Origin of the sequence: Oceanobacillus profundus, from assembly GCF_003515705.1 — a bacterium.
Taxonomy (GTDB): Bacteria; Bacillota; Bacilli; order Bacillales; family Amphibacillaceae; genus Oceanobacillus; species Oceanobacillus profundus.
Map to the genome: position 1 here is coordinate 115,343 of NZ_QWEH01000008.1, position 57,671 is coordinate 173,013.

The window sequence follows — 57,671 nt, forward strand, 5'->3', positions numbered from 1 at the left end:
GGTCATTTGTTTTTGGTATGTTTGATGGTGTAGAAAAATTACATATACCCAGTAGCATGGACGAGCTTTTTCCGACTGGATTCGCGGGATTTTGGGCAAGTCTGATTTTTGCCTTCTATGCATTCGGAGGTATTGAGGTAATGGGTCTTATGGCCGTACAACTGAAGCAACCTAAAGAAGCCCCGAAATCAGGCAAAGTAATGATATTATCACTAATAACTATTTATACGATAGGATTGGCTTTGGCATTAGTTTTAGTGCCATGGGACGTTTTTAATACGAAGGAAAGTCCATTTATCGTTGCCCTTGAGGACTTTGATTTAGGATTTGTTCCACATATTTTCAATGGTGCATTGATTATTGCTGGTTTCTCCACCATGGTTGGATCTTTCTACGGTGTAACTACGATTCTCGTTTCATTAGCCCAAGATGGAGATGCACCTTCCTTTTTTGCAAAAGATGGGAAGTTGGCTGTACCGTTTCCTGCCTTAGGTTTACTTATTTTAGGGATTGCCGGGTCCATCGTGCTATCCCTGGCGCTTCCAGACAAAATATATACCTATATAACAACAGGTGCAGGTTTAATGCTCCTATACAACTGGTTATTCATCATCTTATCCGCCAGAAAGTTACAGAAGGATAAACTAAAAAACCGAATTAAATACTACGTTGGGATTATGTTGCTAATTGCAGGTATTAGTGGTACATTGATCGATAAAACTAATCGGCCTGGCCTTTTTATCAGTCTAGGAATTGTCGGTCTAATAGGGGTTTTTGCATTTTTTGTGAATAGAAAAAGAAAGATTAAGGACCGCTAATGCTGGATTAATAATAAAATCCCTTGCCATCCAAAGAATAGCCCGAAGCCAATGAGTGCCAAACCGGAAATAAACGCGATGCCAGTAAGTATGCGTTCATTTAGTAGTTTTCGGAAACTACTTGAAACTGCAGCCATGATAAAGTCCCAGGTCAATAAACCGATAAAGATTGCACAACTATATAGAATTAAGGTTTGCGTTCCATAGCTTGATGCAGTTTTTGCAAGTACGGAACCATAAATACCTAACCAAAACAGAATAGTTAACGGATTTGAAATTGACATGATAAACCCTGCGAAAAAGGATTTATATAAGGGTTCTGCAGTCCTTTCATGACTTGCTTTTAATTCTTTGGCGCTTATCATGCTCTCGAGTCCTGTGTAAATTAAAACAAATCCACCAAATAACCATAAGAATGTTTTTATAAATGGTGTGTCAACGATATGGACTACCCCCATATACACGATTAGCATATAAAATGCATCAGCTGTTACTGCTCCAAGTCCAACAAACCAAGCATGAAAAAAACCGCCTTTAATTCCCCGATCCATTTGAGCTGCGTTTACTGGTCCGATTGGTGCTGCAAGTGATAAGCCTAAAAGAATATAACTAAAAAAGACACCCAAAATAAACACTCCTTCAATGACTGCAATGTAATTATTTATTTATATTCATAAAGGAGGGCTTGTACAACTAGAAAGGAGGGGAATATTTATTACTTGTGTATTTCCTGAATACTCATGAACTAAGGGATTAGAGGAATTAAATTTCTTTTAATACTGTGGTAATTAGATAATTTATCTATTATGTTACAGAAACCATCAGATAAGGGAGATTTAGTAATTTTATTCATGTGATACCCTTCTTGATTATAATTTGGCATAATAAGGTAAAGTGTCTCTGAGTCTATTATTTAATATGATGAATTTTATTCAGGTGACTTGTTAATATGATAATAAACTTGTCATATAGGGAACGGTAGTCTGTTAATGATTGCATCGTATCAGTCTAAATCATCTAACTTCTATAAAGTTTGACTATTTCATCTAACATTTGTTATATTCGATTATATAATCAAACTCCCCTGCTCTTTGGATAAGAAAGGAGCTGTTTATACATGGCAAATGAAGTCTCTGTCTTTATTATGGACGTAAGTAATTCATCTAAAGAAAATATCGGAAATGAATTAAGTGAATATCTAGAGCAATTAAAAAGTAGGATTGCTGAGTGGACACAACCTGTTGGCGTGACAAAGGTTAGTCACCGTGCTGGTGATGAATTGGTGGTTATAAGCAGTGGTTATGCATCGGCATATACACTTGCTTTCTATATAAGCCGTATCTGGAAGTTCACAGATCACAAGCCTTATTTTGGTTTATCCTTTGGTAATATCCAAGAGGATTTAAGCACAATAAACATAGAAACATGGATTCATCCATTAATGAAACAAGCGAGAAATGCTAATGATTACCTGAAAAAGCAACAGAACAGATTGCTATTTCGATTTGCATTACCTCGTTTATCAGATAAACAAGGCTTCACCGTTTTCAGCAAACAGTTCGAAACGTTAATAAATACAAGTTTAACTCTCAAGCAAGTTCAAATAAACGAACAAACCGATATACAATCTCGAGTATGTTCTTTATATTTAATGCTCGGTCAACAAAATAAAGTAAGCAAATATCTCGGTAGAACAACAGGTACTATCTCCCATCATATGAAACAGGGTAAAACGCAAGTCATCTTGCACGCATTTAATGACATTGTTAGGGTGCTGGATTTATTAGGTACGCAGAAGAATGAGCAACGTTTAACAGATAAGCTGCAATCAACCATTCGAAACAATATTATGAACCATATAAACGATTACTTTCCGAGAGAAAGGAGATTATAATGCCTGTACTATTGCTGCTCCTGGCGCATTTGGTTGCTGATTTTTGGCTTCAAACAGATCTAATGGTGAAAAATAAAATAAAACATTTAAAAAAACATCTGCTTCATCATCTGCTGACAACTGGAATCGCACTTGTCGTTATATGGGGTTATCACTTCGCGTTTCAACATATTATCAAGTATTTTATTCTGCCATTTATTTTTATTATTATCACGCATCTTTTAATTGATTTATTAAAAATAAAATTAATAGACTCCATTCCAAAAAGTGCAACAGATAATATGAAAAAACTCGGATACTTTCTTTTAGACCAGGCACTACATGTCATAATGATAATCATATCCTGTATTCTTTTCTTTCATATGAAGGCCCCAGAATTAGCGGCGAGTCTTTTAAACTTGAATGGAACAAGTAGTTTAAGCTTGCCCAACATAGTATTATTTATGATTATCATTTATATTTTGGCAACAACTGTTAGTGGTCATATCGTTAAATATATCATTGGTTCGCTGCCATCAGAACTTGCAAACTTTGAAGGTGAACTGACATTAAAAAATCAATTGAGTGCTGGACAAGAAAATAATCGACCGAAGACAGAAAATAGTTTTACAGAGGAATATCATTACTTTACATACTCCTCCCCACTTCGTTCGCGTGGAAAACTCATTGGCTATATAGAAAGATTGCTTGTTATTACATTAACAGTGATTGGTGCATACCCGTCGATAGCTTTTATTATTGCTGCAAAGTCGATTGCCCGATTCAAACAGTTAGATGATCGAAACTGGGCGGAATATTTCTTGTTAGGTACACTATCTTCTATTTTTTTAGGTCTGGTGCTCGGTCTAGTTGTACAGAGAATTATTATGTAAAAGATAAGGAGCCATTAACGAATGGCTCCACTTTCAGTTAAACATTTGAGATCATATCCTGCAATACTTTATTATGTTCTTCAATTTTCCAAAGCGCTTCAATTCCTAGCTGGAGGATCAGAACCAAAAATAAAATGAACATAACCAGGAAAATAAGATTTGCTCGATAAGAAAGTATGGCTCTTTTCTTTTATTCATACTCCTCCCCTACCTATCAAAACAACGGAGCTCATTTATATTCATTTCTAATCATTTTGGATCGTTTCAAAGATATGTTTTACTTTCGGGATCACATAACCACTGCCACCCCTTCCTTTGACATCCTCAACCATCATCGTTAGCAATAACGGAGAATCCTCCTCTGTCGTAAAACCGATGAACCAGCCATTCTCTGACCCGCTTTCATCACCTTTACTTGCTTTAATTTCTGCAGTACCAGATTTACCGCCGATTGTCATACCAGGGATACGGGCACGATACCCTGTCCCATCTGGATCTTCCACAACTTGAATTAAACTTTCCTTTATAAGCTCGGCTATACCGGCTTCAATCAGACTCTTTTTCCAAACAGTACGTTCTTCTGACTCAAGCAAATGTGGATATAATAAGTCACCTTGGTTTAAATAAGGTGTATAGGTTAGAGCAAGATGAAGTGGGCTCATCATGATTTCCCCTTGGCCATATGCTGAATCTGCAAGCTGTACTTCACGATCAATCCCATTATTAGAAAGGGTTGATGGCGCAATTGGAAATGGAATTGGCAGCTTTTCATCGAAACCAAATTTATATACTTCATTTGAAAATGAATCTATTCCCATTTCAAGTGCTTCTTGAGCAAAGTAAATATTGTCGGAATAAACAATTGCATCACGCAACGTTACTAATTTTTTATCGTGAACACGTGTAACATAATAGTCACCCCATGAATCATCCTTCTTCCAATGCTTACCTACAATTTTTCGAACTTCTTCCTGACTTGTAACACCAGTCTTTAATCCTACTGCAGCTGTAGTCGTCTTAAAGACAGACCCGGGAGAATAACGATTCGTAAAACGATTCAGAAATGGTTTGTTGGGATCTTCACTCCATTGCTTCCATTGCTTATCTGACAAACCTCTAACAAAAGTGTTCGGATCAAATGAAGGCGTACTGACTAAGGATAATATGGCACCTGTTTTAGGATCCAGTGCTACAGCCGCACCCGCGTCTTCCTTCAACTGTTCAAAAATTTCAAACTGCAGGGCTGCATCAATTGTTAATTCAATATCCTCTCCAGGGATTGCCTCTTCTTTAGCAAGAGTTTCTTTAAAACTTCCATCCGAACGCTTGATATAGATATGTCCTCCGTCTTTTCCTCTCAATCTATCTTCAAAAACTTTTTCCAGTCCACTATTCCCAACAACGTCTCCTGAAGCATATCCTTCTTGTTCTAATTCGCTTAGTTGATCAGCGGTAATTTCCCGAACATATCCAGTTATGTGGGCCGCTGATTCTCCAAATGGATATGTGCGAACTGTCTTTTCTTGTATTTTCACCCCGGGAATTTCTAAAAATGCATCCAGATTTGTTTCTCCCATCGGCAGCGTAACTAGTGGCACAAATACATCAGGCTCAACCCATTCTGCCTCTAGCTTGTGCTCTATCTCATCAATCGAAATCCCTAACAGCTTAGCTATTTTTGCCTTGGATGTTTTAGGTTCATCACCAAGTTTACTTGGAACAATACCGATCACATCAGCATGGTCATTGATAGCCACGCCGCTGCCATTACGATCGCGAATTTCCCCTCTAGAAGCCTTTAGCGTTTGAACTCCCACTTTATCGCCATCTTCGAGTGAGGGAAAAATAAGAGATGGATTCCAATCAACAAACCATTCTTGCTCAGAATCCCCTTTTTCTTTAATTAAAGTCGCTTGATGTGTAAATTCAATAGGTCCAACGAATGTTTCCATTTTTACCTTATAATCATAGCTGACAGAGGATTTATCTTGCTGCTTTTTGGTGTTGTTTGAATCAACTTTTGTATCAACTTGCAACTTGTTCATTTCCATTCCTTCGTAAATATTTTCATACCTTTCCACAAATTCCTTCTGGCTGATTTCTGCTTTTGCTTCCTTAGAAAGACTTTGATACATTGCTGCAAAATTCATCTCCTGCCAATTGGAAAGATAGGCATTAAAAATTTCTTCTGGTGTTTCCTTATTGGAACAGCCTGTCACAAAGACGATGATTGTAAAAATCATCGTCAATCCCAGCCAGAAATGTTTCAACTTTTTCAATCCCTTCCATAACTCTTTGTTAAAAAGGTTATTTAAGCGCATCTACTGTAATTTCAGTTGCTTGCTTTATCAAATCATCATTATATTCTGCGTCTTCTGTATCACGGTTTGAAAGAATTGCGATGACAATAGGTTCTCGATCAGGCGGCCATACAATCCCAATATCATTTCGAGTTCCATATCCTCCTGCGCCGCTTTTATCACCAACTGTCCAATCTTCAGGAACCCCAGCACGGATTAAAGTATCACCCGTAGTATTCGTTTTGAGCCATTCCAGTAGCATATCTTGCTTAGACTCAGATAGTAACTGATCATCAAGTGCGAAAGCTTGCAGGCTAGTAGCAAGTGCCTTAGGAGTACTTGTATCACGAACATCTCCTGGTTTTGCTTCATTTAAATTTGTCTCTGTCCGATCCGAATTTATAACGTTATCCCCTATTTCCCTCATTGCTTTCTCAAGACCATCAGGACCACCTAATTCATTAAATAATAAATTACCAGCAGTATTATCGCTGTAACGAATAGCCGCTTCACTTATTTCCAATAAGTTCATACCAGTATCAACATGTTTCTCTGTGATTGGTGAATATGTTACCAAGTCATCTTCCGTATAAGTAACCGTTTCGTTTAATTCCTCAAAGGAGTTCTGCTTTAGCACCGCTCCTGCAGCTAATGGTTTAAATGTAGATGTATAGGCAAACCGTTCATCGGCTTGATAATCAATAATTTTTCCTGAACCAGTGTCAAGCGCGTAAACACCGAGCTTCGCATCAAACTCCTTTTCTAATTGGGCGAAATCATTGTCTGTTGTCTGATTGGTTTCTTCGTTATTGGATTGAGACATTGACTCGCTTGAATCCGTTTCTTTTGCACACCCAATTAGTGCAACCATTGCCATTAAGCAAATTGCTAGCATGAATTTGCTCTTCCCCATGCTGTAAACCATACTGAATCTCTTCTTCAAAATAAACCCTCCTTAAAATTCAACTTGTAGACTACAAGTGTAATACAATACTACATTTGTAGTCATTCTGTTGTCAATTATTTTTTTAATCCATTTTTTTACATTGATAATGCTAATTTGGAATGTTAGAATCATAATATTACATTTGTAATATTAACTTGGAACAGAGTGCGCTGAATTGTTGATAAAGTCATTCTGGGTAATCCCCTTCTTAGCTGAGTGTTAAAGTTTACCTTATATGTTTTAGCCCTAATGCTTGATAACTTACTGGATACGTCAGAATTGAGGTCGAAAGCTATGTTCTTTACTAATTTTGTAATAAGTTTTATCCTATCTACTTTTACAATTGCAGTAATTATGCTGATTAAAAAGATATTCCAAAAGCAGCTATCAGCAAAATGGCATTATAATCTATGGTTTTTGTTATTATTCGCGTTAGCTATTCCATTTTTACCGCAAAATCTCATTACGTTTGATAGTCATTTTATTTCACTGGATTCCATTCAAGGTAATGCTACTAATCACGGCACTGATCTTGGAGAAGCGGAAGCTGAAAGCGGAAATTGGATGAATGATTTTTCTGTATCTGTCAATCGCTCAAGCCCTGATTTCTTAAACGTCATCTTCGCTTGTTTATGGATTGCAGGAATACTATTCATGGGCATCTTAACCATAAAATCCTGGTATAAGCTAAAGACTATTAAAAGCACAACACAGCCCATTAAAAATAAAGAACTTCTAACGCTATTTGAACAATGTAAGCAGCATTTAAATATATCTAAGCCTTTTTTTCTTAGAGAATCTTCATTAAACAAATCTCCGATGGCTTTTGGTTTGTTTAAGTCCTATATTGTATTACCAACCAATTTAGATAAATGGCTCTCTACGGAAGATATAAAATACATTCTTCTGCACGAATTAAATCATTTTAAAAACAAAGATGTCTTGACCAATTACTTCGTTATCCTTTTCCAAATCTTATACTGGTACCATCCACTAGTTTGGTATGCCTTTAAAGAAATGAGATTGGATCGTGAGATTGCATGTGATATTGCTGTGTTAAATTCAATGGGCGAACACTATTCCGTAAATTACGGAAATACAATCTTAAATTTTGCCGAGAAAACTTCACACTTAAAAAATCTGGCTTTGGCAAATCACTTAAATGGATCAAAGAAGCAAATTAAAAAACGTATTATCAAAATTGCTGCATTTACAAGAGAGTCTAAACTGCTGAAACTAAAAAGTGTACTCATTTTTCTAATGGCTGGGATAATCATATCGTGTCAGTTGCCATTTGTTTCCGCTATGACAAGCAGCGATGATCAATACGAATTTAATCACCAGCGTGTGACTTACGAGGATCTTAGTGCATATTTTGAGGATTATGAAGGCAGTTTTGTATTATATGATGCACAGGCTGACAGATATAGTATCTATAATGAAAATCAAAGTACATTAAGAGTTCCTCCAAATTCAACTTACAAAATTTATAGTGCATTGTTTGGTTTGCAGGCAAATGCCATAACAAGTGAAAATTCTACCATCAAATGGGATGGCCAGGACTATCCTTTTGATTCTTGGAATAAAGATCATAATTTATCTACAGCCATGTCAAACTCAGTAAACTGGTATTTTAGTGAGTTAGATAAAACAATGTCACTTGATGATATCCAAGAGAATTTAAAAGGAATCCATTACGGAAATTACGACGTATCTGGTGGCAGAGAACAATTCTGGATAGAATCATCCTTAAAAATATCTCCAGTTGAACAGGTTCAATTATTAACAGCATTTTATTTCAATGAATTTGGGTTTGATGAGAAGAATGTGCAAGCTGTTAAAGATTCGCTGCGAATAGAGGAATTAGACGACTTCTATTTATCCGGGAAAACTGGTACTGGTACGGTCAATGGTAAAAATATTAATGGTTGGTTTATCGGTTACGTAGAAAAAGGAGAAAATATATACTTTTTTGCTACAAATATACAAAACGAAACGGATGCGTCTGGAAGTGCAGCTGCAGATATTACATCATCAATTTTAAACGATAAAGGCATCTATTAAGAATCAATTACGATTTCACCTTTAATCAAAATACTTTACAACAAATATGATCGGGAGGTTAGTAGCAGTGTCTAAACATATACCTAATATCTCAGAAGCAGAATGGGAAGTCATGAACGTGCTCTGGGAGAGAGCACCGCAGACAGCGAATGAAGTGATAGCCTCTTTACAGGCAAAAACGGACTGGAAACCGAAAACTGTACGTACGCTTCTTGATCGTCTTGCGCAAAAAGAAGTGGTCGGTATTAATAAAAATCAAAGAATCTATACTTTTTATCCGATTTATTCTCAGGAAGAATGTCAGCGAGCTGAAGCACATTCTTTTATTAAGCGAATCTATGGCGGAACGGTAAAATCGATGCTCGTTCAGTTCATGGAACAAGAATCTTTGTCTGAAGAGGATATTAAAGAATTGAGGACTATTTTGAATAAAAATCAAAAAAAATAATGTTAAAATAGCTTCATTCTGTGAGGTGTCCCTAACAGAATGAAGCGCAAAGTTAAAGAATTTACTCGGTTTCCTGTACAGTTTCCAGGACTTTAAATGTATCAAGCCCCTTCGAATAGTTCAACTTGTGCATAAGACTAGTATCAATCTCTTGTAATATACCCGAGCCCGTAGATATTAACTATTCTCGTTCATAAGTATCGACCTAATGACCTTTTATTTATAGTAATTATTGATAACGAAGTATATAGACCCGAGGAATTTTATACTAAATCAGTTTAATTGATAATCACCTTGAATAATTGATAATAGCGTCATCAATAAATTCAATCATGTCATTGGAAATATAAGAAGATAATACTTAGGGCTCATTTAGGCGGTTGCAGCAACAATCAAAATTGGCAATATACATAATGCCGTATGCTTAACTTGGAAGACACAGCTGGTACAAAAATGGCAATGGAACCCCTCTATTATAGGGTTTTCTCCATTAAATCTTACCTGTTTAAAGAGTAAGATTTGGTGGTTTACTAGCCTAAGTTAATTCTCTGTAAACGCTATATTTGTAACATATGTGGGCTTGCTAGCTTATCTAATCTATTTATTATTTTGCGTTCTATATCCTGTTCGATGAATAATTGCTCTGATGCAAATGGTTTTAACTGCTGATTATCACCTATCATTACAGTATGACCAGCATGCTGAAACATCGTTCTATCATTCGAATCATTACCAAATGCGATGTATTCCCTTTCTTTCACTCCCAACTGTTGCAAACCGCTCCATTTATCTATACCTTCAGGGCTAATATCGAAGATGCCCTCATCTCCATGGATGTGCACAACCACCTTCATTTTACTAAGTCGTTTCAATACTTCTTTTCTATCATCTGATGTAAGTATTAGTATCTTTATAATGGATGATAACTTATGTAATTCAACGTTCTTAGCTCGCTTTAGTGGATCCAGATTATTTAATATTGGATGGTCAGTTGGTCCAGTGTAAGCATAGTCCCATTCACTATCAATTAAATAAGTGATGTTAAATGCTTCTAGTAAGCGGCCCGTAGCTGCCATTGTTTCTTCACTAAAACATATGGTTGAAATGATTTTTCCGTTTGCTGCAACCATAGATCCATTCCCACCAACCATGGGGTAATGATGAAAACGCTCATGCAAGATAGGCAGTAGATCTCGTATTGGCCTGGCTGAAGCAAAAATAACTTCATGCCCTTTTGCTTTTAGATCTTCTATCGATGTGAGTAGATTTTCTGAGACAGGCTTGCCGTGAAAGCAGATTGTCCCATCTAAATCGAATACAAATTTCATTTTATCCCTTCTTTCTTCATTTATTGTCCATATTATCAGTTTATCTTATAATGAAAAGGACATATGTCCCAAAAAAGGAGATTTTCATGCGAAATATTCAAGATTCAGAGTTATTGGAGAAATATTTAGAGGAATTTCAAATTAATAGAATGTTTCATCAATCAAAACAACTGCCATATCATATGCAGCAATATCATTCAGGGGAAATTATACGCTTTGAAGGGATGGAAATGAATTCCCTATTATTCTTAGTCAATGGTAAAGCTAGAATAACATCAAGTATTGAAACCGGAAAAGCACTGTTATTACGTTTTATTTATCCCCTTTCTGTTATTGGTGATATTGAATTAATTCGAGATGTTCCTGTTCAGTCACAAGTTCAAGCTGTCGATGAATGTTTAGTGATCGGCATTCCTTTTGATTACATCAAAAAATATGAAATAGACAACCCAAGACTTTTACATATGCTTTTAGAACATGTAAGTTTTAAACTTCAAACATGTACAACAGCTTCTCGTGTAAATTTATTAGCATCTGTTGAAAACAAGTTTGCAAGTTATCTAATGTCTACGCTGTCTCCTGATGCGGATAACGAATTCGGGATCGAATTACAGACCTCGAGCGTTAAAGAAATAGCCAGTTTGCTAGGTACGACTTATCGACATCTCAACCGTGTAATAGCTTCTTTAATCGAGCAAGGTATTATTGAAAGACAAAAAAACTCAATTCAAATATTAAACTGGAAGGAATTAGAAAAGGCAGCAAATGGAATTCGGTATAAATAAAGTATATAACACCTGAATGAATAATAAAGAATAAGATTTCTTCACGTACCTAGATTCACTTTGGATTATAAAGTAATAAAAAAGATAAGTCCTCCTAGTAAAAACAGCCAAATCATTATGTTGCTTCTTCACCAGAAATTTCTGAAATCCTCCGTGACCACACGCATTTCTAAAAACAGATCTGTTTCATTGGTTTACGAAAAATTTATGATTTCTAGAATTTATCATTTCAAATGGCACACTTATTTTACTACTTAATAATATTTTTTTGATTCTTTATTGCAAATTTTTCTAGATAATAGAAAAAGCCGCCTTTTTTTAGACGACTTTGAAAAAATAAGTAACCGGCTTAAAATCCATAAGCTGCTTCTTTTTCTTTACGGATTTTAATATAGGTCTCTGCTAGTAAGACTGTATCTTCAATTAAGCGATCGATTCGAAATAACACATCATCACTCGTTATTTCGTTTCGATAAAAATCCTTCTCCTCTATAAATACATACTTTTGGACAATTTGAGCTTGCATGTATGCAAGTATTGGTTTTAATTGCTGTTCTGCAATTAAATAATGCTTGGAAGAACCTGCTGTAACAAGCAGACTGACTATTTTATCTTGAAATGCGTTTATCGGCAGTAAATCAAATATATTCTTTAATGTAGCTGGGATTGATGCTTGAAAGATTGGCGTTCCAATTATGATAATATCTGCTTCCATGATTGTTTTTGCTACATACTTCGTATCCCCTGCATATTCTAAATAGTTACGTCCGTCACTAAACTGAATATCATAGTCAGCTAAATCAATCAGTGTCACATCCGTTTCTGGAATTTTATCGTTTATTGATTTCACTGTGTAATTCATCGCTGTTTTTGTTTTCGTACCAACTTTTGAGCCGGATAAAGCAACAATCTTCACTTTGCTTCCCTCCTATTTTCTTGCTGTATGCTTTTTAATTGCCGGTAAAATTTCTGTGCCAATCAATTCAATGTTTTTCTTTAACTTTTCAAATGGCACGCCACCGAAATCCATTTGGCCAATATAACGCTGGTGACCAAACACTTCATGTTGATAAAGAATTTTCTCGATGATTTGTTGCGGGCTTCCAATATTCATAACGTCTCTTGGATCAGCCCCTTGAGCAAAATGCTGCTTTGGATAGCCTCGTCCATTCGTTAGCTTCATTCCTTCATTTATATAAGGATAATATTCTCTCTGAGCCTGCCCAGTTGTTTCGGCAGCATAGAAGAATCCTGCTGTTGATATCGGAAGCTCTGCTGGATCAAACCCGCTTTGACTCGCAGCTTCACGGAATGCATCAATCGATCGTTTGAAGCTTGTCGCTGGTCCTCCTAGCATAGCCAGGAACATCGGGACCCCTGCATATCCTGCCTTAATAGCACTGGCAGGTGCACCGCCTACTGCACGCCAAATCGGCAGGGAGCCGTCTTTCGGACGTGGAATTACCTTTGCGTTGTTTAGTGGAGCACGGAATTGTCCGCTCCAATTGATAACCTCATTTTTATTGATTTCAAGTAATAGTTCAAACTTTTCTTCATACAATTCTTCATAATCACGAAGATCATATCCTAATAAATCAAAAAGTCCTATTCTAGAAGCACGTCCTGCTATAATTTCTGCTCGCCCTTTTGAAATTAAATCAATCGTTGCAAAATCTTCATAAACACGAACTGGATCCAATGTGCTAATAATTGTAGAGGAACTAGCAATCTTGATCTTACTCGTCGCCTGCGCAATGGCCGCTAGTACAACTGAATGTGCCTGTGTTGTGAAATAATCCTGATGGCTTTCACCTACACTAAAAAAGTCAATACCTGCTTGTTCAGCAAGTTTCGCTAATTCAATAATTTCATGAATTCGCTGTTCTGCTGAGATTCGTTTTCCTGTATGTGGATCTGAAATATGATCGCCTAATGTGTATAGTCCAAACTCCAATCCTTTACTTGTATCGATACGGTAATTTTCCATACATACTTCAACCTTTCACTTCTAATGTCCTAATGCCTTCTAACAATGAAGAATCTTCTTCCATCACATTCTATATAATGCTATTATGTCTTATATAATGAAAAATTGTAAGTACGCACTTTAATGGTACATAGTATACTAAAAGATACTTAGGAGGATTACATGGAAAAGAAACCAGAACTTTGTCGTGTTGAAGACGCTTTAGGAATATTGGTTGGGAAGTGGAAACCAATTATTTTGTTAAATCTTTTACAAGAAGGAACAAAACGATTTAGCGAATTGAAGCGAAGTATGCCAGGAATCACACAAAAGATGTTAACGAATCAACTGCGGGAATTAGAGGCTGAGGATATTGTGATGCGTAAAGTTTATCCGCAAGTACCTCCAAAAGTGGAGTATTCCATTACAGAATATGGAAAAAGTTTAGAACCAATTTTAGAAGCAATGCATGAATGGGGAGTGAAACACACATTGCATAAAATGGAGAAAGAAAATCGAGAGAATATACAGTAATAAAGAATTGGTGTTTTCACATAAGATACCTCCAACAAGTGGAGATGTCTTATGTGGCAACCTTTTTCTTCGTTGTTGTTTTTCGCTTTGCTTGTTTTGGCTTTGGTTTGTCTTTTTTCGCTCTATCCAATGATGCTTGGAGTGCATCCATTAAGTTCGTAACATTATCTGGTACGGCTTTTTCCTTACCAGTAGCAGTCTGTTCATTGTTTTTCTTTTCTTCAATTAATTCCATTAAAGCTGTACGATAATCATCTGTATACTTCTCAGGTTCAAAGTCGTTCGTTAACTGATCGATCAACATTTTAGCCGTGTCTAATTCTTTCTTTACGATTTCAACCTCTTCTGGGATATTCGGAACATCCTGAACGCTTCTTACCTCATCTGGATAATGAATGGTCTCTACAACGAGTACATTTTCGTAAACCCGGATAATTGCAAGCTGTTCCTTTGCTCGAATGATCATTTTGGCAATCCCGATTTTCCCCGTATCACTCAGCGCGCTACGCAATAATCCATATGCTTTACCCCCTCCTTCATTTGGAGATAAATAATAACTCTTTTCAAAATAAATCGGATCAATATCCTCTAATTGGACAAAGTCAAGAATTTCAACAGCTTTGTCCTCTTGTTCTTTCTTTAAGGACTCTAGCTCTTCCTCATCTAAGATAACAAATTTATTTTTGGCATATTCATATGCTTTTACAATGTCTTCGTTTTTAACCTCTTTTTCACAGATGGGACACACTTTTTCATATTTTACTGGGGATTTGCATTCCTTATGCAGCTGTCTTAGTTTAATATCTTTATTTTCGGTAGCAGCGTGCATCTTTACGGGAATATTAACCAAGCCAAAGCTGATAGTTCCTTTCCACATCGTATGCATCGTAACAACCTCCTTTTTTCTTTAGTTTGCTGTTACTTTAAAATTCTATTCGATGGATTAATTTTCTCGAAATATGCCACTTTATGAATATGGAGGTGCTTCCAATGGATATTATGAAGCCTAGAATATCTTCTGAAATTCCACTTGGTGAAGATTGGATTTATGAGATGAAATATGATGGATTTAGATGCGTGTTTACATGGAGTGCGGATGGGACAATTACATTAGTGAGTAGAAATAATACAGATTTAACATTAAATTTCCCAGAGATAACTTCGTTTTGTAAGAAATTTTATCCAAGTATCAAATCTTCTTTACCCTTAACATTTGATGGAGAACTTGTTATCTGCAATACTGACTACCAAAGCAATTTTTCCCTGCTCCAAAAGAGAGGACGATTAAAGAATCAAGAAACTATCCAAAGTGCCGCACGTGTTCGGCCAGCTACATTTATTGTGTTTGATTTGCTGGTGTTAAGAGGGAACTCATATAAAGCCCAAAAACTTTACGTAAGAAAAAAAGCTCTTGAAGCTATATTCCGTAAACTGACTGGATCGCGTATACGACTGATCGAATCATTCCGTAGCGACGAGCTAATTACCACAATTATGTTTGATCAAAAAGCAGAGGGTATTGTTGCGAAAAGGAGAACAAGCACTTATCAAATTGGAAAGCGACATCATGATTGGTACAAAATTAAAAATTGGAGGGAAATTCAAGGATTTTTAACAGCATATGATATGAGCAACGATTATTTTGATATTGGTGTTTTTCATCATGAACAAATACGAACGATTGGTAAATGTAAGCATGGACTTGACGGAGAATCGTTTCAAACGGTAAAGCAATTATTTATGGCAAATGGGAAAAAACAAGGAAAACGTTATCTATTGCCTCCAGTCATTTGTGCTTCTATCCATACACTTGATTTATATAAAGAAGAGTTACGGGAACCTGAATTTGCTGATCTATTACCACAACGCAAACCGGAAGAATGTACGTTCGCAAACCTGGAGCTAGATTTAGCAATGTTTCCTAAGACAATTGATTTAACTAACACGAAAAAAATGCTATGGCCAACTGCTAATTTTTCAAAGGGGGATCTTCTTTTGTTCATGCGGGAAATTTCTCCATACATGCTCCCCTTTCTTCAAAACCGGGAACTAACGGTTATTCGGTGTCCGGATGGTATCGAGAAAGAACATTTTTTTCAGAAGCATTTACCGGACTATGCCCCTGATTTTATCACTTCTGTACCTTCTGGAGATGAACGGACATTTGTTTGCGATCGTTTAGATGCATTGATCTGGTTTGCGAATCACGGCGCAGTGGAATATCATATCCCTTTTCAGCATGTCAGGAGCGCTGTACCAGCAGAAATCGCTTTTGATCTAGACCCACCTGACAGAGAACATTTTCATTTAGCTATTCGTGCAGCCAAACTTATAAAATCTTTATTAGATGATCTAGATCTTATCTCCTTTGTTAAAACATCTGGAAACAAGGGTTTACAGATTCATATTCCATTAAGACCCGGAAGTATGACGTACGAAGAAACCGCAACCTTCACGAAGGCAATCGCCGTTACAATTGAGAATACGTATCCTAAATACTTTACAACAGAGCGAATGAAGAAAAAAAGAAAAGGACGTTTATATATTGATTATGTTCAACATGGCAAAGATAAAACGTTGATTGCACCATATTCCCCTAGGATGACAACAGAAGGGACCGTCGCTACTCCGCTGTTTTGGGAAGAAGTTAACGAAGAACTTTATCCAACCTTATTTACAATTGACAATGTTATGGAGCGAGTGCAACAGTTAGGTTGTCCATTTGATAATTATTTTGAAACGGCCATGATACAGAAGCTGTATAAAGTCTTAAATTTAGTGAGAGATTAGGAACTCACTTCATAAATTCCAATTGTATATAATTATGTATCTTACTCAAAATAAGGCTGAAAACTATCTATTTGGCAACTATATTAAAGGAGATTACATCAAAATGAACGATAAGGATATTGTTAAGGAATTAAATGCGTATTTACAAGGAGAGTATATGGGCATCCACGCATATGAGCATTACATTAAACATACCAATGACCCAAAACTTAAAAATGAACTGCAGCGTATTCAGCAAGAGCATAAACAGCATGCTGCAAAGACTGCCGAACAAATCCAAAATCTGGGTGGTAAGGCCGTAGAAGATAACGGAATGAAGTTATCTGTGCAAGAATTGATGTTGCGTATGAAAGATTACCCTGACTATAATGAAGGTATTATTAAAGGTGTACTTAAAGGACAAGAAATGGGTATTCACCAGGTGGAGGAAATTATCCGAGGAGATATGGACTCGAAAAGTCTCGAAATTGTTAAGCATAATTTAGATGAAGACAGAGCCCATATAAAACAATTAAACCAATTAATGATGGATGAATAGCGTAAACAGAAAAAATCGACCCTTTATTGGAGAGGGGCCGATTTTTTCATGTTAGGAAATTTGCAAGTCATTGATGGAGCGATAAATACGATGTACGTGTTGTTCTCCAGCTTCTTCCCACCTACTTTTATCTATTATGTTTCCATCCTTATCAATCGGATTTTGAAACTGATTGAACCCGGTAGTCGTTAATAATGAACTTTCGTCCCAATCTAGTCCTGTATTGACAACATGTTTGATAACATATGGTTGTCCAAATTCAATATATGCACTGGGACGATCTAATTCACCTTTCAAGACATTAAAGGGAATTCTGATGTAAATTGTTTCACCTGCTTCTCGACATAACGCCATATCAAACTTTCCATGATCATAGTCAAAATTACTGCAAAAGGTAAATCCATTCGTTTTAAATATTTTATGTACATCACCAAAGTATGCTTTCATTCCTTCAATTTCGGTTTGTAATTTAAGCATTTTAATTCACTCCTTTGGTGACTAGTATTCACTTTTTCATAATTAAGATACCTACAGATGGACAATTTTCTAGCAAGTAACCGGTCATATCATAATTAAAGGGCAACCATTATATTGGTTACCCTTTAAAATTAAACTTTTGGGACAAATGTTTTGCAATCTGTTTCCTCGCTATTTGAAGCTTCTTTTCCTTTACGATTAACAATATAAATCGCATTGGCATGACATCTGTTCCCAGGTCCCCAGTACGTACAGCTATTTACTTCACACAATACATCCTTAGCCATCAAAACCCACCTCCCTTATTTGTTATCATGAACAAATTCGAGTTATTCATGCTATTATCGCATATGGAAAAAACTAACGCTTCATAACACGAGATTTGTGTCATGAAGCGTTAAACATTAGCTTTCACATTGCTTTTTTGCCTTTATAATAATGATTGAAGGCCTGCAGCTTGCATGTTAATTTTTTGTCTTTTTTTGATTTTTCAAACGTTTAAACACATTAACATCACTTTCTTTATATTTCAACTTGATGATTAAGTAATCTTCAATTTCATGTAATAATTGGAATAAATTTGCCCTAGCTTCAAAATCCTCTCTGGTCTTAGGGAGTTCTTCCTCATTAATTTGGGATCGTAGTTCTTTTAATTGATCAAGATAAATAATTGCAGTATTTCCTGGATGAACATTTTTGGAAAGCCCTTCAAAAAATTCAGCAATTTTTTCACCAATTGGGTCAGCATCTGGTAGTCTCGACACAAGCGGAAGCATTTTTTTCAATAACTCAAATTGCCTAGTTCGCATTCGGAAATAATCTCGATATGGATGTTTATTTCGTAGTAAATGATTTTCTCTATCACGTTCTACTAGCGTATTCGCTTCTAGTAAAATATCCTCTGATTCCGCAAGTTCGTCTCCTTTCCAAGTCGTATGCTTATATCGAATGTACTGAGAGTATTCATATAAAATAATCGTGAAATTCTGTTCCAATTTTTGTTGTTTTTCTTTTAACGGTTTATCCAGGCTCGGCATATACAAATTTAATAAGAGCCCAACGCCAATACCAACAACAATTAATAGAAATTGATCGAATAGAGATGCCAATGTTATGGAGGAAGCACTGTATAAGTTTAAAATAACAACCGAGCTCGTTGCTATACCAGGAGTTACCTTAAGAAAAACAGTTGTAGGTATGAAAACAATTAACATAATACCGAGGACAAGAGGATGATAAGCGATCCACTCGAAGAAAATGTAAGCATATAGTGTAGCAATGATACATGCTATAAACCTGTGCAAAGCGCTGTAGTAAGATCTCTTTCTAGAGGGCTGAATACACAAGATAGTTAGAATTCCAGCTGATACAAAGTTCGTCAAGCCTAATAGCTGAGCAATAGATATAGCTAAAGGTGTACCAATAGCTGTTTTAATCGTCCGATAGCCAATCTTCATTTTTCATACTCCTTGAAAAAATTAATCTGTTCAGCTGATTTCAAGTTATAAAAAAGAGACTGACTTACATGACAGTCTCTTTTTTATTCTAAAATCAATTAAAGTTCAGTACAATGCTCATCAAAAATTGTTTGTAATTTTGTAGTTACTTCCATAGGGCTATGACCCTCGATGTCATGACGTTCAATCATTGTTACAATCTTGCCATCCTTTAGTAAAGCAAATGAAGGTGAAGAAGGAGGATACCCTTCAAAGTATTCACGTGCTTTTTCAGTTGCTTCACGGTCTTGACCGGCGAAAACTGTTACAAGATTATCTGGACGTTTATCAAAATGAACTGAATGGGCAGCTGCCGGACGTGCAACTCCACCAGCACATCCACATGTTGAATTGATCATAACGAGTGTTGTTCCTTTTTCACTAAGTACAGCATCTACTTCCTCTGGAGTTTTTAACTCTTTATATCCTGCTTCGGTTATATCTTTTCGTGCAGCATCAACAACATCCTGCATGAATAAATTAAAATCCATTTAGCATCTCCATCCCTTTACGTTAATTTGTATAAATATTCTTCTTTAGCTTATCAAGTCTAGGCCTATTTTTCAATTTATAAATCTGAAGAAAGTATAAAGCATTAATACAAATTGATCGTATGCTCATTCATACTCTCAAGTATTTCTTTAACCCTTGATAAAAATCTGCCGCATACAAGACCATCTAAGATACGGTGATCCAACGATAGGGAGAGATTTACAATATCACGTGCTGCAAACATGTCATTAATAATTACTGGGCGTTTAACGATTGATTCTACCTGTAAGATTGCAGCCTGTGGATAGTTAATAACCCCCATTGAGGAAATTGATCCAAATGAACCCGTATTGTTAACAGTAAACGTTCCACCTTGCATATCCTGTGCAGTTAATTTGCCGTTTCGTGCTTTCATTGCAAGTTCATGGACATCTCGAGCAATTGCTTTAACTGTTTTTTCGTCTGCATGCTTAATAACTGGAACAAAAAGCTCGTTCTCTTTTGCCACAGCAATCGAAAGGTGAATATCCTTTTTCTGAATAATCTTATCGCCTGCCCACATGCTATTTAATTGAGGGTATTCTTTCAAGGCTTGTGCAACTGCTTTTACGAAAAAGGAAAAATAAGTTAAACTAAATCCTTCATCTTTTTTAAAAGCATTCTTGACTTTATTCCGATATGTTACAAGATCACTTACATCAACTTCAACAGTCATCCAAGCATGAGGGATTTCCTGTTTTGATTTGACCATATTTTCAGCTATTACTTTACGAACACCTTTGACAGGAATTTCAATATCACCGGCTTTCGTTTCTACAAATATGTCATTTTTTGTTTCATCTCTCGTGCTAGACGAACCTTGAATCGTTTCTTTCATTTCACCTATATCTGTTGGAATTTCACCAGAAGCAATTATTTTTTCGATGTCTTTTCTTGTAATTCTTCCTCCACGACCTGAACCTGTTACGTGTTCTAAATTAATATCGTTTTCTTGTGCTAATCGAAGCACTGCAGGAGAATAGCGTTTTTTCATCGAATCATCTACATCTGTTGGTTTGGAAGGCTCTGCTTCTGCTAGTTTGCTTTCAGTAGATTCGGTACGATTACTCGGTTCCTCTGTATCGATATAGCAAATTAACTCACCGACAGCAACCGTATCACCCTCGTCTGCAGTAAGCTCTTTGATTATCCCTGTATAGGAGGATGGAACCTCTGCATTTACTTTATCTGTCATTACTTCAGCAATTGGGTCATATTTAGTTACTTGATCTCCAACTTTAACGAGCCATGTACTAATTGTTCCTTCCGTTACACTTTCGCCGAGCTGGGGCATTGTAATTTTTTCAGTAGCCATTTGCTTCTCCCTCCTTCGTAATTAATATTCTGCTAAATCGCGCATTGCCTTTTCTACTTTATCCGGATTCATCATAAAATACTTTTCCATGGTCGGTGCATATGGCATTGCAGGGACATCAGGTCCTGCTAATCGATTAATTGGTGCATCTAAATCAAAAAGACAATGTTCAGCAATAATTGCTGCAACCTCACCAATGATACTACCTTCCTTATTGTCCTCTGTTATAAGTAAAACCTTACCAGTTTTCTTTGCTGCTTCAATAATTGCTTCCTGATCAAGCGGATAGACCGTTCGTAAGTCCAGAATATGCGCATTGATCCCATCTTCTGCTAGCTTTTCGGCAGCCTGTAATGCAAAATGCACGCATAAACCATAGGTAATGACTGTAATATCTTCTCCTTCACGCTTTACATCCGCTTTGCCAATCGGAAGCACATAGTCATCTTCAGGAACTTCACCCTTTAGTAAACGATATGCTCGTTTATGTTCAAAAAATAGAACAGGATCGTTATCGCGAATAGCCGCTTTTAAAAGTCCTTTCACATCATAAGGAGTGGAAGGCATTACTATTTTAAGTCCTGGCTGATTCGCAAATATAGCTTCAACCGATTGCGAGTGATAGAGCGCTCCGTGGACACCTCCGCCGTAGGGAGCACGAATTGTCATTGGTACACTCCAGTCATTATTTGATCGATAGCGCATCTTTGCTGCTTCAGAAATAATTTGGTTTACAGCAGGCATAATAAAATCAGCGAATTGCATTTCTGCAACAGGTCGCATTCCATACATGGCCGCTCCAATCCCAACACCTGCAATAGCTGATTCTGCTAAAGGAGTATCTAAAACGCGAGCTTCACCGAATGTTTCATACAAACCGTCAGTTGCTCGAAAGACGCCTCCTTTTTTGCCGACATCCTCACCTAGAATAAAAACCTTTTCATCGCGCTGCATTTCTTCTCTTAATGCAGTTGTCACTGCCTGAATATAAGACATTACTGGCATATTTGGTTCCCCTCCCTACTACTTTTCTTCATAAACATATTTAAGTGTATCTTCTGCTTCTGCGTAAGCCGCATTTTCAGCAAAATCAGTAGCTTCATTTATGATTTTTGTGATCTCATCATTCAAACGTTGTTCAACCGAGTCTGTCAGTATCTCATTTTCTTTTAAGTAGCTTGCAAACGTAATAACAGAATCATTTTTCTTAGCCTCTTCCACTTCGCCTTTCTCACGATACGTGCGATCATCATCATCACTTGAATGTGCAGTTAGACGATAGCAGACAGCTTCAATTAATGAAGGACCTTCACCACGAATTGCTCGATTTCGAGCTTCTTTCACCGCTTGATATACAGCTAATGGATCATTGCCATCAATGGTTACTCCAGGCATCCCATAGCCTTGTGCACGATCTGCAATATTATTACTTGCAACCTGGCGATCATATGGAACGGAAATGGCATATTTATTATTTTCGACCATGGTTATGACCGGTAATTTATGCACACCAGCAAAGTTCAATCCTTCATGGAAATCACCTTGGTTGGAGGAACCTTCTCCTAATGTAACGAAGCTGACAACATCTTTCTTTTCCATTTTCGCGGCAAGAGCGACTCCCACGGCATGTGGTACTTGTGTTGTAACTGGTGAAGAACCAGATAAAATCCGATTTTTCTTTTGACCAAAATGCCCTGGCATTTGTCTTCCGCCAGAGTTAGGGTCATCTGCTTTAGCAAATGCAGATAACATTAACTCCTTTGCAGTCATTCCAAATGCAAGGACAACACCCATGTCTCGATAATATGGTGCAATATAGTCTTCTTTCCTATTTAAAGCAAAAGCTGCGCCCACCTGTGCTGCTTCCTGTCCTTGGCAAGAAATAACAAATGGTATCTTTCCTGATCGATTCAATAACCACATGCGTTCATCAAGCTTTCTAGCTAAAAGCATCGTTTTATACATCTCTAAAACCTGTTCATCCGTTAAACCTAGTTCCTGATGTCGTTTTTTTGTCATACTTTTCCCTCCCTATTTTTTCCGAAATTTAATAAGTCACTTGCTTATTGAGCAAGAATTTGAATAGCTGTTACCCATGAATCTGTTCACCTTCTACAGCAAGTGCTGCTTCGCCAATAATCTCTGATAATGCTGGGTGAGGATGAATCGATTGTGATAGTTCCCATGGTGTTGCATCTAGTACTTTAGCAAGACCGGCCTCAGATATTAAATCTGTAACATGAGGGCCAATCATATGAATTCCTAAAATATCATTTGTCTTTTTATCTGCAATAATTTTCACAAAACCGTCTGATTCTCCGAATACTAATGCCTTTCCTATTGCTTTAAAAGGAAATTTACCAACTTTAATATCATACCCTTTTTCTTTTGCTGCTTTTTCAGTTAAACCAACACTTGCAATTTCCGGGCTGGAATAGATACACGTCGGAACATTTTCGTAGTTAATTGGGTATGTTTCTTTTCCTGCCATATGCTCAATAGCGACAATTCCTTCACGGGAAGCAACATGTGCGAGTTGCATACCTCCAATAACATCGCCGATAGCATAAATATGCGATTCTTTTGTTTGGAAATAATCGTTCGTTTGAATATAGCCATTACTGAGAACAATATCTGTGTTTTCAATTCCTATATTTACTGTATTGGCTTCCCTGCCAACTGAGACAAGCATCCTTTCAGCTTGGAGTGACTGTTTTTTATTATCTATTTCTACCTCAATGGAAATGCCTTGATCAGTATGTAAAGTCTCTGTTTGTATGTTTGCTCCTTTAATAAACGTAACCCCTTTTTTCTTAAGAAGTCGTTCAGCTTCTTTCGCAATTGCTTCGTCCTCTGTTGGCAGTATTTGATTCAGGTATTCAACAACTGTTACAGTTACGCCAAAATCTGTGAGCATGGACGCCCATTCAATTCCGATTACACCTGCGCCGACAATAAGAATTGAGTCTGGTAATTTTTCCATTTGCAGCGCCTCATCTGAACTCATTACGAAATGTCCATCTATTGGAAGTCCTGGTAAAGTCTTTGGCTTTGAACCTGTAGCAATTAACACATTTTTTGGAACGATCATTGTGTTTTCTTCACCATTCTCATGTTCAACAGAAATAGTACCTGGCATAGGTGAAAAAATACTTGGTCCAAGTATCCGTCCAAATCCATTAATTACATCGATTTTTCCTTTTTTCATTAAGCCTTGTACGCCTTGATGTAATGTGTTAATAATCGATTGCTTTCTTTCTTGTACTTTGCTAAAATTCAGAGCTATGCGTTCTGTTTCTACACCAAACAGACTTGCCTCACTTGTTTGTCTATATACTTCAGCGCTCCGCAATAATGCTTTGGATGGAATACAGCCCTGGTGAAGACATGTACCTCCAAGTTCACCCTTTTCAACAATCGCTACTTGCATCCCGAGCTGTGAAGCTCTTATTGCTGCAACATAGCCTCCTGTTCCACCACCTAAAACAACTAAATCATATTCTTTTGTCATCTTAAATTCACTCCTTTACTCGAGATTCGTATAGACCTTAAGCTGTTCTTCTCCTCGAAGCACACGTAACACACCTTCATTTAATGCCTGTAGTTCATTCTCGCCTGGGATTATAACCGTGTCTGCAATCCAATTGACTTGTTTGGTAATCGAACTGGTAAGACTTTCTCGATAAGCATGCTTTCCTGTGAAAATAATAGCATGAACATCACCACGCAAGACTGTACTCATTGCACCAATTTCTTTGGCAATCTGATATGCCATTGCTTCAAATACTTCTTTTGCTTTTATCTCACCTTGTTCAATTCTTTGTTCTACCTCACTTACATCATTTGTTTCAAGATGAGCCATCAGACCACCATGACCAACTATTTTTTTCTTCATTGCTTCATAGTTGTATGTTCCGGAAAAACAGAGTTCAACTAAGCCTCCAACTGGGGTGCTTCCTGCTCGATTCCAGGAAAATGGACCTTCTCCATCTAACCCATTGTTTACATCAATAACCATGCCCTTGCGATGTGCCCCTATTGTAATTCCTTCACCGATATGAGCAACAATCACATTGATATCCTCGTACTTCAAATCTAAGCTTGCAGCAGCTTTTCTTGCCGCTGCCTTATGATTCAATGCATGAAAAATACTTTTCCTTGGAATTTCGGGAATACCCGAGTATCGAGCAACATCATCAAGCTCGTCGACAACGACAGGGTCAACAATGTAGGCATCGATATTTAACCCCGATGCAATCTCAAATGCTATTATTCCCCCAAGATTTGATGGATGCTCACCGTTATAACCGGTTTTCAAGTCGTATAGCATGGCGGTATTTACTTGATACGTACCGCCTTCGATTGGTCTCAGCAATCCACCACGCCCACATACTGCATGAATTCTGGAAATATTAATTCCTACATACTTTAGCTGTTCAAGAATATCCTGCGTACGAAGTTTCGATTGTCCCATTACACGATAATGAGCTTCTAATTCTGCCTGCTGATGTACGATTGTTTTTTCTACGATGCATATTTCGTTATCGAAAACCCCTACTTTAGTTGACGTGGTTCCAGGATTTACAACTAATATTCGATACGTCTCTTGCAAAACCGGTCACCTCATTTAAAAACTTAGCGTTCGTTAATGGAATTCTTTAAAATATATTTTTTTCTTAGAATCCGTTATGTTGGATTACACTTCTTTGCTAAATGATTAAAACACTTATCTTCTACTTAATGTGTGATGTCCATTCCTTAAAAATTGACTTCTGGAATTTCGGAACGATTCGATTCTTTCTTCCGCCATACGATCAGCAGCCAAGTAGGTAGGAATATTATCACGCTTCGAAATTTCAAACACACGTTCAAGATTATCATAAATGGTTTCCACTTTTTTCATTGCACGTTCCGCATTAAAGCCCATTAATTCATCGGCTACATTAATTACGCCCCCGGCATTGATGACGTAGTCTGGAGCATAGACAATCCCTTTTTCATGAATGAGGTCGCCATGTTCCGTGGATTTTAGTTGATTATTTGCAGAGCCTGCAATTACTTTCGCTTTTAATCTTGGAATCGTATTGTCATTGATTGTTGCTCCTAACGCACAAGGTGTGTAGATATCACATGCAACATCATAAATATCATTAGGATCTACAGCCTTAGCTCCAAAAGCCTCGACAGCCCGGTTTACTGCCTCTTTATTAATATCTGTTACAATAAGCTGTGCACCGTCTTTATGCAAATATTCACAGAGCGCATATGCAACATTTCCAATACCTTGAACTGCAATTGTTTTTCCTTCTAACGATTCATCGCCAAAAGCTTCTTTCGCTGATGCTTTAATTCCTTTATAGACACCATAAGCAGTAACAGGTGATGGGTTTCCTGAAGCCCCTGAATAGGATGAAGTTCCAGTTACAAAATCTGTTTCCAAATGAATGAGATCCATATCTTGTACAGTGGTTCCTACATCTTCAGCAGTTATATACCGTCCATTTAGTCCTTGTATATAGCGACCGAAGGCCCGGAACATTTCTGGATTTTTATCTGTTCGTGGATCACCGATAATAACCGTTTTTCCTCCTCCTAGATCAAGTCCCGCTGCAGCATTTTTATAGGTCATTCCTCTAGCCAGACGAAGAGCATCTTCAATCGCTTCATCTTCAGAATTATATTTCCACATTCTTGTTCCGCCCAATGCAGGGCCTAATGTCGTATCATGAATAGCAATAATAGCTTTCAAGCCTGAATTTTTATCTTGACAAAAAACCAATTGCTCATAATCGTATTCTTCTAAATAAGTAAAGATTTCCATATAAATTCCTCCTATATTACCTAATTAAGCACTAATTTCTTAATCGCATATATTATTCCATCAGTAGTATTTAGCAAAAACCATGCCAACTATAAAGCTGTGCGGAAATGCCTTAAAACCCACAAATGTAAGCCTGCAACTTTTTTAACCATGCAAAATATTGCATGCTTAATAATTCATTCGAGATTATATTTCTTCATCTTATAATATAAATTTCGAATCGATACATTTAAAGCTTTGGCCGTTTTTGTTTTATTGAATTCATTTTGTTCATATGTTTTGGAAATATACGCTTTTTCAAATTGATTAATCGCATCCTGTAACGTACTTTCTCCTTTAATTCTCTCATCAATAGATGATTTCGCCGGTAGAGACAAAGCTTGTAACGTTGGGATGTACTTCTTGTCAATTACCTCTTCATTCATGTCCATAAATATCATGGCACGACCAATAACATTTTCTAGCTCGCGTACATTCCCAGGCCAATGATATTGCTTTAATTTATTTAATGCCTCTTTTGATATCGTTTGTACATTACGACCATAGTCTTGATTGATTTTCTGAATAATATGCTGTATAAGATCTGGCAAATCATTAAGTCTTTCCTTAACTGAAGGAATGAAGATAGGAAGCCGATTTAGTCTATAATATAAATCTTCTCGAAATGTATTATTCATAATTGCCTTTTCAAGATTGACATTTGTTGCAGTGATTACTCGTACATCAATCGAAACCGGTTTTGTTCCGCCGACTCGAACAATTTCATTTTCTTGTAATACACGCAAGAGCTTGGCCTGCATGGATAACGATAATTCCCCGATTTCATCAAGAAAGATACTTCCATGATTTGCTTCCTCAAAGAGGCCCTTTTTCCCACCTTGCATTGCACCTGTAAAAGCCCCCTCTACATAACCAAATAATTCACTTTCTAGTAATGACTCTGCAATAGCTGCACAATTTACTCGGATAAACTTATTGTGTTTCCGATCACTCTCATTATGAATCGCATGGGCAAATAATTCTTTACCAGTGCCTGAATCGCCCCTTAATAGGACTATTGCAGGGGTTTTCGCTCCGACCTTCGCTTGCTCAAGAGCTAGTTTCATTTCCGATGAACTCCCAATAATATCATCAAACGTATAACGAGCTTCTAAGTTTCGAATGATTTGCCTTGCATGCTTTAATTCCTTTGTTAATGCTTGAATTTCTGATACATCATGCAATACACCTACACTGCCTTTAATAACTCCATTCACGATAATCGGTGCGACATTAACGAGGACTTCCTTTTTACCTGGTCCTACCTTCATACGCACACCCCGTACAGCTCTACGTGTTTGAAGTACTTTCAAATGCATACTTTCTCCCTCAGAAATATCAACGGTTGCAGGCTTTCCAATTACATCTTTTTCCTTCAACCCTGTAATTCGTGTATATGCAGGGTTAATAATAAGACCATTTCCATTCTCGTCAACGACACTAATTGCTTCATCAGACGATTTGATAATTGCTTCCAACATCGTTTTGATCTCGTTCAAGTCCGTATTTTCCTCGGCTAGCTTCATGACTTCTGTAATATCTTTAAATACTGCAAAAGCACCAATTAGTTCTCCTATTTCATTTATAATGGGAATCCGTGTTGTTATAATCTTTTTCCCATTTGGTAGTGTTAGCTTTTGATTTACTTCTTTTCGTTGTGTTTGTAAAACGTGAGGAAGTCTCGAATCTGTAATAAGCTCTTTTATATGTGTTCCTATATACTGTTTTCTTGATTTACCAATTATTTTTTCCGCACTTTTATTGATAAACTGGATATTTTCATTCTTATTCATGACGATCATACCGTCATGAATATGGTTTAGTATGAGCTCTTGATTTTTTGATTGGTATTTCACCTTATCCATCAACGCTTCTTTTTCAAAAAGCAGCTCTGATATGATATAAGCAACAGATCCTGGGATTACAACAGTTCTCCGCGGTCTTTTTTCAATTATCTGTTCTAGGATTTGATCATCACCAGTTGCTTCAATAATAATATCAATATCATTATGTACCCATGGCTCCCAGTCCACACTTACCGGAATCTTTGCTCGACGTGCTAATTTTAACCCGTTTGCATCTTCGTTAATATCAACAACTGCAGCTATTTCCATCGACTCTGTAGCTTGAAGAATATTGAAGAGTGCACTTCCCCCTTTACCAGCCCCAACAATCAACACACGTTTCATGCCATCCCACCTTGCATTATTTTGCATACATTTATCATACGTCAGCCTGCATATTTTGGCAAATCTAGAATGATTTCTATTTTGCTTCGCTTTTGTTATACTATTATTTGAATGTAATATAGAATTTAAAGGGGAACATACATGGGTCGATTTTTAGCATTACTATTACTTTTTATACCGGGCATAATTGCAGCGATTGGAATTAAATTAATGCGCGATACAATTTTTGACGATTTCTATGCCTATTTCTTCTATCCTGGAATCCAATTCACAATTGGGCTTCTCCTCTTTATTTTGGGGCTGCTTTTTTTAGGAGGATTTATAATCTACCGAGATAGAAAAAGACAAAAGATTAAACAAAAAAGTGAAAATAAAGCGCTTTAGAAAAAAAGATGGAGAATTTCCGTCTTTTTTTTATATATTTACACGATTTTAAAGAATAAATATGGTATATTAGTAAGAAAATTAAGTTTCTGTTTAGGGGGATCCGATCATGAAAGTAGCAAAATTCGGCGGTAGCTCCGTTGCAAATGCCGAGCAATTACGTAAAGTTGGGAATATTATTAAAAGTGATCCCAAGCGAAAATTTATCGTCGTATCAGCACCAGGGAAAAGGTTTAAAAATGATACAAAAGTTACAGATTTGTTAATCCAACTTGGAAACGCCTATCATAATCAACAAAACTATGAGGTTTTTCTTGTAGCTATACTAGAGCGATTCCAAGAAATTATTAATGATTTAGAAATCGACCTATCTTTACTAAGCGAAATTGAAAATAACATAAAGGTGGCCCTAAGGGTAGAGGGTAAGCCTGAAAGTAAAATGGATGCGATTAAAGCAATTGGTGAAGACAGTTCCGCCAAAATACTAAGCGCCTATTTAAATCAAAATAATATTTCAGCACAATATATGAATCCAAAGGATGCTGGTATATTTGTTAGCGAAGAACCAGGAAATGCGCAAATTTTACCGGAGAGCTTCGAGCTCCTCTATAAACTACGAGAAAAAGATCATATCCTAGTTATACCTGGTTTCTTCGGCTATTCAAAAACCGGGAAATTAGTAACCTTCTCGAGAGGTGGATCAGATATTACCGGTTCCATCGTTGCCGCAGGAGTAAAAGCTGACATCTATGAAAATTTCACAGATGTTGATTCTGTCTATTCTGTTAATCCGAATATTGTCAATAATCCGAAGGAAATAACAACACTTACCTATAAAGAAATGCGTGAATTATCTTACGCTGGATTTTCTGTATTCCATGATGAGGCATTGATTCCTGCATTCCGTGAAAAAATTCCAGTATGTATTAAAAATACAAACAATCCAGATGCTCCTGGAACATTTATTATTGCTGAAAAAGAAGCCAGTGAAAAATGTGTCGTTGGTATTGCAAGTGATACAGGTTTCTGTAGTTTATATGTAAGTAAGTATTTAATGAACCGTGAAGTAGGTTTTGGACGTAGGTTGCTTAATATTTTTGAGGATGAAGGAATTTCCTTTGAGCATGCACCATCTGGAATCGATGACATGTCTGTTATATTTAGAGTAAATAATTTTACAAAAGATAAAGAGAAAATTGTTGTTGATCGTATTAAAGATGAATTAAAAGTAGATACAGTAAGTTTACATAGAGATTTAGCGGTAATCATGGTTGTTGGTGAGGGACTTGTAAATACTGTAGGAGTTGCCGGAAAAGCTGCTTCTGCATTCGCTAAAGCTAATGTGAATATTGAAATGATAAACCAAGGCTCATCCGAAGTGTCCATGATGTTCGGAATAAAAGATACTGATATAGACGCTGCAATCCGTTCACTCTATCAAACATTTTTTGAATAAAGTAAAGAAAGAATAATACCGCATAGACTGCAGTATTATTCTTTCTTTTTGTTATATTTGTTCATAATAGTCAAACACTACTGGTTTACAATAATTATATGTAGGAACCAGCTATTCATAATAACCAATCGTTTAGCTCACTTTATTCTCCAAACGTAAACGATCAGCTACCATTGCGATGAACTCCGAATTTGTGGGTTTGGCTTTAGATATATTAATAGTATAACCGAATAATGCCGAAATGGAATCGATATTGCCTCTGCTCCATGCGACTTCAATCGCATGGCGAATTGCCCGTTCAACACGTGATGCTGTCGTATTAAATTTCTTTGCGATATCAGGATATAATACTTTCGTGATTGAACCTAATAATTCTATATCATTATATACCATTGTAATTGCCTCTCTTAAGTACATGTAACCCTTAATATGGGCTGGCACACCAATTTCATGAATAATGTTTGTAATGTTAGCTTCCAGATCCTGTTTTTTTCGATCTTTCTTTGTCGGTTTATTTGTTGCAAGGCTTATTGGAGAATTTCCTTGAACTTGACGAATTTGATCTGCTAAATTATCCATATCAAAAGGCTTTAAAATAAAATAAGATGCTCCTAAATCAACTGCTTTTTTCATGACTTCTTCCTGTCCAAATGCTGTAAGCATAATAACATTTGGTCTATTTCCTAAATCCATTGTTCTTAATGTGTTTAGTACCGCTAATCCGTCGATATGTGGCATAATAATATCCAATATTAATACATCAGGTTCCAAACTCTCCATCATCGCGATACAATCTCTGCCATTATATGCAGTTCCAATAACTTCAATATCATCTTGTTCGTCAAAATAATCTTCCATCAACTGAATGAGCTCTCTGTTGTCATCAACTAAACACACTGAAATTTTATCCAAAGTAATGTTCCTCCTTATTTCTGTTATACTCTTTTACATATTCTACAAAAAGTTGAAATATCCTCTTTTTATTTGAAAAACTTTAATTTTTTTTGAATTAACTATATTTTTCTTCGATTTACTTCCATTTACGATAATTTTCGATTTTAAATGACATTTTATTCAGCACTTGTCGAAAAATATTAACTTTAGTATAATATAAAAAAGCTTGTAATGGAATCTTCCATCACAAGCTTTTTTTATGCTGCTTTTTCCTTTGATTGCGCTTCAATAATTCCTGCATCTTGTAACATCCATTCAATATGAACACCATATCCTGATGTTGGATCATTTACAAATACATGTGTTACAGCGCCAATTATTTTATCGTTTTGTATAATTGGGCTTCCACTCATACCTTGTACAATCCCACCAGTACTTTTCAATAGCTTAGGATCTGTAATTTGAATTACCATTCCTTTCGTTGCTGGAAACTTCTGAGGAACACTGCTTACAATTTCGATATCAAATTCCTCTATTTTTTCATCTTTCACAACGGTAAGAATTTTGGCTGGTCCTTCTTTAACTTCATTGGAAGAAGCTACTGGTAATGGTTTGTTATATTTTTCGTGTTTAATCATTTCATCCAATACCCCAAAAATACCGTACGGGGAATTTTTTGTAATTGTTCCGATTCGATCGTGTTCAGCTGAAAATCTAGCTTGTTTTTCTCCTGGAATCCCGTTATTACCTTTCTCAATGGAAGTAACGGATGAATTGACAATCGTCCCATTATCGATTTCAATCGGTTTTTTTGTGTCCATATCTGAAATAATGTGCCCTAGAGCGCCATATTTTTTCGATACTGGATCATAAAATGACATTGTTCCAATACCTGCAGCAGAGTCACGAATATACAAGCCAATTTTGTACGCATTATCCTGCTTATCTAAAACCGGCTGTAAAGAAGTATCTATCATTTCTTTACCGCGTTTAAGTGTTATTTCAAGGCTTTTTTCGCTTTTCCCAGCATTTTCTACATATGATTTTATGTCACTCATTTCTTTGATCGGCTCTCCGTTAATTTTCAATATGACATCTCCGACATTTATTTTTGCATCCTCACCTGGCGATTTTGTCTCGCTATTTCCTTTAACGAGATGATGACCAACAACGAGCACTCCACGAGTTTGGAGCTTCACTCCAATCGATTGTCCACCAGGGTATACCTTAATATCTTCTAGAGCGGAATTACTTACACGCTTCGTTGAAACTGCCGCCGCTTTTAACAACTCTGTACGAATTGGAGAACTAGACATAAGGGAGTTTTTTTCTGTTTTAGAAAGTCCGATTGCTTCTTGTTGACTAAATGCTTCAATTGCGTTCAGCTCTTCTGCATTCTTTTGACTTGGACCAAAGAAAGAAAAAACAGTTAAGACAATCAAAAGAATACTGCTTAGCCAAAACTTTGTTTGATGATTTTTCAATCGTGCCACTCTCCTCCTCCCAACCCACATCAAATCTTGGTTCGTAATCCTAATTTGAGCTGTAAGTGTGCTTTTTAAACTGGTGAAACATAAGAGAAATGTGTATCATTACCTATTACTAAAAAAGGAAATCGTGTATAAGTGTATTTTAAAAGGGGATTTTTAAAAATCGGCTTACTATTATTGCAAAAAAAGGCAAAACAAAAAACCGGTTTCTTTTATTTTCCGGTTTTTCAAGAATTTTATCCTTATAAATTTGATTTAAATGCATTTGCAAGTTCAAGCATTTCCTTTGCGTGATCTTTCGCAGTTTCTGTCAATTTTGTTCCCGTAATCATACGACTTAATTCTTCTATTTGTTCTAATTCAGATAGTTCTTTTACACTTGTTGCGGTTCGGTTATCTTTTTCGTTTTTCTCAATAAATTTATGGGTGTCTGCCATAGCGGCCACTTGTGGAAGGTGTGTAATACATAGCACCTGAGAATCATTTGAGATTTGATAAATCTTTTCAGCAATTGCCTGTGCAACTCTTCCGCTAACCCCGGTGTCAACTTCATCAAATATAACGCTTGTCACGCCTTGATGCTTGGAAAAAATATTCTTTAATGCAAGCATAATTCGCGAAAGCTCTCCACCAGAGGCTACCTTCGTTAAATCCTTTAGCGGTTCGCCACGATTGGTTGAAATAAGAAAACGTACATGATCGAATCCGTTTTTGTGGAGATGAGCCTTCGTATTACTTTCATCATCAAAAGCAATTGCAAAAGTAGCTTTTTCTAAATAAAGTCCTTTCATCTCAGCATGTATATCTTCTGTTAGACAATCTGCAGCACTATTTCTGAGTTCATGTAGGTGCTCAGCTTCAAGCATCGCGTCCTTTTCGGTTTCTTCAATCTGTTCGAGCAAAGCGTTTAGATGAGAATCCTTGTTCGTTATCTGCTCTATCTCTTCTTCTATCGTTGCCATATATTCAATAATATCATTTACCGTATTGCCGTATTTTCGTTTTAGCCTATTTATTTCATCTAATCTTGATTCAATTTCATTTAAACGTTCTGGATCAAATTGAAGTGTATCAATATGATTGCGCAGCTCATAGGTTAGCTCTTCCATTGCATAATAATGATTGGAAAACTCTTCTGATTTCGCTGCGATATAATCATCATACTTACTATTTTCCTGAAGGCTAAGCTGCGCCTGATTTAACCAATCCAATCCTCTTTGTTCTCCGTATAATGCATGATAGGCATCATGCAGGGCAGTGTGAATCCGCTCATAATTCGCGAGTGCTTTTCTCTCTTCTTCAAGCTGTGTATCCTCATCAGGACTAAGTTCTGCTTGTTCAAGCTCCTTCATTTGAAACTCTAATAAGTCTAAACGATGAGCTGTCTCTTGCTCATTATCATTTAGCTTTTTATATCTATTTTTTAAGCGAACCAACTTATCATAGTGCTCCAAGTATGCTTCTTTTGCTTTTGTTATTGATTGTGGTTCATACAAGTCTAAGAAATCCAAATGATTTTCTGCATCCATTAATGATTGTGTTTCATGCTGACTATGGATGTCGATTAGTGTCTTTCCAAATTCACGCAGTATTGCAAGTGTGACTAGCTTGCTATTTACACGACAAATACTTTTTCCAGATCCTGTAATAACTCGTTGTAATACTACTTGATTATCAGAAATTTCTATTCCATATTGGCTCCCAACATCATATATTGGATGGGTTTTATTTTCTATTGTAAATAAACCTTCTATTTCAGCTTTTTTGGCTCGATGCCTTACATATTCTACAGAACCACGTCCTCCTGCTAATAACTGTATAGCATCTATTATAATCGATTTTCCTGCACCAGTTTCTCCAGTCAATACGGTAAGACCTTCATTAAATGTTATGGAAATCTGTTCGATGATTGCAAAATCACGAATAGACAGCTCTGTAAGCATGGTTCATTGTCCCCCCAATATAAGAAGATATTCTCTCTTTATAAATCACTAAAAAAAGAGAACTCAATCAAAGCATATCAATAAATCGGTCCTTTATTTCTTCTGCCTGCTCTGGAGTTCTACAAATAATTAAGCACGTGTCATCCCCGCAAATCGTTCCCATTATCTCTTCCCAATCTAAATTGTCAATAAGCACACCGACAGCATGTGCATTTCCTGGCAATGTACGGAGTACAATAAAATGACTAGCATGCTCAATTTTTACAAAAGCATCTATTATTAGACGCTTCAGCTTTTCCAGTGGGTTAAATCGTTGATCAGCAGGTAAACTGTATTTGTACCGATTGCTTGCTGTTGGAACTTTGACAAGATGAAGTTCCTTAATGTCTCTTGATACCGTTGCTTGTGTGACATTGTAACCTGCGGCTTTTAATTGTACTACCAGTTCATCCTGTGTTTCTATTTCATTCTCCGTAATTAGTTCTCGAATTTTAATATGTCGTTGAACTTTACTCATCGTACAGCACCTCCTTTATAGGTCACTTGAGCTTCACTGAATAAATTTTTCAATTTATTGCTTCAATATTATCTAGAGACTTCGATCTTTTTATCAACTGTTAGGATACAGGATTTGATGTGCATTTTCCACTGTTTTATCAATTGAGATTGGTTCGTAATTCTCAACTTCCTTCTCTTTTTTCCAACCTAAATGGGCTAAGAATTCAATATTCCCCTCTCCTCCAGTAATTGGGGAGTAGGTCAAGTTAAGTAATTGATAACCTTCATTCTCAGCAAAGTCGATAATTTGTGTTAAAACATCTTGATGGACAAGTGGATCACGAACAATCCCCTTGTTTCCTACTTGTTCTTTCTTAGCTTCAAATTGTGGTTTTATTAATGCAATCACATCACTATTTTCTGCTAATAACCCACTAAGAACAGGAAAAATTAACTTTAATGAAATAAATGAAACATCAATCGATGCCAGGTTTGGTACACCCTTTTTCAACATATCTGCTGTTACATGACGAAAGTTTGTTCGCTCCATAACAACAACACGTTTATCACTTCTTAGCTTCCAGTCAAGCTGATTATAACCAACATCAATAGCATAGCTTAATCTAGCTCCCTGCTGCAGCGCACAATCAGTAAAGCCGCCTGTAGAAGAGCCAACATCGATAAAAATACGATCTTTTGCGTCAATAGAAAAATAGCTTAATGCTTTCTCTAACTTGAGCCCGCCACGACCAACATAAGGCAACGTTTTCCCTTTTATCGTTAAAGGGCTATGGGGATCAATCTTCATTCCTGGCTTGTCTAAACGATGCTGCTTTGAAAAAACTTGTCCAGCCATTATAACACGCTTAGCCTTGTCCAGGTTTTCGATTAGTTCCTTTTCGACTAACAATTCATCCAGTCTTTTTTTAGCCATTTTTAAAATCCTTTACTAGTAACAATTTTGTCTTCGTTTTTGAACAACCACTTTAAACATTACCCATTTTAACCATTAAAGTGCGCATTAAATAGAGGACGACGAAAATAAATTCGTAGCGCCCTTCTAGGTTGATTTAATGATCTCTATTACTGAAATAATCCGTTAAATCCATTAAAACTGAATTTGCTGCCCCAGCTTTTTGCAGTGCTTCTTTTGCTTTTTCAACATAAGCTTCTTTTTGTTTCATTGCACCTTTAATACCAAGTAATTTAGGATACGTACTTTTTTGATTATCTTCATCACTGCCGACCGGCTTTCCGAGTTTTTCTTCGTCACCTGTCACATCTAGAATATCATCTTGTACTTGAAAAATGAGCCCTAAATAATAAGCAAATGTTGTTAAATGTTCCAGCTGTTCCTCCGTTGCCTTACCTAACATAGCTCCAGACAGAATTGCTGATCGAACAAGTTCTCCAGTTTTCAATGCATGGATGCGTTCCATTTCTTCTATAGAAATTGGCCTGTTTTCTGCTTCCATATCAAGTATTTGTCCACCAACCATTCCTGTTGGACCACTGCATGAAGCTAGCATTTGAATTAAGCTAACCTTTTCTTCAGCAGTAAGAAGAGGATCGTTTGCGATAAGCTCGAAGCTAAACGTCAATAGTGCATCTCCAGCTAAAATCGCTGTTGCCTCATCGAACATTTTATGATTCGTTGGTTTACCTCGTCTGTAATCATCATCATCCATAGCTGGAAGGTCATCGTGCACTAATGAATACGTATGTATCATTTCCAAAGCAGTAGCTGCAGAAAGAACCTTCTTTATTTGTTGACCATATGCCTCGTAACTAGCAATCATAAGAATTGGTCGTAATCTTTTACCGCCAGCTTCCAAGGAATAAAGCATGGATTCCTTTAATCGCGAATGCATGTTTAAATTACGTAGATAGCGATCAAATTCATTTTCAATCATAGCTTTACACTTCGTTATATATTCTGAAAGGTTTGCATTCACTTGTTATTCTTCCTCCTGTAGATCGAATGGCTCCAATTCACCTTGTTCATTCATAATTTGTGTCATTTTTTCTTGAACATGCTTTAGTTTATCTCCGCATATTTTCGATAGATTCATTCCATCCTGATAATAATTAATCGCTTTTTCTAAAGGGACGTCCCCTTCCTCTAGCTTAGAAACAATTGCTTCAAGCTTATCCATCGCTTCTTCAAAAGATATATCTTCATTTTTCATCTGTAGATCCCTCCTCTATCATTAAAACTTTGCAATTTAACTGGCCATCGTGCAGGCGAACCGTTATGTTATCATTCTTATCTACCCGCGTAACTGATTTAATCATTTCTCCTTCAGTTGAATATGGTAAAGCAAATCCGCGTTTCATAATCTCTAGTGGATTAACTAAAGTCAATTTGTCTATAGCATTGGCTAATTTTATTTCATGCTGCTTCATTATTTGAGTCATATAATAATGTTGCTGCCTTAACGCTTTAATTAAATTTGACTGTGCCTGCTCTACTTGTTTATTAGGATGCTGTGCTTGAAGGCGTTTAATCAGATAGCTAAATGTTTGTTCATGCTCGTTATTTTTCTTTCGCATACTACGTTGTAATTGCTCCAGTTGATTATCCAATTCCTGTTCCTTTTGTTTAATCAGTTGTTCTGGATAACGAAATGCATAAGACTGTTGAATTCTTGCAAGATATTGCTTATGATTAATTATTTCTCGCTCCATGTTTCTAATTAAAAATTTCCGAAGCGTATGAATTCGATTTGCTAATTCGACTTGTGATGGGACTGCAAGCTCTGCCGCACCTGTGGGTGTTGGCGCGCGTAAGTCTGAAACAAAATCACTTATCGTTGTATCTGTTTCATGTCCTACAGCAGAAATAACTGGAACTCTCGATGCAAAAATTGCACGTGCAACGATTTCTTCATTGAAGCTCCATAACTCCTCAATCGAGCCGCCACCCCGCCCAACAATCAATGTGTCAAAATGTCCTCTTTCGTTTGCTGTCTCAATCGCATTTTTTATGGAAGTTGCTGCGCTTGGACCTTGAACAAGTACTGGAAGCACAGTAATTGCGCAACTTGGGTAACGTCGCTTAATTGTCGTAATAATGTCTCTTATAGCAGCGCCAGTTGGCGATGTAATAACACCTATATGTTCTGGAAAGGTCGGTATGCCTTTTTTATGAATCGGATCAAAAAGGCCTTCTTTATGTAGTTTTTCTTTCAGTTGTTCGAAAGCTAAATAAAGAGCCCCAATACCATCAGGTTCCATTTGCTCAATATAAAGCTGATATTGCCCGTAAGCCTCATATACACTGATATCCCCTTTAATCAGTACATTCATGCCATTTTCTGGTTGGAATTTCATGTTCCGATTATTCCCAGCGAACATCACGGCCTGTATTTTTGCTTGATCATCCTTAATGGTCATATACATATGACCACGGCTATGATGCTTAAAATTTGAAATTTCACCCCGAAGCCAAACATTTCGCAGATGTGGGTCCATATCTATTTTACGCTTCATATATTTTGTCAGTGCAGTGACTGTCAAATATTTATCCTTCAATTTTGGACAATCCTTTTGCAGCTTTAATTGTGTTTTTCAATAACATTGTGATGGTCATTGGACCAACACCTCTTGGAACTGGTGTAATATAGGATGCTTTCTCCTTTGCGCTTTCAAAATCGACATCCCCAGTTAAAGATCCATTTTCTAAGCGATTGATCCCCACATCAATTACGACAGCCCCATCTTTAATATATTCTGCAGTAATTGCATGGGCTTTTCCAATAGCAGCGATTAAAATGTCAGCATTTGCTGCGAGTTCTTGAAGGTTCTTTGTACGCGAATGGCAATAAGTAACAGTTGCATTTTCATTTAGCAACAGTTGTCCTACCGGTTTGCCTACAATGTTGCTTCGACCAATAACAACTGCATGCTTACCTTCAATTTTAATGTTCTTTGATTTTAACATCGTAATGATGCCATATGGTGTGCACGGAAGAAAAGTATCTTCCCCAGTCATCATTTTTCCAATGTTAATTGGATGAAACCCATCGACATCCTTATCAGGATGTATTGCTTCAATTACTTTCTCTTCTCTGATTTGGTCTGGAAGTGGAAGCTGTACAAGTATACCATGGACAGTCGTATCATCATTTAGTTCCTGAATCAATTGCAACAATGCTGATTCTGTAGTCGATGCAGGCAATTCAATTAAAGATGATGAAATGCCAGTTTCTGCAGCAGCTTTTTCTTTTCCTTTTACATACGATTTAGAAGCAGGATTGTCTCCTACTAGAACAACTGTTAAATGTGGTGTAAGTCCGAATTCCTTTAGCTTTTCTACCTCTACTTTCATCTCTTCTTTTAAAGCTGTAGATAATTCTCTTCCGTTGATAACTTCTGCTGACATGCTCCCCCGTCCTTTCTTAGCCTACTATTTTTGATAAAACCCCATTAATAAATTTACCTGATTTATCATCACCATATGTATTACCCAACTCTACCGCTTCGTTGATCGAAACGTTATTTGGTATATCTTCCATATAACGTAATTCATATGTAGCGATTCGCAAAATCGTTCGCTCTACAGAAGCAACACGATTTAAAGTCCAGTTCTGAAGATTTTCTGAAATAATCGAATCAATTACAGATTTTTGAGTAATAACACCTTCCACTAATGCTTTTAAAAAAACATCAGGTTCTTCGTTCTCTAAAAATTCATGGATCAACTGTTGTGGATCACTGTCATTTATATCTAATTGAAACAGCAGTTGAAATGCTTTTTCTCTAGCGGTATGTCGTTTCATCGTTTATAACTCCTTTTTATGCATCCGCAAATTATTATATCTCTTTCAAATAATAACATGATTGATTAGTCAATGCTAGAATCTATCGCTGGTTAGCGATGCTCCCCCGTATTTTTCGAGGGCAGCTCGTCGAAGCTTTCCTGCGCAGAAGATAAAGGAAATACATATAGACAGCCTTCAAAATTTATAGTTTCTTGAGGAATGAATAAAGCACAGACCTCGTAGCCTCGGCCTGTGCATGTTTTATGCTTTCATCTATTCTTGCGCTTCTGCGTCTTCTCTACCATTCATTTGAACACCGACTACATGAACATTAACCTCTTTTAACTCTAGTGCCGTCATGTTTGTCAGCGTCTGTCTTATATTTGTTTGAAGTTGCTGGGCAACTTGTGGAATAGAGACGCCAAAGTTTAATATAACGTACACATCAATGGAAACTCCGTCATCTAAAAGCTCCACTTTGATGCCTTTATTATGCGCTTTTTTGCCAAACCGTTCCACAACACCAGTAGCGAAATTACCACGCATTGCATAAACGCCGTCTACTTCAGTAGCAGCAATCCCAGCAATCACTTCTATAACCTCAGGAGCAATCTCTACTTTCCCTAAAGCAGTATTGTCACTTACATTTAACAATGGTTGTTCACTCATGTTATCACTCCTATAATCTGGTAATAATTACTTTTCGTTTTTAAGTATTGGATGTTCTTCCAGGAAATTCGTATTGAAATCCCCATTAATAAACACGTCATTACTCATAATCAAACGATGGAACGGAATTGTTGTATGCACACCTTCAATAACAAACTCATCCAACGCACGTTTCATGCGCTTTATTGCTTCTTCCCTCGTAGGAGCATACGTAATTAATTTAGCAATCATGGAATCATAATATGGAGGTATTTTATAACCTGAATAAGCTGCAGAATCAATTCGAACACCTAGACCACCCGGTGGTAAATACATGTCAATCTCACCAGCAGAAGGCATGAAGTTTTTAAATGGATTTTCTGCATTTATACGACATTCAATCGACCAGCCATCAAATTCAATGTCTGCTTGCTCAAAGGATAGCTTCTCCCCGTTGGCAATTCGAATTTGTTCTTTAATCAAATCTATACCTGTAACCATCTCTGTAACAGGATGCTCCACTTGGATACGAGTGTTCATTTCCATAAAGTAAAATTCTTGGCTTTTGCGATCAAAAATGAATTCAATTGTACCGGCTCCAAAATAATTAACAGCTTTAGCTGCGTTTACAGAAGCCTCTCCCATTTTCCTGCGTATTTCTGGAGTCAGCGCTGGAGATGGGGTCTCTTCAACAAGTTTCTGTAGTCTTCTTTGAATCGAACAATCTCTTTCACCTAAGTGAACCGTATTGCCATACGTGTCGGCTAAAACCTGAATTTCCACATGGCGGAAATCTTCGATGAATTTCTCAATATATACGCCAGGATTGCCAAATGCAGTTTCTGCTTCTTTCTGGGTTACTTGGATTCCTTTAACAAGTTCTTCTTCTGTACGTGCAACCCGGATCCCCTTACCACCGCCACCTGCAGTAGCTTTAATAATAACCGGATATCCAATCTCCGCAGCAACTTCTTTTGCTTCTGCTTCATTTTCAACAATTCCGTCCGAACCAGGAACGATTGGCACATCAGCACGCTTCATCGTTTCTCTTGCAACATCTTTTATTCCCATTTTCTGAATTGCTTCCGGTGATGGGCCAACAAAGATAATGTTACATTCCCTGCAGATTTCAGCAAAATCAGCATTCTCAGCTAAAAATCCATAGCCAGGGTGGATCGCATCTACATTCGTCATGGTTGCGACACTAATAATATTCGTGAAGTTCAAATAGCTGTCTTTACTTAGTTTTGGTCCTACACAATAAGCCTCATCTGCTAATTGAACGTGTAATGATTCTTTATCTGCTTCAGAGTATATCGCAACCGTTTCAATATCGAGTTCTTTACAAGCTCGGATAATGCGAACTGCAATCTCTCCTCTGTTAGCAATTAAAACCTTCTTAATCAATTGCGACATCTCCTTACTTCTTCACTCTGAATAATGGCTGACCGTACTCAACTAGCTCACCATTTTCAACAAGTACTTCTACGATTTCACCCGAGATTTCCGCCTCAATCTCATTAAATAATTTCATTGCTTCTACAATACATACGACTGTATTTGTTTCTACAGAACTTCCTCTTGTAACAAATGGATCGTTTTCTGGGGAAGAAGCAGCATAAAATGTTCCAACCATTGGTGATACAATTTCATGATCATAATTTACCGCGTTTGCTGAAGCTGGTTGTTCTTCAGAATTAGCCGGTTGCTCATTTACTACTGCTGCTTGAGGTTTTTCTTGTGCAGGTTTAGCCTGTTGTACGCTAGCCTCTGAAACAATCGCTACGTTTTCGTTACCTGCCTTCTTCAGTGATACACTTGCACCTTCTACTTCATAAGTAAATTCCGTAATGGAAGATTGATCGATTAGTTTAATAATCTCACGTAATTCTTGTACTTTTAACATGTCTCGCACTCCTCTTATTTTCAAGATCGTTTACTCATTATTTGTACAATATCAAGTATTTAATATTAGGTACTAATAATTCCTCCTAACATTTTACGATAAAACATTGTAAAACATCAAGCTTTGGTTAAATTTAAGTACAATTTAAAAGCTACTACACTTTTAATTATAGCAGTATTGCTGGAGCAATGCGAATTGAAAGAAGTGTTAATAGCCGTGCTTTTGTTCTATTGTTGGATTTGTTGGAGACAAATACAGTGCTGATTATTTCCCGCTAAAAAATTCTAAAATCAAAATAAAGAAATCCAGACCCTAGGTTACGTCTGGATTTATAAGTTATGAAAGCATAATTGAATTGGTCTTTTATTATGAATTGCTAATTATTTTCTATTTACCTGTTGGTTGAAAGTTTACTTCCGTTTTTACATCCTCTCCAAATTCATCACGTACCATTTGCATGATGTTTACAACTTCTGTATTTGTTAACTCTTCGACTTTAACATGTACATGCACTTTTTCTGCTTCGGAGCGAACAAGTACATCTTCATAGCCAGTTGCACCAACAATTTGTTCTTCAAGAATCGCTTCTTTTGCATCTAGATTTTCTAATACATCGATTTCATTGAGTGCTTGTTCTTTTTCTTCTGCATTAGCGCTAGCGGATGCAACTACATCTGTAAGTCGACTTATTTTCTTGCTGCGGTCGTCTTGTACTTCCATACGAATTGTTGCAAATAATTCATCTTGGCCAAGGTTTGTAATGTCGTCAACTTCTGCATTTTCTGCATCTTCTGTATCTCCTGTTCCAGCTGTCGTAGAAGCTTTCTCGCTAGCTGGTTGTCCGTCCTCTATATATGCTAAATCATCACCATTTGGGGAAAGCATATAATAGACACTAAGCACAATCATTAAACTTAACATAGTCAATAGCCATACCGTTTGTTTTTTTAACATACTATCTTCCTCCTAGTTTTTTGGCATCACAGAAATTTTATGGGTTGGAACATCAAGAACACGTGAAACTGCTTCAACAATTTGATTTTTGACGGAGGGCTGATCAGCTCCTTTTGCTACTACAAACACCCCCCTAACCTCTGGTTGCTTTGTTTGAACTAATAACGGCATCTCTTGATCACCTTTTCGTATTGTTACCACTTGACTGTCTTCTGTATTATCTTCAATCTTCCTTGTACCACCATTCCGGTCAGATTCATCAGTAATTTGCTGACCTTTCGTGGTGTTCTTTTCGTAAACTTGCTCACTCGTTGCATTCAGATTAACCATAACCTCTGCTTCTGTTACACTTTGAATTTTATTAAGCATTCCAGCTAATTCTTGTCCTAAACTTTCTTCTACATGACTTATATCTGAAGAAGACATTTCTGCTCCATCATCGGCTTTTGCTATGTTCTGCGTTTCTCCTTGAGGCTGAAGGTTAAGTTCAGGCTCGTCCTCTGATGAAAAAATATTACTGACGATAATTAGAAATACCCCTGTCAATCCTAAGATGATAAGGTATCCGATTTTCTTCGATGGAGGCTTACCTCCCTCCGTTTTTTTTGGTCGAAAGAAATTTTTCATGATGTCCCTCCCTCCCAATAAATAGATACTTTCTTATCTGTTAACTCCCATTCATCCATTAGCAGTGTTGCTATTTCTGTTCCAACTTCTTCTTTTTCCCCTTCACTATCTTGATCGTTATGCTGAGAATCAATGACTATTTCTTCAACTGTATCCACCGCTCCCTCCTCGTTCTCTAATTCCTTTATATAAACAATGACTTCTACTAAATCCTCAAAGGACAGATTTTCCACTTCTTCAAATGTAAAATCGATGCTTGTAATCTCCACTTGGAATTCCTCCTTTAAGGGGTCCTCAGCTATATTTTTCAGTTGGACAGTCATCTGTTCTAAAATATATGCATGTTGACTGTTTTGTATCTCTTTTTTTTGAAATTCTATTTGATTTTCTATATTTTCATCTTGCGTATAAGCTTGATCTAGCTGGTCAATAGATGTTTCGACAGCTTGTTCAATATCTGCATCAAATAAGTAGAATACGGGCTTTAAAAGGATAAGAATTAATATGAGTCCTACTGCTAATTTGACATACTTTTTCATCGCGTCTACTGGAATCAGTAAATCGATAATTGCAGCAAGAATGACAAATAAAATAATCTGAGTTACCCATTGTATAATTACATCCATCGAACATCACCTTATCTCAGCAAAATAGTTATATTACTTGCAGAAACGATAATCACAATAGCCAATAAGAACATTAGAGATACTGCTAGTAAGCATGCAAGAATATATAAAATGTAATTACTAATCGTATTTAAAGCTGTAATAACTGGACCACCTCCAATTGGCTGTAGAGCAGCCGCAGCTATCTTATATATCAATGCAACCGCAGCTATTTTTAATGCGGGAAAGAGTACTATTAACAATATGACCAGCAGTCCGGCCATACCAACAGCATTTTTTAATACGAGTGAAGCACTTAATATTGTGTCAGCCGCATCTGTAAATGTTCTTCCAACAACAGGAATAAAATTACCCGTAACAAACTTAGCTGTTTTCATTGCTAAACCATCCTGAATAGCAGATGCTGTACCCTGAACAGAAATGACCCCTAAAAAAATGGTTAAAAATATGCCGAGGGCTCCAAGTCCAACTGTTTTAAATAGATTTGCCAGGTGTGTCACTTTATAATTTTCACTTAAGCTGCTAACTATTAAGAGCATTGCTGAAAGAAACAGTAATGGCAGAATGAACGTAGAAACTAAAATTCCACTGAAATTAATTAGGAAAATGATTATTGGATGAAAGAAAGAAACGGCTATCACATTCCCAAAACTCGCCATCATCCCTAACATAAGCGGGAGTAAAGCAATCATGAATCCCTTCATCATTTCAATTGCTTCTTGCGTATAAGATACAGCAACATAGAAGCTGTTCAGGGCAATAAAAATAAGTACAAGATAGATGACAAAATACGCAATTTTACTAACTGCGTTTCGTTCAAAAGCGCTGTGCATCGTTTGTAAAATAACAGAAAACAGGGTGAGCATTAATAAAGTTCCTAATAGCTTTCCGTTTGCAATTAGTTCATGGAATAAGTACTCTAGAAATGCAACGATCGTATTTTTTAGTGAAAAGGAATCTTGATTTTTAACAAATTCATAAATACTCGTTTTTTCAATCTCAGGTAAATAACCGCCATACTCCTCAACTAGTTGGTCCCAATAGCTTCCAACACCATCAAGGGAGATCTCTTGAAGGATGCTTTCATCAAAATGAATGTCATTATCTGTAGCAGCAGAAACAGTAGCCTGTCCACTAAAGAAAAAAATAATTGTGAGTAGAATTAGGATTATTAGGTTATATGATTTCATTCACCCCGTTTGCTCCCTTCAAGCAGTAATGAATAATTATACAGATGGTAAAAAGCTAATAATCGCTTCAATAACTGCGGTTATAATTGGTACTGCAAGCAATAAGATAAAAATCTTCCCGGAAAGCTCTATATAATGAGCAACAGAACCAAGCCCTGCGTCTTTAGTTAAATTCGCACCTAGCTCTGCAATATAAGCGATCCCAATAATTTTTAAGATTGTTTCCAAGTAAAGACCTTCGATATTTGCCTTCTGACCTAAAGTTTGAATTGTCTGGAAAATAACACTGATTTGATGAATGACTGCCAGAAAAATAATAATTCCTGTAATCAGAATAAGGAAAAAGGCAAAGGACTTATTAATATCTTTTAAAACGATATATAAAATGCTAGCCACTACTCCTAATATAGCAATCTGCAAGATATCCATGCCATTTAGCTCCTAAAACAAAAATACCGATTTAATTTGCTGAAACAAATCAGAAAGGCCATTGATTACAATAACAAGTACAATGATAAACCCAAGCAGCGTGGCAAATTGAGCAATCTCTTCTTTACCCATTTGCTTTAAAATCGTATGAATCAATGCTACGATTATTCCTATTCCAGCTATCTGGAAGAGAATGGATGCATCTGTGAACATAAAAATGCTCCTTCCTTTCATTTCAAATGAGTAACAACACAATAAAAGCCCCACTTAATATACCTAAGCTTTTTGCAACTTTTCCGTATTTGCGATCGTTATCAATGGCTTCCTCTAGTTCTCTATCTAAGTGAACTATGGTCAGTTGTATATGCTTTTGCTGTTGACTCATATCATGCTGACCAAGGGTTCGACCGAATTGCTTTAATATTTCTTTTTCCGTTTCATGCATACTTGACTTTTTAATTAAGACTTCAACTTGCCTTTCCCAAACTGTAAAGAAATCAACTGCTTCACCTTGCATTTCTTTCCCTAGAGAAGCAAAAAATCCTCGCAATGGATTTGGTATTTTTCTAGAAACGGATAAGAATGCATCAAACAAAGCCACTTGGCTATATATAATTTCAGCCTCGAGAATTTGTAATGCGCTTTTCAATTCGCGAATATGCTTTGGCCGTTTGGTCAACCTAGAGCTCCATTCAAATCCTGCCAAGGTGGCTGTTCCGATTAAAAGCAGTGCTCCAATCCACTTCATTTGTCACACCCCTTGTTTTTTGAAGCAAATTATTTTCATTATGGTCGAGCACAAGGCTAATACGACCAGGGCTTGTATCTCTTTTTAGCACAATATATCGATCGAAAATATGTTGATTGAAAATCGGTTCTAAAGAGGGGCGTCTTTTCAGTTCGCTGATACTTCTGCCGTGTATGGAGCAAATTACAGTAACCCCTGTATTAACCGCTTCCATCAACGCATCAATATCTTGTTGATTGCCAATTTCATCTACTACCATCACATCTGGTGACATGGAGCGAACGAGCATCATCATTCCATCAGCTTTTGGACATGCATCCATAACATCTGTACGAAGCCCTAAATTGTGCTGCGGAATTCCTTTAATTGAGGCACCTATTTCAGAGCGTTCATCAACAACGCCAACCTTCTTCGGATTAGTCTGTTTCGAGCCATTGGAAATCAACCGGGTTAAATCTCGAATTAATGTTGTTTTACCTGTCTGTGGAGGACCGATGATTAAAGTATTAAAATAGTCGCCATTGTATATATATGGGATAATAGGTAAGGCAACTCCGGGTTTTTCTTTAGCAATACGGATATTAAAGAACGTAATATTCTGTATTGCTTTTACACTGCTTCCCGTTGTTGTCACCTTTCCAGCGATTCCAATCCGATGCCCTCCTTCTATAGTGATATAACCCTCTCGCAACTCATCCTCTAACCGATATAATGAAAATTGACTAAGCTGATTGATTAAAAATGTTGCCTCTTTCGTCTGAGGGATAAGGTTTTTCACCCATTCTGTCGTGTCATCAAATATTAACTCAATAGGGCGGTTTAAACGAACACGGATTTCCTGTAGCATTTGCCACCTGTTTTGAACTTTAAATTGTATAGCTTGTCCCATGTCATTTGGAAACAAACGCATAATCTCGTCCATGATTATTCCTCGCTTTGTTTTGAAGCTGCTTTATAGTAAATGTATGTAGGAATAGATAATTTATGACCTTCGCTGCTCCATCGTACAAATAAAAAATTAGAAAATGTTGTAGTGTTAATGATCAAATATGCATTTCTATTTTCTAATAACGCAAAAAGCTGTGTTACAGAGAAAATTAATTTCCTCTGTAACACAGCTTTTATAGAATTATAATACAACTAAGCTCTTGATACATATTTCCCATCGGATGTATTAATAACTAAAACATCACCTTGGTTTATGAAAAATGGTACTTGAACCGAGTGACCAGTTTCTAACTTAGCTGGTTTTGAACCTCCGCTTGCAGTATCACCCTTAATTCCTGGTTCCGTTTCAATTACTTCCAACTCAACGTTGTTTGGAAGATCGACCCCAAGTACTTCACCTTCATAACTGATTACATGTACTTCCATATTTTCTTTCATAAATTTTAATTGTTCTTCAATTTGACTTGTCTGCAGTTCAATTTGCTCATATGTGTTTGTGTCCATAAAGGCATGAGCATCACCAGATGCATATAAGTATTGCATTTTTTTATTTTCAATATGCGCCTTACCAACTTTTTCTCCACCACGGAATGTTTTTTCTTGAATATTCCCGTTTCTTAAATTACGTAGTTTAGAGCGTACAAATGCAGCACCTTTTCCTGGCTTTACGTGTTGAAACTCTAATACCTGCCAGATGCCATTGTCCACTTCAATTGTCAAACCTGTTTTAAAATCATTAACTGAAATCATTTCATTTCCTCCTTTATGTATCCCTACAGCTGTATCAATTCTTTTGAAGCAAAGGTTAGTCTTTCGTTTCCAGATTCTGTTAGTACAATATCGTCCTCGATTCTGCAGCCACCAAGTCCCGGCACATAAATTCCAGGTTCAACTGTAACTACCATACCTTTTTCCAAAACTTTATCCGAGCGATACGATAATCCTGGGCCCTCGTGAACTTCTAAACCTAGGCCATGTCCTGTAGAATGTCCAAAATTATCGCCATAGCCTTTTTCTGTAATGAAATCCCTCGTTAAGGCATCTGCTTCTTTACCTGTTATTCCCGGTTTAATCCCATTTACTCCACGAAGATTTGCCTCTAATACTATATCATATATTTCACGTAATTCGCTTGAAATTTCACCAACTGCAACAGTTCTCGTGATATCCGAGCAATAACCTTCATATAATGCACCGTAATCTAGTGTAACTAGTTCACCTGATTGAATCTCTTTACTCGATGCAACACCATGTGGCAGTGCTGAACGATATCCAGATGCAACAATTGTATCAAAACTTGATGATGTTGCACCAAGTTTGCGCATATAAAATTCGAGTTCATTTGAAATGTCGATTTCTTTAACACCCGGTTTAATAAATTTTTGGATATGAACAAACGCATCGTCTGCAATTTTAGCTGCCTTTTTCATCGTATTTAACTCTTCATTCGTTTTAATTAAACGCAGCTCTTCAACTAACCCACTAACCGGGATTAGTTCCACATCAAAGCTTTTCTGATAGTTTTCATATTTAGTGAATGTCACATAATCCTTTTCAAAACCAAGCCGTTTAATTTGCATTTGTTTTAATTGATCTGAAATTTCCCCTTCAATTAACTGTTTATGCTCAATTATGTTAAAGTGCTTAGCTTGTTCATTTGCTTGTTCTGTATAGCGAAAATCAGTTATGAATCTGGCGTCGTCACGTGATACCAACGCAATACCTGCTGTGCCAGTAAATCCGGTCACATATCTTCGGTTGATTGGACTAGAAATTAAAATTGCATCAAGCTTATTTTTTTCCAATGCTTCTCGCAGCTTATTCAGTTTTTCCATCAGTTTTTCCCCCTCAATCGTTTAAGAGGTTATTCAAAAAGTCCGGTGAAAATGACACAAATCGAGATCAGTAGACCTTCGACTAAGTACCGACACATCCTGTGTCGAACGTCGAAGTCAAGCACTACATCCTGTGGAAGCTCGTTGGCTTGCTTTTCCGCTGCTCACGTATTAACTGCTCCCGCTCCTTGGAAAAGAAAATCACTTTTCCTGCGTGCAAGATCGTCTGCTCAAAGCTACGCCGCCTCGACCTGCTCGGTCCTTTTCATCCTCCTTTTTGAACACGCACTTTAACGGATACAATTTGTTATTTTTGTACAATTAGTCTAACATAAATCAATTCATTTGAGTATTTTTACTGCTATATTAATATAGAGCTATTCTTCAGATCGTTTTCTTATTTGTACTCGCATATCATAATATTCATATGAAATGGAAAAACCTACAAAAGTTCCATAAAGGATAAATAAACTTGCGGTCGATAAGATTGTATCAAACGTAATATCCGTGATGTTTGGTACATTCGTAAAAATTGGCGGCATTAGGACAAAGATAAACCCCCACACAATGATTCCATATACAACTCCCATCCACATCGAATATATTTTTTTAAATATTCCATGATAAATCAAAGCTGTAACAATGGACAGCAGTCCAATTATTATAATTGTTAGAAGTGTTCCAAACCATGTGTCAACCCAATTTGCATTAGTCCATGACTTTAGAATAAAAGATTTAGGTGATATTTCACTAAAATTAAAATAATATAAGATGATCCACGCAAAACCTAAAGCTATACCTCCCACCAATCCGGTGAATAAGGACTTAGGCAATATTGAAAACTGTTCTTCAGAATTCGTTGTATGTGATTGTTTTTCTGTATTCATTGTTGTGACACCTCCAGATTTTATTATTACCAATCATTTGCAAACAAATCATTGTATTAAAACATTAGGCTAGTTGTTAACAGTATTTTCGGGTAAAATAGAATTAAGATAAACAAATCCTGTACTGAATATTTTTGTACAAATTAGGAAACAATTTCTAATAGAAAACTTATTTTTATTTAATTTACAAAAAACGGATATAAACTTACGCTTTAGTGGTATATAACATAGTAAAAGACTATTATTATATTACAAGACTGTGGAAGGAGGAGTTTTTATGGGCCGTAGTAAATTTTCAATTGTTGTTTACATTATTATTGGCTTAGCAGTTATCGGTTTAATTTCACAGCTTTTCGGAAATACAATTAACTTTCTAACAAACATTTTAATTATGTTTGGTATTGGGGTGGCTGTTTTCGCTCTGCTCTATTACTTTGTGCTGAAAAAGAGAACCCCTTCTAATTCCGATGATATGAAAAAGTATAAGAAGGCAGTAAAGCAATCTAAATCCAAATACAAGCAAACTTCATACAATGCCGCTCCTAAACAGACGAAGCCCGTTGTAGCACAAAAGAAAAAACGAACAAAACGTGCTACACATTTAAAAGTAATTGAAGGTAATAAAACAAAACGAAAAGACCGAGCTTCTTTATAGCCGGTCTTCTTTATTTTAGACGTTTTTTAATATTGAAAGGGGTTTCTCCACTTTAGATTGAAGCTGACAAAAGGACTGCTTGACAATGAGCGATGTTTAAGTTGACCATCGTTTTAAAAATTGATCAGCATTCTCTTTCCCGCTTTGGATTAATTCTTGCTTCACTTCCTGTGAAATATGAAAGTTAACTGCTCCTGTATGTGCAACAGGAACAAATAGAATGTTCTTTTGATCATTTTTTGATATATACCTGGCATCATGTGCTTGCTTCATTGTAGAGAATAATGCTTGATACATATCCAGGGCATTTTTAATATCTCTTGGTCCAATCCCCTTTTCAGTTGCATCTGTCAATTTAATTCCTAATATTGGCCTCTTCTTTGTATTGTCTCCATTATCAAAGATCCATAATGGAAAGTTGCTTAAAAGTCCACCGTCCACCATTATGCTTTTCTTTTTGTACAATCCAGGCATCTTTTTTGGCATAAAGAAAAAGGGAAATCCTGCACTCATTCGAACAGCTTTTGCTACTGGGAAATAATTTGCTTCAATTCCGTACACGCGTTCCAAATCGTCGGGTATGACAATAAGCTTTCCTAAAGAAAGATCACTGACAACAACTTTAAAGTAACCTTCTTTTATATCGTGAAAGGTGCGAATGTTCTTTCTTGCTAAAAGTTCTTCTAGCCAACTTTCCAGTTTGTTACCTTTATTAATCCCCAGCTGACTATACAAGAAAAACCACTTCGTAAATGGCAGCAGCCTTGTTAAAAGTGGTGGGTCGATAAATTCAGTTAGATCAAGTTCATGTATAAGCTCTTCAATTTCGTTTATTTCATAACCTGCAGCTACCAATGCCCCAACAATAGCCCCCGCAGAGGTTCCGGCCACTCGTACTACTTGAAGTTGATGTTCTTTCAGACTCTCTAGTACACCAATATAAGCAAATGCTTTAACTCCGCCACCAGAAAAAACTGCATCAATCTTCATCCACTCTCTCCCCCGCGCTCATTTTTCATGATGTGTGCTTAACTACCTTCGTAAGCGAAATGAAAGGGTAATCTCTTTATATATATAAGCAAAGCGCTAAGAATAGAACAATGTCGATAAAATTGTCGTGGAGCGTGAGAACTGTGAACATGTTAGAGCGAATCATAATCACCAAAGAATAAACTCGGCCAATCTTTTAATTCATGAAAAAACCATACACCTCCACGTGAGCTGTATGGTTTTTATGCTTATTCTTTTACACTCTCCGCTTGGACTTTTTTTAATTCTTCCTGTCTTGCAGAATCTGTTTTAAAATAGTTGACAAGATCGCCAATTCGATCTATTGAATTCCAGCTTAAATGATGCTCAATACCTTCTACATCATTGTAAATATTATCTTTCTCTACCCCGATGATTTCTAAAAACTCTTCCAGAAGCTCGTGTCTAAACACTAAACGCTTTCCAACTTTTTTTCCTTTTGCAGTCAGTACAAATCCTCTATATTTTTCATAGTTTAAGTATTCGTCTTTATCTAATTTTTGTACCATTTTTGTCACGGAAGATGGATGCACTTCTAATGCTTCTGCAATATCGGATACACGGGCATATCCTTTTGTTTCAATTAAGTTATATATTTGTTCGATATAATCTTCCATACTTGGAGTAGGCATGTAGATCTCCTCGTTTCAAGAATATTTTTTGTTTAGGGCAAAACTGTTTCTCTACTTTGAGGATACAGGAAAAGACAAATTAACACAAGTTATATTATTTTAGACGGTAAAAAACAATAGAAGAGCTACGGGGACTCTTCTTCTTATAGTTAAAGACCACATTTCAGCTGTGCTCCACAGCTTGTACAAGTATTACAACCACCAATCTCCTCTACACTATCCGTTCGACAAACTGGACAGGTGTCCCCAATTTCGGAACCAATCGTAACAATGATTCGTTCTAGCTCTTGGATTGTATCCATTAACACAACTTTAGGTTTTTCGGTATCTGTGAACAACTCTGTTTGTTCACCAACGGTGTTTTCTTCTGCTTCTCTTCCATGCATTCTTCGCACGTTCTTTTTTCTCTTGGAGTTTTGATATATCCCTTTTTTATTTCACTCCTTTTTAGACCCACAATCATTCGTTGTCTAGATAGACTATCGGAAGCCCATAATTCTTTCATATGTTCACCTATTATCTTCTAGGCACTATCACTATGCTTTAGGTTCTAATGCCCGTTGAGTTCCCCATAAGCTGCTTTATTGATAGTTGTATTCTTTGTCAAGCATAAAATGAAAAATCAGCTATAAAGCAATAATCCACAATATGCAATTTGTAACATTTTACGAATTATGTAATCATGGAAACTGCAAATCGTGAACTTTTCTTATAGGAAAGAGAAAAACTTTGAAATATACCGCGTCTACCCATATAATAAAATAGATAATGAACATTTTTTGGACAGACGGGGGAAGTAAAATGGAGTTTTTAATTATTGCCGTAGTTGTCTTGCTTGCTGTTGGTTTATTCCGCTATTATAGACAACGTAATTACTTGAAGGTATTAACGGAAGATCAATTCCGGGAAGGATATCGGAAAGCTCAATTAATAGATGTGCGAGAGCCTCAGGAATTTGAGAGAGGTCATATTCTTGGAGCAAGAAATATTCCTGTAAGTCAAATGCGTCAACGTTTAGTAGAAATGCGAAAAGATAAGCCTGTGTACCTTTATTGTCAAAGCGGTACACGTTCTGCTCGTGCGGCACAGCTACTACACAAAAAAGGCTATCAGGATATTTATCATTTAAAAGGCGGTTTCAAGAAATGGACCGGTAAAATTAAAACGAAAAATTAATAAAAATTTAGCCTTGAGGTTTAAAAGTTACCTCAAGGCTTATTTTTTATTTATAATATCGTAAAATAGGCTTTCTTGCTGCGGTAGTTTCATCCATTCGTTTCACAATTGTATTATGTGGTGCTTCCTGTACGACTTCAGGATTATTCTCTACTTCCTCAGCAATTCGAAGCATTGCATCGATAAAACCATCTAATGTTTCCTTCGATTCAGTCTCTGTAGGCTCAATCATCAAGCCCTCCTCTACATTCAATGGGAAGTAAATGGTTGGTGGATGGTAATTAAAGTCTAATAGTCGCTTTGCAATATCAAGAGTACGTACCCCAAGCTTCTTTTGTCTGCTTCCTGACAATACAAATTCGTGCTTACAATGCTGGTTATATGGTAATTCATATGCCTTCTCCAATTTCCGCATCATATAATTCGCATTTAATACCGCATATTCACTTACTTTTTTCAAACCTTCTGCTCCCATTGTTCGGATATACGTATAAGCTCTGAGATTAATTCCAAAGTTTCCGTAGTATGGCTTAACACGACCGATTGATTGAGGTCTATCATATTCGAACACATATTCATTCTCTTTTTTCGTAATAATCGGTTTAGGAAGAAAAGGTTCGAGCTCTTTCGATACACCAACAGGTCCAGAACCTGGTCCGCCGCCGCCATGGGGACCTGTAAAGGTTTTATGAAGATTTAAATGCACTGCATCAAAGCCCATATCTCCTGGACGTGTATAACCCATAATTGCGTTTAAATTTGCGCCATCATAATATAATTTCCCGCCTGCAGCATGAACAATTTCTGCCATTTCCATAATTTCTGTTTCAAATAATCCTAGTGTATTTGGATTTGTCAGCATGAGTGCAGCGGTATCATTACCAACAACACGTTTTAAGTCTTCTAAATCTACAAGTCCTTTTTCATTTGTTTTTACGGTTACTGCTTCAAAACCAGCAACTGCTGCTGATGCCGGATTTGTGCCATGTGCAGAATCCGGCACAATCACTTTTGTTCTCCCAAAATCGCCATTTGCTTCATGAAACGCGCGAATCATCATTAATGCAGTCCATTCACCATGAGCACCTGCAGCGGATTGTAAAGAAACTTCATGCATCCCTGTAATTTCTTTTAAAGCCGTTTGCAAATCATAAAGCATTTCCATTGCACCTTGAACCGTTTTGGGATCTTGGTATGGATGGATATGGCTAAATCCTTCCAAGCGTGCAACATCTTCGTTGATTTTCGGATTATATTTCATCGTACAGGATCCTAGTGGATAGAATCCAGAGTCCACTCCATAATTTCGATTAGAAAGCCCAGTGTAATGGCGCATGATTTCCAGCTCACTTACCTCTGGTAACTCTGGTGGAGTCTTTCTTACGTATACGTCATCCAATTCAGCATTAAGATCAATTTCTGGAACATCTAAATTCGGCAGGCTATAGCTTGTTCTTCCTTCCTTGCTACGTTCAAATATTAATGGAAACTCTTGATTAGCCATTGATATCCCCCAATTCTTTTACAAACGTATCAATATCTTCTTTTGTACGAATTTCTGTTACAGCAATTAACATATGCCCTGTTAATTCAGGATAATTGCGTTCCAAATCGTATCCGCCAATAATTCCTTTTTCAAACAGCTTATCATTTATAGCTGGTACGGAATTAGAAAGCTTTACAACAAATTCATTAAAGCTTGGATGTTCATATACGATTTCTAAACCAGCTGCTTTACATTGTTCAATTGCATATCGTGTTTTTTGCATGTTCAAAGCTGCCATTTTCCGCAATCCATGTTTACCTATTGAGCTCATTGCAACTGAACTTGCAAGTGCATTTAATGCCTGATTTGAACAAATATTAGAAGTAGCCTTATCACGACGGATATGCTGTTCCCTTGCCTGTAATGTTAATACAAAGCCTCGTACACCATCTTCATCCTTTGTTTGTCCCACTAAACGCCCTGGAACTTTACGCATTAGTTTTTCGGTCGTTGCAAAATAACCACAGTGAGGTCCACCGAATTGTCCAGCAATCCCGAATACTTGCGTATCACCAACAACGATATCTGCACCGAATTCTCCGGGCGGTGTTAAGTATCCAAGAGCCAATGGATTACTGGAAACGATAAACATGGTTTTCTTTTGTTGCTTAATTAATTCCTCCACCTTTTGTAACGGTTCAATTTGACCGAAGAAGTTCGGGTATTGTATCACAACACCAGCAATCGTATCATCCAACTCTTGTTCTAAATGATCAAGGTCCGTTAAACCATTCTTTAATCCGATTTCCACGATTTCAACATTCTGTCCTCTTGCGTATGTCTCAATAACAGCACGTGACTCCGGGTGCACAGCTTGAGAAACAAGCACTTTTCTCCGTTTCGTTTGTGCTGCACTTAAATTAACCGCTTCTGCTAAAGAGGTTCCGCCATCATACATCGAAGAGTTGGCAACAGGCATTCCAGTTAATTCAGAAATCATCGTTTGAAACTCAAAAATTGCTTGCAGCTCACCTTGGGAGATTTCCGGTTGATATGGTGTATATGCTGTATAAAATTCCGATCTGGAAATAACATGGTCAACAACAGATGGAATAAAATGATCGTACACACCAGCTCCAAGGAACGAAGTATATTGTTTTAAACTAGCATTTTTATTTGCCATTTCAGTTAGTTCTTTTTTTAATTCGTATTCATTTGCTGGCTTTTTTAAGTTCAATTCTCCTTGAAAGCGTACACTACTTGGAATGTCTGAAAAAAGCTCATCTGTGGTTGAAACTCCGATTGTTTGCAGCATT

General features: G+C 36.8%; 60 protein-coding genes (2 of these 60 running past the window's edge). 13 read left to right on the top strand and 47 right to left on the bottom strand.

Translation table 11 applies throughout. The features are described from left to right. A protein-coding gene (locus tag D1B32_RS13040; RefSeq protein ID WP_118889617.1) for an amino acid permease crosses the window boundary here: on the top strand, positions 1 to 818 show its 3' portion. Its footprint begins 502 nt before the window's first position; only the last 818 of its 1,320 coding nucleotides appear in the window; the start codon falls outside the window, past its left edge; it ends in the stop codon at positions 816 to 818. Here the strand turns inward: D1B32_RS13040 and D1B32_RS13045 are convergent. Next, complete coding sequence (locus tag D1B32_RS13045) at positions 815 to 1,444, bottom strand: LysE family transporter (RefSeq protein WP_118889618.1); 630 nt, start codon at positions 1,442 to 1,444, stop codon at positions 815 to 817. The two genes, D1B32_RS13040 and D1B32_RS13045, sit on opposite strands and share 4 nt — an antisense overlap. 491 nt (positions 1,445 to 1,935) lie before the next feature. On the opposite strand from D1B32_RS13045, the gene D1B32_RS13050 reads away from it, so the two are divergent. Further along, entirely contained in the window at positions 1,936 to 2,712 is a 777-nt protein-coding gene (locus D1B32_RS13050) for a hypothetical protein (protein ID WP_095306912.1), read from the top strand. Then, entirely contained in the window at positions 2,712 to 3,584 is an 873-nt protein-coding gene (locus D1B32_RS13055) for a DUF3307 domain-containing protein (protein ID WP_095306913.1), read from the top strand. The genes D1B32_RS13050 and D1B32_RS13055 overlap by 1 nt, the downstream gene beginning before the upstream one ends. A 245-nt stretch (positions 3,585 to 3,829) precedes the next feature. Here D1B32_RS13055 and D1B32_RS13060 read toward each other — a convergent pair whose 3' ends face one another. Both D1B32_RS13060 and bla read right to left on the bottom strand, forming a co-directional pair. Next, the gene (locus D1B32_RS13060; protein ID WP_187393156.1) at positions 3,830 to 5,854 is read right to left on the bottom strand and encodes a penicillin-binding transpeptidase domain-containing protein; all 2,025 of its coding nucleotides are present in this window, start codon (positions 5,852 to 5,854) and stop codon (positions 3,830 to 3,832) included. 37 nt (positions 5,855 to 5,891) lie between these two features. Continuing rightward, positions 5,892 to 6,809: a class A beta-lactamase gene (bla, locus tag D1B32_RS13065; RefSeq protein WP_187393160.1), complete on the bottom strand. Its 918-nt coding sequence runs from the start codon at positions 6,807 to 6,809 to the stop codon at positions 5,892 to 5,894. A 315-nt stretch (positions 6,810 to 7,124) separates the two neighbouring features. Here bla and D1B32_RS13070 point away from each other — a divergent pair, with 315 nt between their 5' ends. Further along, on the top strand, positions 7,125 to 8,894 hold the full coding sequence (locus tag D1B32_RS13070; RefSeq protein WP_118889621.1) for a BlaR1 family beta-lactam sensor/signal transducer: 1,770 nt from the start codon (positions 7,125 to 7,127) through the stop codon (positions 8,892 to 8,894). 67 nt (positions 8,895 to 8,961) lie between these two features. Next, positions 8,962 to 9,342, top strand: a complete 381-nt coding sequence (blaI, locus tag D1B32_RS13075; protein WP_095306918.1) for a penicillinase repressor BlaI — start codon at positions 8,962 to 8,964, stop codon at positions 9,340 to 9,342. A gap of 557 nt (positions 9,343 to 9,899) precedes the next feature. Here the strand turns inward: blaI and D1B32_RS13080 are convergent. Continuing rightward, positions 9,900 to 10,670 (bottom strand): HAD-IIB family hydrolase, encoded by a 771-nt coding sequence (locus tag D1B32_RS13080; protein WP_118889622.1) that lies wholly within the window; start codon positions 10,668 to 10,670, stop codon positions 9,900 to 9,902. Positions 10,671 to 10,756: 86 nt separating this feature from the next. On the opposite strand from D1B32_RS13080, the gene D1B32_RS13085 reads away from it, so the two are divergent. Beyond that, positions 10,757 to 11,455: a Crp/Fnr family transcriptional regulator gene (locus tag D1B32_RS13085; RefSeq protein WP_118889623.1), complete on the top strand. Its 699-nt coding sequence runs from the start codon at positions 10,757 to 10,759 to the stop codon at positions 11,453 to 11,455. A gap of 349 nt (positions 11,456 to 11,804) precedes the next feature. Here D1B32_RS13085 and D1B32_RS13090 read toward each other — a convergent pair whose 3' ends face one another. Together D1B32_RS13090 and D1B32_RS13095 are read right to left on the bottom strand one after the other, a co-directional pair. Beyond that, a complete protein-coding gene (locus D1B32_RS13090) occupies positions 11,805 to 12,371 on the bottom strand; it encodes an NADPH-dependent FMN reductase (RefSeq protein ID WP_118889624.1) in 567 nt (188 codons plus the stop codon). A gap of 12 nt (positions 12,372 to 12,383) precedes the next feature. Beyond that, positions 12,384 to 13,442, bottom strand: coding sequence for an LLM class flavin-dependent oxidoreductase (locus D1B32_RS13095; protein WP_118889625.1), 1,059 nt, complete (start codon positions 13,440 to 13,442; stop codon positions 12,384 to 12,386). Positions 13,443 to 13,604: 162 nt separating this feature from the next. Between D1B32_RS13095 and D1B32_RS13100 the strand changes: the two genes are divergently transcribed. Beyond that, positions 13,605 to 13,955 carry a winged helix-turn-helix transcriptional regulator gene (locus D1B32_RS13100; protein ID WP_095306924.1) on the top strand — a complete coding sequence of 117 codons (351 nt, stop codon included), beginning with the start codon at positions 13,605 to 13,607 and terminating at the stop codon, positions 13,953 to 13,955. A gap of 49 nt (positions 13,956 to 14,004) precedes the next feature. Here the strand turns inward: D1B32_RS13100 and ku are convergent, their stop codons facing one another. Then, complete coding sequence (gene ku, locus D1B32_RS13105) at positions 14,005 to 14,841, bottom strand: non-homologous end joining protein Ku (RefSeq protein ID WP_118889626.1); 837 nt, start codon at positions 14,839 to 14,841, stop codon at positions 14,005 to 14,007. 104 nt (positions 14,842 to 14,945) lie between these two features. On the opposite strand from ku, the gene D1B32_RS13110 reads away from it, so the two are divergent. Continuing rightward, positions 14,946 to 16,745 (top strand): DNA ligase D, encoded by a 1,800-nt coding sequence (locus tag D1B32_RS13110; RefSeq protein WP_118889627.1) that lies wholly within the window; start codon positions 14,946 to 14,948, stop codon positions 16,743 to 16,745. Between the two features lie 103 nt (positions 16,746 to 16,848). Continuing rightward, a complete protein-coding gene (locus D1B32_RS13115) occupies positions 16,849 to 17,283 on the top strand; it encodes a DUF2383 domain-containing protein (RefSeq protein WP_118889628.1) in 435 nt (144 codons plus the stop codon). A gap of 51 nt (positions 17,284 to 17,334) precedes the next feature. On the opposite strand, the gene D1B32_RS13120 is transcribed toward D1B32_RS13115, so the two are convergent. The 11 genes from D1B32_RS13120 to D1B32_RS13170 form a co-directional block, all read right to left on the bottom strand. Next, a complete protein-coding gene (locus tag D1B32_RS13120) occupies positions 17,335 to 17,760 on the bottom strand; it encodes a YugN family protein (protein ID WP_095306930.1) in 426 nt (141 codons plus the stop codon). Positions 17,761 to 17,891: 131 nt separating this feature from the next. Next, positions 17,892 to 18,047, bottom strand: coding sequence for a DUF1540 domain-containing protein (locus D1B32_RS13125; protein ID WP_095306931.1), 156 nt, complete (start codon positions 18,045 to 18,047; stop codon positions 17,892 to 17,894). 177 nt (positions 18,048 to 18,224) lie between these two features. Then, complete coding sequence (locus D1B32_RS13130) at positions 18,225 to 19,217, bottom strand: aromatic acid exporter family protein (protein WP_095306932.1); 993 nt, start codon at positions 19,215 to 19,217, stop codon at positions 18,225 to 18,227. A gap of 98 nt (positions 19,218 to 19,315) precedes the next feature. After that, a complete protein-coding gene (locus D1B32_RS13135; protein WP_095306933.1) occupies positions 19,316 to 19,747 on the bottom strand; it encodes a BrxA/BrxB family bacilliredoxin in 432 nt (143 codons plus the stop codon). Positions 19,748 to 19,851: 104 nt separating this feature from the next. Next, positions 19,852 to 21,102: a dihydrolipoamide acetyltransferase family protein gene (locus D1B32_RS13140; protein WP_118889629.1), complete on the bottom strand. Its 1,251-nt coding sequence runs from the start codon at positions 21,100 to 21,102 to the stop codon at positions 19,852 to 19,854. A 21-nt stretch (positions 21,103 to 21,123) separates the two neighbouring features. After that, complete coding sequence (locus D1B32_RS13145; RefSeq protein ID WP_095306935.1) at positions 21,124 to 22,107, bottom strand: alpha-ketoacid dehydrogenase subunit beta; 984 nt, start codon at positions 22,105 to 22,107, stop codon at positions 21,124 to 21,126. Between the two features lie 18 nt (positions 22,108 to 22,125). Further along, positions 22,126 to 23,121, bottom strand: coding sequence for a thiamine pyrophosphate-dependent dehydrogenase E1 component subunit alpha (locus D1B32_RS13150; RefSeq protein WP_118889630.1), 996 nt, complete (start codon positions 23,119 to 23,121; stop codon positions 22,126 to 22,128). A 70-nt stretch (positions 23,122 to 23,191) separates the two neighbouring features. Further along, on the bottom strand, positions 23,192 to 24,613 hold the full coding sequence (gene lpdA, locus D1B32_RS13155; protein WP_118889631.1) for a dihydrolipoyl dehydrogenase: 1,422 nt from the start codon (positions 24,611 to 24,613) through the stop codon (positions 23,192 to 23,194). Positions 24,614 to 24,628: 15 nt separating this feature from the next. After that, positions 24,629 to 25,714: a butyrate kinase gene (gene buk, locus D1B32_RS13160; protein WP_095306939.1), complete on the bottom strand. Its 1,086-nt coding sequence runs from the start codon at positions 25,712 to 25,714 to the stop codon at positions 24,629 to 24,631. Positions 25,715 to 25,828: 114 nt separating this feature from the next. Continuing rightward, positions 25,829 to 26,923 (bottom strand): branched-chain amino acid dehydrogenase, encoded by a 1,095-nt coding sequence (gene bcd / locus D1B32_RS13165; protein WP_095306940.1) that lies wholly within the window; start codon positions 26,921 to 26,923, stop codon positions 25,829 to 25,831. Positions 26,924 to 27,099: 176 nt separating this feature from the next. Beyond that, the gene (locus D1B32_RS13170; RefSeq protein WP_095306941.1) at positions 27,100 to 29,151 is read right to left on the bottom strand and encodes a sigma-54 interaction domain-containing protein; all 2,052 of its coding nucleotides are present in this window, start codon (positions 29,149 to 29,151) and stop codon (positions 27,100 to 27,102) included. Positions 29,152 to 29,292: 141 nt separating this feature from the next. Between D1B32_RS13170 and D1B32_RS13175 the strand changes: the two genes are divergently transcribed. Both D1B32_RS13175 and D1B32_RS13180 read left to right on the top strand, forming a co-directional pair. Beyond that, positions 29,293 to 29,535, top strand: a complete 243-nt coding sequence (locus tag D1B32_RS13175; RefSeq protein ID WP_118889632.1) for a DUF2627 family protein — start codon at positions 29,293 to 29,295, stop codon at positions 29,533 to 29,535. Positions 29,536 to 29,644: 109 nt separating this feature from the next. Then, positions 29,645 to 30,991 carry an aspartate kinase gene (locus D1B32_RS13180; RefSeq protein WP_118889633.1) on the top strand — a complete coding sequence of 449 codons (1,347 nt, stop codon included), beginning with the start codon at positions 29,645 to 29,647 and terminating at the stop codon, positions 30,989 to 30,991. Between the two features lie 132 nt (positions 30,992 to 31,123). On the opposite strand, the gene spo0A is transcribed toward D1B32_RS13180, so the two are convergent. The 24 genes from spo0A to D1B32_RS13305 all read right to left on the bottom strand — a co-directional run bounded on the left by spo0A (position 31,124) and on the right by D1B32_RS13305 (position 51,377). Next, a complete protein-coding gene (gene spo0A, locus D1B32_RS13185; RefSeq protein ID WP_095306945.1) occupies positions 31,124 to 31,903 on the bottom strand; it encodes a sporulation transcription factor Spo0A in 780 nt (259 codons plus the stop codon). A gap of 239 nt (positions 31,904 to 32,142) precedes the next feature. Then, complete coding sequence (gene spoIVB / locus D1B32_RS13190) at positions 32,143 to 33,399, bottom strand: SpoIVB peptidase (RefSeq protein ID WP_118889634.1); 1,257 nt, start codon at positions 33,397 to 33,399, stop codon at positions 32,143 to 32,145. 218 nt (positions 33,400 to 33,617) lie between these two features. Beyond that, complete coding sequence (gene recN, locus D1B32_RS13195; protein WP_118889635.1) at positions 33,618 to 35,318, bottom strand: DNA repair protein RecN; 1,701 nt, start codon at positions 35,316 to 35,318, stop codon at positions 33,618 to 33,620. Between the two features lie 67 nt (positions 35,319 to 35,385). Further along, positions 35,386 to 35,835, bottom strand: coding sequence for a transcriptional regulator AhrC/ArgR (gene ahrC, locus D1B32_RS13200; RefSeq protein WP_118889636.1), 450 nt, complete (start codon positions 35,833 to 35,835; stop codon positions 35,386 to 35,388). Between the two features lie 93 nt (positions 35,836 to 35,928). Then, entirely contained in the window at positions 35,929 to 36,750 is an 822-nt protein-coding gene (locus D1B32_RS13205; RefSeq protein ID WP_118889637.1) for a TlyA family RNA methyltransferase, read from the bottom strand. Between the two features lie 136 nt (positions 36,751 to 36,886). Continuing rightward, positions 36,887 to 37,771, bottom strand: coding sequence for a polyprenyl synthetase family protein (locus tag D1B32_RS13210; RefSeq protein ID WP_118889638.1), 885 nt, complete (start codon positions 37,769 to 37,771; stop codon positions 36,887 to 36,889). A gap of 3 nt (positions 37,772 to 37,774) precedes the next feature. Then, entirely contained in the window at positions 37,775 to 38,005 is a 231-nt protein-coding gene (locus tag D1B32_RS13215) for an exodeoxyribonuclease VII small subunit (protein ID WP_095306953.1), read from the bottom strand. Next, complete coding sequence (gene xseA / locus D1B32_RS13220) at positions 37,995 to 39,350, bottom strand: exodeoxyribonuclease VII large subunit (protein ID WP_118889639.1); 1,356 nt, start codon at positions 39,348 to 39,350, stop codon at positions 37,995 to 37,997. The genes D1B32_RS13215 and xseA overlap by 11 nt, the downstream gene beginning before the upstream one ends. Further along, on the bottom strand, positions 39,340 to 40,200 hold the full coding sequence (folD, locus tag D1B32_RS13225; RefSeq protein WP_118889640.1) for a bifunctional methylenetetrahydrofolate dehydrogenase/methenyltetrahydrofolate cyclohydrolase FolD: 861 nt from the start codon (positions 40,198 to 40,200) through the stop codon (positions 39,340 to 39,342). The genes xseA and folD overlap by 11 nt, the downstream gene beginning before the upstream one ends. A 16-nt stretch (positions 40,201 to 40,216) precedes the next feature. Further along, positions 40,217 to 40,597 carry a transcription antitermination factor NusB gene (gene nusB / locus D1B32_RS13230; RefSeq protein ID WP_095306957.1) on the bottom strand — a complete coding sequence of 127 codons (381 nt, stop codon included), beginning with the start codon at positions 40,595 to 40,597 and terminating at the stop codon, positions 40,217 to 40,219. A gap of 255 nt (positions 40,598 to 40,852) precedes the next feature. Further along, positions 40,853 to 41,248, bottom strand: a complete 396-nt coding sequence (locus D1B32_RS13235) for a lipid-modulating alkaline shock protein YqhY (RefSeq protein WP_095306958.1) — start codon at positions 41,246 to 41,248, stop codon at positions 40,853 to 40,855. 27 nt (positions 41,249 to 41,275) lie between these two features. Continuing rightward, complete coding sequence (gene accC, locus D1B32_RS13240; RefSeq protein WP_095306959.1) at positions 41,276 to 42,634, bottom strand: acetyl-CoA carboxylase biotin carboxylase subunit; 1,359 nt, start codon at positions 42,632 to 42,634, stop codon at positions 41,276 to 41,278. 13 nt (positions 42,635 to 42,647) lie between these two features. Further along, positions 42,648 to 43,133: an acetyl-CoA carboxylase biotin carboxyl carrier protein gene (gene accB / locus D1B32_RS13245; protein WP_118889641.1), complete on the bottom strand. Its 486-nt coding sequence runs from the start codon at positions 43,131 to 43,133 to the stop codon at positions 42,648 to 42,650. Positions 43,134 to 43,520: 387 nt separating this feature from the next. Then, positions 43,521 to 44,087, bottom strand: a complete 567-nt coding sequence (locus D1B32_RS13250) for a SpoIIIAH-like family protein (protein WP_095306961.1) — start codon at positions 44,085 to 44,087, stop codon at positions 43,521 to 43,523. Between the two features lie 12 nt (positions 44,088 to 44,099). Then, positions 44,100 to 44,714: a stage III sporulation protein AG gene (gene spoIIIAG / locus D1B32_RS13255; protein WP_095306963.1), complete on the bottom strand. Its 615-nt coding sequence runs from the start codon at positions 44,712 to 44,714 to the stop codon at positions 44,100 to 44,102. After that, positions 44,711 to 45,340, bottom strand: coding sequence for a stage III sporulation protein AF (spoIIIAF, locus tag D1B32_RS13260; RefSeq protein WP_095306964.1), 630 nt, complete (start codon positions 45,338 to 45,340; stop codon positions 44,711 to 44,713). Before spoIIIAF ends, spoIIIAG begins: the two co-directional genes overlap by 4 nt. A gap of 11 nt (positions 45,341 to 45,351) precedes the next feature. Beyond that, positions 45,352 to 46,530 carry a stage III sporulation protein AE gene (gene spoIIIAE, locus D1B32_RS13265; RefSeq protein WP_118889642.1) on the bottom strand — a complete coding sequence of 393 codons (1,179 nt, stop codon included), beginning with the start codon at positions 46,528 to 46,530 and terminating at the stop codon, positions 45,352 to 45,354. A 36-nt stretch (positions 46,531 to 46,566) separates the two neighbouring features. Next, the gene (gene spoIIIAD, locus D1B32_RS13270) at positions 46,567 to 46,959 is read right to left on the bottom strand and encodes a stage III sporulation protein AD (protein ID WP_095306966.1); all 393 of its coding nucleotides are present in this window, start codon (positions 46,957 to 46,959) and stop codon (positions 46,567 to 46,569) included. A gap of 12 nt (positions 46,960 to 46,971) precedes the next feature. Beyond that, entirely contained in the window at positions 46,972 to 47,172 is a 201-nt protein-coding gene (spoIIIAC, locus tag D1B32_RS13275) for a stage III sporulation protein AC (RefSeq protein ID WP_095306968.1), read from the bottom strand. 22 nt (positions 47,173 to 47,194) lie between these two features. Continuing rightward, positions 47,195 to 47,707: a stage III sporulation protein SpoIIIAB gene (gene spoIIIAB, locus D1B32_RS13280; protein ID WP_095306969.1), complete on the bottom strand. Its 513-nt coding sequence runs from the start codon at positions 47,705 to 47,707 to the stop codon at positions 47,195 to 47,197. Then, on the bottom strand, positions 47,652 to 48,629 hold the full coding sequence (gene spoIIIAA, locus D1B32_RS13285) for a stage III sporulation protein AA (RefSeq protein ID WP_095306970.1): 978 nt from the start codon (positions 48,627 to 48,629) through the stop codon (positions 47,652 to 47,654). The genes spoIIIAB and spoIIIAA overlap by 56 nt, the downstream gene beginning before the upstream one ends. A gap of 218 nt (positions 48,630 to 48,847) precedes the next feature. Next, positions 48,848 to 49,405: an elongation factor P gene (gene efp / locus D1B32_RS13295; protein WP_095306972.1), complete on the bottom strand. Its 558-nt coding sequence runs from the start codon at positions 49,403 to 49,405 to the stop codon at positions 48,848 to 48,850. Positions 49,406 to 49,428: 23 nt separating this feature from the next. Next, positions 49,429 to 50,490: a M24 family metallopeptidase gene (locus tag D1B32_RS13300; protein WP_095306973.1), complete on the bottom strand. Its 1,062-nt coding sequence runs from the start codon at positions 50,488 to 50,490 to the stop codon at positions 49,429 to 49,431. A gap of 377 nt (positions 50,491 to 50,867) precedes the next feature. After that, positions 50,868 to 51,377 (bottom strand): YqhR family membrane protein, encoded by a 510-nt coding sequence (locus tag D1B32_RS13305; protein WP_118889643.1) that lies wholly within the window; start codon positions 51,375 to 51,377, stop codon positions 50,868 to 50,870. Positions 51,378 to 51,654: 277 nt separating this feature from the next. Here D1B32_RS13305 and D1B32_RS13310 point away from each other — a divergent pair, with 277 nt between their 5' ends. Continuing rightward, positions 51,655 to 52,032: an SA1362 family protein gene (locus tag D1B32_RS13310; RefSeq protein WP_118889644.1), complete on the top strand. Its 378-nt coding sequence runs from the start codon at positions 51,655 to 51,657 to the stop codon at positions 52,030 to 52,032. A 96-nt stretch (positions 52,033 to 52,128) separates the two neighbouring features. Here D1B32_RS13310 and D1B32_RS13315 read toward each other — a convergent pair whose 3' ends face one another. From D1B32_RS13315 to D1B32_RS13325, 3 genes are all read right to left on the bottom strand, one after another. Continuing rightward, on the bottom strand, positions 52,129 to 53,022 hold the full coding sequence (locus D1B32_RS13315; protein ID WP_095306977.1) for a patatin-like phospholipase family protein: 894 nt from the start codon (positions 53,020 to 53,022) through the stop codon (positions 52,129 to 52,131). Positions 53,023 to 53,270: 248 nt separating this feature from the next. Continuing rightward, positions 53,271 to 53,693, bottom strand: coding sequence for a transcriptional regulator MntR (gene mntR / locus D1B32_RS13320; protein WP_118889645.1), 423 nt, complete (start codon positions 53,691 to 53,693; stop codon positions 53,271 to 53,273). Positions 53,694 to 53,842: 149 nt separating this feature from the next. Then, positions 53,843 to 54,088, bottom strand: a complete 246-nt coding sequence (locus tag D1B32_RS13325) for a hypothetical protein (RefSeq protein ID WP_316246657.1) — start codon at positions 54,086 to 54,088, stop codon at positions 53,843 to 53,845. Between the two features lie 406 nt (positions 54,089 to 54,494). Between D1B32_RS13325 and D1B32_RS13330 the strand changes: the two genes are divergently transcribed. Continuing rightward, positions 54,495 to 54,869, top strand: a complete 375-nt coding sequence (locus D1B32_RS13330; protein ID WP_095306979.1) for a rhodanese-like domain-containing protein — start codon at positions 54,495 to 54,497, stop codon at positions 54,867 to 54,869. Positions 54,870 to 54,915: 46 nt separating this feature from the next. Here D1B32_RS13330 and gcvPB read toward each other — a convergent pair whose 3' ends face one another. Both gcvPB and gcvPA read right to left on the bottom strand, forming a co-directional pair. Beyond that, on the bottom strand, positions 54,916 to 56,373 hold the full coding sequence (gcvPB, locus tag D1B32_RS13335; RefSeq protein WP_118889646.1) for an aminomethyl-transferring glycine dehydrogenase subunit GcvPB: 1,458 nt from the start codon (positions 56,371 to 56,373) through the stop codon (positions 54,916 to 54,918). Beyond that, positions 56,366 to 57,671, bottom strand: the 3' portion of a protein-coding gene (gene gcvPA, locus D1B32_RS13340) for an aminomethyl-transferring glycine dehydrogenase subunit GcvPA (RefSeq protein WP_118889647.1). 44 nt of this gene lie beyond the right edge of the window; 1,306 of the gene's 1,350 nt are visible here — the last part of the coding sequence; its start codon lies beyond the right edge, outside the window; its stop codon occupies positions 56,366 to 56,368. The genes gcvPB and gcvPA overlap by 8 nt, the downstream gene beginning before the upstream one ends.

Excerpts from the sequence above, each read along its gene's own strand:
- D1B32_RS13050 (WP_095306912.1), top strand. The coding sequence starts at position 1,936 with ATGGCAAATGAAGTCTCTGTCTTTATTATGGACGTAAGTAATTCATCT.
- D1B32_RS13055 (WP_095306913.1), top strand. The coding sequence starts at position 2,712 with ATGCCTGTACTATTGCTGCTCCTGGCGCATTTGGTTGCTGATTTTTGG.
- bla (WP_187393160.1), bottom strand. The coding sequence starts at position 6,809 with ATGGTTTACAGCATGGGGAAGAGCAAATTCATGCTAGCAATTTGCTTA.
- D1B32_RS13070 (WP_118889621.1), top strand. The coding sequence starts at position 7,125 with ATGTTCTTTACTAATTTTGTAATAAGTTTTATCCTATCTACTTTTACA.
- D1B32_RS13080 (WP_118889622.1), bottom strand. The coding sequence starts at position 10,670 with ATGAAATTTGTATTCGATTTAGATGGGACAATCTGCTTTCACGGCAAG.
- D1B32_RS13085 (WP_118889623.1), top strand. The coding sequence starts at position 10,757 with ATGCGAAATATTCAAGATTCAGAGTTATTGGAGAAATATTTAGAGGAA.
- D1B32_RS13095 (WP_118889625.1), bottom strand. The coding sequence starts at position 13,442 with ATGGAAAATTACCGTATCGATACAAGTAAAGGATTGGAGTTTGGACTA.
- D1B32_RS13100 (WP_095306924.1), top strand. The coding sequence starts at position 13,605 with ATGGAAAAGAAACCAGAACTTTGTCGTGTTGAAGACGCTTTAGGAATA.
- ku (WP_118889626.1), bottom strand. The coding sequence starts at position 14,841 with ATGCATACGATGTGGAAAGGAACTATCAGCTTTGGCTTGGTTAATATT.
- D1B32_RS13110 (WP_118889627.1), top strand. The coding sequence starts at position 14,946 with ATGGATATTATGAAGCCTAGAATATCTTCTGAAATTCCACTTGGTGAA.
- D1B32_RS13115 (WP_118889628.1), top strand. The coding sequence starts at position 16,849 with ATGAACGATAAGGATATTGTTAAGGAATTAAATGCGTATTTACAAGGA.
- D1B32_RS13120 (WP_095306930.1), bottom strand. The coding sequence starts at position 17,760 with ATGCTTAAATTACAAACCGAAATTGAAGGAATGAAAGCATACTTTGGT.
- D1B32_RS13125 (WP_095306931.1), bottom strand. The coding sequence starts at position 18,047 with ATGGCTAAGGATGTATTGTGTGAAGTAAATAGCTGTACGTACTGGGGA.
- D1B32_RS13130 (WP_095306932.1), bottom strand. The coding sequence starts at position 19,217 with ATGAAGATTGGCTATCGGACGATTAAAACAGCTATTGGTACACCTTTA.
- D1B32_RS13135 (WP_095306933.1), bottom strand. The coding sequence starts at position 19,747 with ATGGATTTTAATTTATTCATGCAGGATGTTGTTGATGCTGCACGAAAA.
- D1B32_RS13140 (WP_118889629.1), bottom strand. The coding sequence starts at position 21,102 with ATGGCTACTGAAAAAATTACAATGCCCCAGCTCGGCGAAAGTGTAACG.
- D1B32_RS13145 (WP_095306935.1), bottom strand. The coding sequence starts at position 22,107 with ATGCCAGTAATGTCTTATATTCAGGCAGTGACAACTGCATTAAGAGAA.
- D1B32_RS13150 (WP_118889630.1), bottom strand. The coding sequence starts at position 23,121 with ATGACAAAAAAACGACATCAGGAACTAGGTTTAACGGATGAACAGGTT.
- lpdA (WP_118889631.1), bottom strand. The coding sequence starts at position 24,613 with ATGACAAAAGAATATGATTTAGTTGTTTTAGGTGGTGGAACAGGAGGC.
- bcd (WP_095306940.1), bottom strand. The coding sequence starts at position 26,923 with ATGGAAATCTTTACTTATTTAGAAGAATACGATTATGAGCAATTGGTT.
- D1B32_RS13170 (WP_095306941.1), bottom strand. The coding sequence starts at position 29,151 with ATGAAACGTGTGTTGATTGTTGGGGCTGGTAAAGGGGGAAGTGCACTC.
- D1B32_RS13175 (WP_118889632.1), top strand. The coding sequence starts at position 29,293 with ATGGGTCGATTTTTAGCATTACTATTACTTTTTATACCGGGCATAATT.
- D1B32_RS13180 (WP_118889633.1), top strand. The coding sequence starts at position 29,645 with ATGAAAGTAGCAAAATTCGGCGGTAGCTCCGTTGCAAATGCCGAGCAA.
- spoIVB (WP_118889634.1), bottom strand. The coding sequence starts at position 33,399 with ATGTGGGTTGGGAGGAGGAGAGTGGCACGATTGAAAAATCATCAAACA.
- recN (WP_118889635.1), bottom strand. The coding sequence starts at position 35,318 with ATGCTTACAGAGCTGTCTATTCGTGATTTTGCAATCATCGAACAGATT.
- ahrC (WP_118889636.1), bottom strand. The coding sequence starts at position 35,835 with ATGAGTAAAGTTCAACGACATATTAAAATTCGAGAACTAATTACGGAG.
- D1B32_RS13205 (WP_118889637.1), bottom strand. The coding sequence starts at position 36,750 with ATGGCTAAAAAAAGACTGGATGAATTGTTAGTCGAAAAGGAACTAATC.
- D1B32_RS13215 (WP_095306953.1), bottom strand. The coding sequence starts at position 38,005 with ATGAAAAATGAAGATATATCTTTTGAAGAAGCGATGGATAAGCTTGAA.
- folD (WP_118889640.1), bottom strand. The coding sequence starts at position 40,200 with ATGTCAGCAGAAGTTATCAACGGAAGAGAATTATCTACAGCTTTAAAA.
- nusB (WP_095306957.1), bottom strand. The coding sequence starts at position 40,597 with ATGAAACGACATACCGCTAGAGAAAAAGCATTTCAACTGCTGTTTCAA.
- D1B32_RS13235 (WP_095306958.1), bottom strand. The coding sequence starts at position 41,248 with ATGAGTGAACAACCATTGTTAAATGTAAGTGACAATACTGCTTTAGGG.
- accB (WP_118889641.1), bottom strand. The coding sequence starts at position 43,133 with ATGTTAAAAGTACAAGAATTACGTGAGATTATTAAACTAATCGATCAA.
- D1B32_RS13250 (WP_095306961.1), bottom strand. The coding sequence starts at position 44,087 with ATGTTAAAAAAACAAACGGTATGGCTATTGACTATGTTAAGTTTAATG.
- spoIIIAG (WP_095306963.1), bottom strand. The coding sequence starts at position 44,714 with ATGAAAAATTTCTTTCGACCAAAAAAAACGGAGGGAGGTAAGCCTCCA.
- spoIIIAF (WP_095306964.1), bottom strand. The coding sequence starts at position 45,340 with ATGGATGTAATTATACAATGGGTAACTCAGATTATTTTATTTGTCATT.
- spoIIIAE (WP_118889642.1), bottom strand. The coding sequence starts at position 46,530 with ATGAAATCATATAACCTAATAATCCTAATTCTACTCACAATTATTTTT.
- spoIIIAD (WP_095306966.1), bottom strand. The coding sequence starts at position 46,959 with ATGGATATCTTGCAGATTGCTATATTAGGAGTAGTGGCTAGCATTTTA.
- spoIIIAC (WP_095306968.1), bottom strand. The coding sequence starts at position 47,172 with ATGTTCACAGATGCATCCATTCTCTTCCAGATAGCTGGAATAGGAATA.
- spoIIIAB (WP_095306969.1), bottom strand. The coding sequence starts at position 47,707 with ATGAAGTGGATTGGAGCACTGCTTTTAATCGGAACAGCCACCTTGGCA.
- spoIIIAA (WP_095306970.1), bottom strand. The coding sequence starts at position 48,629 with ATGGACGAGATTATGCGTTTGTTTCCAAATGACATGGGACAAGCTATA.
- efp (WP_095306972.1), bottom strand. The coding sequence starts at position 49,405 with ATGATTTCAGTTAATGATTTTAAAACAGGTTTGACAATTGAAGTGGAC.
- D1B32_RS13300 (WP_095306973.1), bottom strand. The coding sequence starts at position 50,490 with ATGGAAAAACTGAATAAGCTGCGAGAAGCATTGGAAAAAAATAAGCTT.
- D1B32_RS13305 (WP_118889643.1), bottom strand. The coding sequence starts at position 51,377 with ATGAATACAGAAAAACAATCACATACAACGAATTCTGAAGAACAGTTT.
- D1B32_RS13310 (WP_118889644.1), top strand. The coding sequence starts at position 51,655 with ATGGGCCGTAGTAAATTTTCAATTGTTGTTTACATTATTATTGGCTTA.
- D1B32_RS13315 (WP_095306977.1), bottom strand. The coding sequence starts at position 53,022 with ATGAAGATTGATGCAGTTTTTTCTGGTGGCGGAGTTAAAGCATTTGCT.
- mntR (WP_118889645.1), bottom strand. The coding sequence starts at position 53,693 with ATGCCTACTCCAAGTATGGAAGATTATATCGAACAAATATATAACTTA.
- D1B32_RS13330 (WP_095306979.1), top strand. The coding sequence starts at position 54,495 with ATGGAGTTTTTAATTATTGCCGTAGTTGTCTTGCTTGCTGTTGGTTTA.
- gcvPB (WP_118889646.1), bottom strand. The coding sequence starts at position 56,373 with ATGGCTAATCAAGAGTTTCCATTAATATTTGAACGTAGCAAGGAAGGA.